The 56,802-nt window shown below is 64.6% G+C and carries 51 protein-coding genes and 1 pseudogene (2 of these 52 running past the window's edge); 24 read left to right on the top strand and 28 right to left on the bottom strand.

Translation table 11 applies throughout. The features are described 5' to 3' along the window. The 6 genes from ACPFMA_RS22910 to ACPFMA_RS22935 all read right to left on the bottom strand — a co-directional run. Nucleotides 1-1,159, bottom strand: the 5' portion of a protein-coding gene (locus tag ACPFMA_RS22910; protein WP_425928802.1) for a hybrid sensor histidine kinase/response regulator. 1,106 nt of this gene lie to the left of the window's left edge; 1,159 of the gene's 2,265 nt are visible here — the first part of the coding sequence; its start codon is at nt 1,157-1,159; its stop codon lies off the left edge, out of view. Next, nucleotides 1,156-1,815, bottom strand: a complete 660-nt coding sequence (locus ACPFMA_RS22915; RefSeq protein ID WP_425928803.1) for a chemotaxis protein CheW — start codon at nt 1,813-1,815, stop codon at nt 1,156-1,158. Before ACPFMA_RS22915 ends, ACPFMA_RS22910 begins: the two co-directional genes overlap by 4 nt. Beyond that, the gene (locus ACPFMA_RS22920; RefSeq protein ID WP_425928804.1) at nt 1,812-3,074 is read right to left on the bottom strand and encodes a CheR family methyltransferase; all 1,263 of its coding nucleotides are present in this window, start codon (nt 3,072-3,074) and stop codon (nt 1,812-1,814) included. Before ACPFMA_RS22920 ends, ACPFMA_RS22915 begins: the two co-directional genes overlap by 4 nt. Next, nucleotides 3,071-3,586, bottom strand: a complete 516-nt coding sequence (locus ACPFMA_RS22925) for a chemotaxis protein CheW (protein ID WP_420057879.1) — start codon at nt 3,584-3,586, stop codon at nt 3,071-3,073. The genes ACPFMA_RS22920 and ACPFMA_RS22925 overlap by 4 nt, the downstream gene beginning before the upstream one ends. A 7-nt stretch (nt 3,587-3,593) precedes the next feature. Continuing rightward, on the bottom strand, nt 3,594-5,156 hold the full coding sequence (locus ACPFMA_RS22930; RefSeq protein WP_240160580.1) for a methyl-accepting chemotaxis protein: 1,563 nt from the start codon (nt 5,154-5,156) through the stop codon (nt 3,594-3,596). Between the two features lie 198 nt (nt 5,157-5,354). Beyond that, nucleotides 5,355-6,035 (bottom strand): tellurite resistance TerB family protein, encoded by a 681-nt coding sequence (locus ACPFMA_RS22935; protein ID WP_064301733.1) that lies wholly within the window; start codon nt 6,033-6,035, stop codon nt 5,355-5,357. Between the two features lie 329 nt (nt 6,036-6,364). On the opposite strand from ACPFMA_RS22935, the gene ACPFMA_RS22940 reads away from it, so the two are divergent. Then, nucleotides 6,365-8,599: a tetratricopeptide repeat protein gene (locus tag ACPFMA_RS22940; RefSeq protein WP_425928805.1), complete on the top strand. Its 2,235-nt coding sequence runs from the start codon at nt 6,365-6,367 to the stop codon at nt 8,597-8,599. A gap of 303 nt (nt 8,600-8,902) precedes the next feature. Here the strand turns inward: ACPFMA_RS22940 and ACPFMA_RS22945 are convergent, their stop codons facing one another. Continuing rightward, nucleotides 8,903-9,682 carry an AraC family transcriptional regulator gene (locus ACPFMA_RS22945; protein WP_064301731.1) on the bottom strand — a complete coding sequence of 260 codons (780 nt, stop codon included), beginning with the start codon at nt 9,680-9,682 and terminating at the stop codon, nt 8,903-8,905. A 418-nt stretch (nt 9,683-10,100) separates the two neighbouring features. Between ACPFMA_RS22945 and ACPFMA_RS22950 the strand changes: the two genes are divergently transcribed. The 5 genes from ACPFMA_RS22950 (at nt 10,101) to ACPFMA_RS22970 (ending at nt 16,686) form a co-directional block, all read left to right on the top strand. Next, complete coding sequence (locus ACPFMA_RS22950; RefSeq protein WP_420059135.1) at nt 10,101-11,723, top strand: APC family permease; 1,623 nt, start codon at nt 10,101-10,103, stop codon at nt 11,721-11,723. A 30-nt stretch (nt 11,724-11,753) separates the two neighbouring features. Then, the gene (locus tag ACPFMA_RS22955) at nt 11,754-12,680 is read left to right on the top strand and encodes a 4-hydroxyproline epimerase (RefSeq protein ID WP_425928806.1); all 927 of its coding nucleotides are present in this window, start codon (nt 11,754-11,756) and stop codon (nt 12,678-12,680) included. A 154-nt stretch (nt 12,681-12,834) separates the two neighbouring features. Next, complete coding sequence (locus tag ACPFMA_RS22960; protein ID WP_425928807.1) at nt 12,835-13,782, top strand: dihydrodipicolinate synthase family protein; 948 nt, start codon at nt 12,835-12,837, stop codon at nt 13,780-13,782. A 60-nt stretch (nt 13,783-13,842) separates the two neighbouring features. Then, nucleotides 13,843-15,420, top strand: coding sequence for an aldehyde dehydrogenase (NADP(+)) (locus ACPFMA_RS22965; protein WP_425928808.1), 1,578 nt, complete (start codon nt 13,843-13,845; stop codon nt 15,418-15,420). A 3-nt stretch (nt 15,421-15,423) separates the two neighbouring features. Then, a complete protein-coding gene (locus ACPFMA_RS22970) occupies nt 15,424-16,686 on the top strand; it encodes an NAD(P)/FAD-dependent oxidoreductase (RefSeq protein ID WP_425928809.1) in 1,263 nt (420 codons plus the stop codon). A 115-nt stretch (nt 16,687-16,801) separates the two neighbouring features. Here the strand turns inward: ACPFMA_RS22970 and ACPFMA_RS22975 are convergent, their stop codons facing one another. Both ACPFMA_RS22975 and ACPFMA_RS22980 read right to left on the bottom strand, forming a co-directional pair. Beyond that, nucleotides 16,802-17,044 carry a hypothetical protein gene (locus tag ACPFMA_RS22975; protein ID WP_425928810.1) on the bottom strand — a complete coding sequence of 81 codons (243 nt, stop codon included), beginning with the start codon at nt 17,042-17,044 and terminating at the stop codon, nt 16,802-16,804. Between the two features lie 342 nt (nt 17,045-17,386). Beyond that, nucleotides 17,387-19,285, bottom strand: coding sequence for an acyltransferase family protein (locus ACPFMA_RS22980; protein ID WP_425928811.1), 1,899 nt, complete (start codon nt 19,283-19,285; stop codon nt 17,387-17,389). Nucleotides 19,286-19,461: 176 nt separating this feature from the next. On the opposite strand from ACPFMA_RS22980, the gene ACPFMA_RS22985 reads away from it, so the two are divergent. The 9 genes and pseudogenes from ACPFMA_RS22985 to ACPFMA_RS23025 form a co-directional block, all read left to right on the top strand. Next, nucleotides 19,462-20,373 (top strand): LysR family transcriptional regulator, encoded by a 912-nt coding sequence (locus tag ACPFMA_RS22985; protein WP_009403633.1) that lies wholly within the window; start codon nt 19,462-19,464, stop codon nt 20,371-20,373. A gap of 125 nt (nt 20,374-20,498) precedes the next feature. After that, nucleotides 20,499-21,959, top strand: coding sequence for a gamma-aminobutyraldehyde dehydrogenase (locus tag ACPFMA_RS22990; protein WP_009403632.1), 1,461 nt, complete (start codon nt 20,499-20,501; stop codon nt 21,957-21,959). An 87-nt stretch (nt 21,960-22,046) separates the two neighbouring features. Then, nucleotides 22,047-23,198, top strand: coding sequence for a putative ABC transporter substrate-binding protein YdcS (ydcS, locus tag ACPFMA_RS22995; RefSeq protein ID WP_064301721.1), 1,152 nt, complete (start codon nt 22,047-22,049; stop codon nt 23,196-23,198). A gap of 214 nt (nt 23,199-23,412) precedes the next feature. Beyond that, nucleotides 23,413-24,450: an ABC transporter ATP-binding protein gene (locus tag ACPFMA_RS23000; protein WP_009403628.1), complete on the top strand. Its 1,038-nt coding sequence runs from the start codon at nt 23,413-23,415 to the stop codon at nt 24,448-24,450. Between the two features lies 1 nt (nt 24,451). After that, a complete protein-coding gene (locus ACPFMA_RS23005) occupies nt 24,452-25,405 on the top strand; it encodes an ABC transporter permease (protein WP_420059144.1) in 954 nt (317 codons plus the stop codon). Then, nucleotides 25,395-26,201: an ABC transporter permease gene (locus tag ACPFMA_RS23010; protein ID WP_009403624.1), complete on the top strand. Its 807-nt coding sequence runs from the start codon at nt 25,395-25,397 to the stop codon at nt 26,199-26,201. Before ACPFMA_RS23005 ends, ACPFMA_RS23010 begins: the two co-directional genes overlap by 11 nt. Before the next feature lie 28 nt (nt 26,202-26,229). Continuing rightward, a complete protein-coding gene (locus ACPFMA_RS23015; RefSeq protein ID WP_064301719.1) occupies nt 26,230-27,654 on the top strand; it encodes a gamma-aminobutyraldehyde dehydrogenase in 1,425 nt (474 codons plus the stop codon). 9 nt (nt 27,655-27,663) lie between these two features. Beyond that, complete coding sequence (locus ACPFMA_RS23020) at nt 27,664-29,526, top strand: FAD-dependent oxidoreductase (protein WP_425928812.1); 1,863 nt, start codon at nt 27,664-27,666, stop codon at nt 29,524-29,526. 33 nt (nt 29,527-29,559) lie between these two features. Next, nucleotides 29,560-29,678, top strand: a pseudogene (locus ACPFMA_RS23025) (toxin-antitoxin system HicB family antitoxin); the annotation flags it as partial. Nucleotides 29,679-29,712: 34 nt separating this feature from the next. On the opposite strand, the gene ACPFMA_RS23030 reads toward ACPFMA_RS23025, so the two are convergent. From ACPFMA_RS23030 to ACPFMA_RS23040, 3 genes are all read right to left on the bottom strand, one after another. Then, nucleotides 29,713-30,819: an NADH:flavin oxidoreductase/NADH oxidase gene (locus ACPFMA_RS23030; protein ID WP_009403615.1), complete on the bottom strand. Its 1,107-nt coding sequence runs from the start codon at nt 30,817-30,819 to the stop codon at nt 29,713-29,715. Between the two features lie 108 nt (nt 30,820-30,927). Next, complete coding sequence (gene recJ, locus ACPFMA_RS23035) at nt 30,928-32,637, bottom strand: single-stranded-DNA-specific exonuclease RecJ (RefSeq protein ID WP_064301717.1); 1,710 nt, start codon at nt 32,635-32,637, stop codon at nt 30,928-30,930. A gap of 11 nt (nt 32,638-32,648) precedes the next feature. Further along, complete coding sequence (locus tag ACPFMA_RS23040; RefSeq protein ID WP_420059146.1) at nt 32,649-33,191, bottom strand: YaeQ family protein; 543 nt, start codon at nt 33,189-33,191, stop codon at nt 32,649-32,651. A 152-nt stretch (nt 33,192-33,343) separates the two neighbouring features. Between ACPFMA_RS23040 and ACPFMA_RS23045 the strand changes: the two genes are divergently transcribed. Both ACPFMA_RS23045 and ACPFMA_RS23050 read left to right on the top strand, forming a co-directional pair. Next, on the top strand, nt 33,344-34,543 hold the full coding sequence (locus ACPFMA_RS23045; protein WP_425928813.1) for a CaiB/BaiF CoA transferase family protein: 1,200 nt from the start codon (nt 33,344-33,346) through the stop codon (nt 34,541-34,543). 29 nt (nt 34,544-34,572) lie between these two features. Further along, a complete protein-coding gene (locus ACPFMA_RS23050) occupies nt 34,573-35,415 on the top strand; it encodes a TIGR02285 family protein (protein ID WP_425928814.1) in 843 nt (280 codons plus the stop codon). A 154-nt stretch (nt 35,416-35,569) separates the two neighbouring features. On the opposite strand, the gene ACPFMA_RS23055 is transcribed toward ACPFMA_RS23050, so the two are convergent. From ACPFMA_RS23055 to xerD, 6 genes are all read right to left on the bottom strand, one after another. Next, nucleotides 35,570-35,863 (bottom strand): DUF3509 domain-containing protein, encoded by a 294-nt coding sequence (locus ACPFMA_RS23055; RefSeq protein ID WP_420059148.1) that lies wholly within the window; start codon nt 35,861-35,863, stop codon nt 35,570-35,572. A gap of 161 nt (nt 35,864-36,024) precedes the next feature. After that, entirely contained in the window at nt 36,025-37,245 is a 1,221-nt protein-coding gene (locus tag ACPFMA_RS23060) for an EAL domain-containing response regulator (protein ID WP_425928815.1), read from the bottom strand. A 482-nt stretch (nt 37,246-37,727) separates the two neighbouring features. Further along, nucleotides 37,728-39,137 (bottom strand): threonine synthase, encoded by a 1,410-nt coding sequence (gene thrC, locus ACPFMA_RS23065; protein ID WP_009403601.1) that lies wholly within the window; start codon nt 39,135-39,137, stop codon nt 37,728-37,730. A 49-nt stretch (nt 39,138-39,186) separates the two neighbouring features. Next, nucleotides 39,187-40,491, bottom strand: coding sequence for a homoserine dehydrogenase (locus tag ACPFMA_RS23070; RefSeq protein WP_009403600.1), 1,305 nt, complete (start codon nt 40,489-40,491; stop codon nt 39,187-39,189). 86 nt (nt 40,492-40,577) lie between these two features. Beyond that, nucleotides 40,578-41,309 (bottom strand): bifunctional protein-disulfide isomerase/oxidoreductase DsbC, encoded by a 732-nt coding sequence (dsbC, locus tag ACPFMA_RS23075; RefSeq protein ID WP_064301714.1) that lies wholly within the window; start codon nt 41,307-41,309, stop codon nt 40,578-40,580. Nucleotides 41,310-41,450: 141 nt separating this feature from the next. Further along, entirely contained in the window at nt 41,451-42,347 is an 897-nt protein-coding gene (gene xerD, locus ACPFMA_RS23080) for a site-specific tyrosine recombinase XerD (RefSeq protein ID WP_420059151.1), read from the bottom strand. Between the two features lie 78 nt (nt 42,348-42,425). Between xerD and ACPFMA_RS23085 the strand changes: the two genes are divergently transcribed. Continuing rightward, on the top strand, nt 42,426-44,225 hold the full coding sequence (locus ACPFMA_RS23085; RefSeq protein WP_425928816.1) for a cation:proton antiporter: 1,800 nt from the start codon (nt 42,426-42,428) through the stop codon (nt 44,223-44,225). Nucleotides 44,226-44,421: 196 nt separating this feature from the next. Here the strand turns inward: ACPFMA_RS23085 and rplS are convergent, their stop codons facing one another. The 5 genes from rplS to ffh form a co-directional block, all read right to left on the bottom strand. Next, nucleotides 44,422-44,772, bottom strand: a complete 351-nt coding sequence (gene rplS / locus ACPFMA_RS23090) for a 50S ribosomal protein L19 (protein ID WP_009403595.1) — start codon at nt 44,770-44,772, stop codon at nt 44,422-44,424. A 41-nt stretch (nt 44,773-44,813) separates the two neighbouring features. After that, nucleotides 44,814-45,566: a tRNA (guanosine(37)-N1)-methyltransferase TrmD gene (gene trmD / locus ACPFMA_RS23095; RefSeq protein ID WP_009403594.1), complete on the bottom strand. Its 753-nt coding sequence runs from the start codon at nt 45,564-45,566 to the stop codon at nt 44,814-44,816. A gap of 3 nt (nt 45,567-45,569) precedes the next feature. Further along, nucleotides 45,570-46,106: a ribosome maturation factor RimM gene (gene rimM / locus ACPFMA_RS23100; RefSeq protein WP_064301710.1), complete on the bottom strand. Its 537-nt coding sequence runs from the start codon at nt 46,104-46,106 to the stop codon at nt 45,570-45,572. Between the two features lie 5 nt (nt 46,107-46,111). After that, nucleotides 46,112-46,363 (bottom strand): 30S ribosomal protein S16, encoded by a 252-nt coding sequence (rpsP, locus tag ACPFMA_RS23105; RefSeq protein WP_009403592.1) that lies wholly within the window; start codon nt 46,361-46,363, stop codon nt 46,112-46,114. Nucleotides 46,364-46,601: 238 nt separating this feature from the next. Continuing rightward, nucleotides 46,602-47,978 carry a signal recognition particle protein gene (gene ffh / locus ACPFMA_RS23110; RefSeq protein WP_009403590.1) on the bottom strand — a complete coding sequence of 459 codons (1,377 nt, stop codon included), beginning with the start codon at nt 47,976-47,978 and terminating at the stop codon, nt 46,602-46,604. Between the two features lie 196 nt (nt 47,979-48,174). On the opposite strand from ffh, the gene ACPFMA_RS23115 reads away from it, so the two are divergent. From ACPFMA_RS23115 to ACPFMA_RS23125, 3 genes are all read left to right on the top strand, one after another. Further along, nucleotides 48,175-48,987: a cytochrome C assembly family protein gene (locus ACPFMA_RS23115; protein ID WP_425928817.1), complete on the top strand. Its 813-nt coding sequence runs from the start codon at nt 48,175-48,177 to the stop codon at nt 48,985-48,987. Between the two features lie 10 nt (nt 48,988-48,997). After that, nucleotides 48,998-50,215 (top strand): transporter associated domain-containing protein, encoded by a 1,218-nt coding sequence (locus tag ACPFMA_RS23120; protein WP_425928818.1) that lies wholly within the window; start codon nt 48,998-49,000, stop codon nt 50,213-50,215. A gap of 304 nt (nt 50,216-50,519) precedes the next feature. Next, on the top strand, nt 50,520-51,824 hold the full coding sequence (locus ACPFMA_RS23125; RefSeq protein ID WP_009403585.1) for an MFS transporter: 1,305 nt from the start codon (nt 50,520-50,522) through the stop codon (nt 51,822-51,824). Nucleotides 51,825-51,869: 45 nt separating this feature from the next. Here ACPFMA_RS23125 and purT read toward each other — a convergent pair whose 3' ends face one another. The 5 genes from purT to ACPFMA_RS23150 form a co-directional block, all read right to left on the bottom strand. Beyond that, nucleotides 51,870-53,051, bottom strand: a complete 1,182-nt coding sequence (gene purT / locus ACPFMA_RS23130) for a formate-dependent phosphoribosylglycinamide formyltransferase (protein WP_009403583.1) — start codon at nt 53,049-53,051, stop codon at nt 51,870-51,872. A 208-nt stretch (nt 53,052-53,259) separates the two neighbouring features. Then, complete coding sequence (locus tag ACPFMA_RS23135) at nt 53,260-53,727, bottom strand: VUT family protein (protein WP_064301708.1); 468 nt, start codon at nt 53,725-53,727, stop codon at nt 53,260-53,262. A 66-nt stretch (nt 53,728-53,793) separates the two neighbouring features. After that, a complete protein-coding gene (locus tag ACPFMA_RS23140; RefSeq protein ID WP_064301707.1) occupies nt 53,794-54,009 on the bottom strand; it encodes a DUF1289 domain-containing protein in 216 nt (71 codons plus the stop codon). Continuing rightward, nucleotides 54,009-54,533, bottom strand: a complete 525-nt coding sequence (locus tag ACPFMA_RS23145) for a gamma carbonic anhydrase family protein (RefSeq protein WP_009403573.1) — start codon at nt 54,531-54,533, stop codon at nt 54,009-54,011. Before ACPFMA_RS23145 ends, ACPFMA_RS23140 begins: the two co-directional genes overlap by 1 nt. 43 nt (nt 54,534-54,576) lie before the next feature. Further along, complete coding sequence (locus ACPFMA_RS23150; protein WP_064301706.1) at nt 54,577-55,176, bottom strand: CoA pyrophosphatase; 600 nt, start codon at nt 55,174-55,176, stop codon at nt 54,577-54,579. 131 nt (nt 55,177-55,307) lie between these two features. Between ACPFMA_RS23150 and ACPFMA_RS23155 the strand changes: the two genes are divergently transcribed. From ACPFMA_RS23155 to ACPFMA_RS23165, 3 genes are all read left to right on the top strand, one after another. Continuing rightward, the gene (locus tag ACPFMA_RS23155) at nt 55,308-55,868 is read left to right on the top strand and encodes an NUDIX hydrolase (RefSeq protein WP_425928819.1); all 561 of its coding nucleotides are present in this window, start codon (nt 55,308-55,310) and stop codon (nt 55,866-55,868) included. Between the two features lie 26 nt (nt 55,869-55,894). Beyond that, nucleotides 55,895-56,455: a L,D-transpeptidase family protein gene (locus ACPFMA_RS23160; RefSeq protein ID WP_420059156.1), complete on the top strand. Its 561-nt coding sequence runs from the start codon at nt 55,895-55,897 to the stop codon at nt 56,453-56,455. 321 nt (nt 56,456-56,776) lie between these two features. Further along, a protein-coding gene (locus ACPFMA_RS23165; protein WP_425928820.1) for a ShlB/FhaC/HecB family hemolysin secretion/activation protein crosses the window boundary here: on the top strand, nt 56,777-56,802 show its 5' end (the start). The gene runs 1,609 nt beyond the window's last position; the window shows 26 of its 1,635 coding nt (coding positions 1-26); its start codon is at nt 56,777-56,779; its stop codon lies beyond the right edge, outside the window.

Consider the following 56,802-nt stretch of genomic DNA (forward strand, 5'->3'; position numbering starts at 1 on the left):
CGACGCCGCCACCATCGTCGCTCAATTCGAGCATCAGCAATCCGGCCTGGTGGGAAGCGCGCAAGCGGATGGTACCTTCCGCCGGCTTGCCCGCGGCCAGGCGCTGCTCCGGCAGTTCGATGCCGTGATCGACGGCATTGCGCAGCAGATGGGTCAGCGGCGCTTCGAGTTTTTCCAGCACGTCGCGGTCCACCTGGGTCTTCTCGCCTTCGACTTCCAGGCGCACCTGCTTGCCAAGGGAACGCCCCAGGTCGCGGACCATGCGGCTCTGTCCGGCCAGCACATCGGCGAACGGGCGCATGCGACAGGCCAAAGCCATGTCGTAGAGGTTCTGCGCGCGTTGCCCGGCCTGCCAGCCCAGTTCGTCGAGGTCGACCACCTGCTGCTGCAGCATCTGTTGTGCATCGCCCAGCAACTGCTGGGTCAGGGCCAGGGCCTGGCGAATGTCCTCGCCCTGCGCGCCGGCCTCGATCTGCGCCTTGAGTTCGTCGAGGGCGCGCAGGCTCTGGCCCTGCACGCGCTTGAGGCGCTGCAGGGTGGCCAGGAACGGCTTGAAGCGCTGGGTTTCCACCAGGGCCTTGCTGGACAGGTCGAGCAGGCTGTTGAGGCGCTCGGCCGTGACCCGCAGGACCCGCTCGCCACCCTCGACCGCCTTGCCCTTGGACACCGGCCGTGGTTCGGGCTCGGCTTGCGGCTCCTCGGGCGCAGCCGCTGCCACGGGCTCCGGCTCGGGCACCGGTGGCACAACCGGCACCGGTGCCGGCGCAGCACCGGGCTGCAACAGCTCGGCCACCTGAACCAGGTACGCCTGCACCGCCGCGTCCACCGCCGTATCCCCTGGCGTGGCGACACGCATCAGCAGATCGGTGCCCTGCAGCAATGCATCGATATGTTCCGGACGCAGGCGCAGGCGTCCTTCCTGGGCTTCCACCAGGCAATCTTCCATGACATGGGCCACGCTGACCCCGGCATCGATGCCGACGATGCGTGCTGCGCCCTTGAGCGAGTGCGCAGCACGCATGCACGCCTCGAGCTGGTCGGCCTGGGCCGGATTGCGCTCGAGCGCCAGCAGCCCGGCGCTGAGCACCTGAGTCTGGGCTTCGGCTTCGAGGCTGAACAGCTCCAGCAACGAGGCATCGCGCATCTGCTCTGGGGTCATGAAAGGCTCCGCTCGACTGCAGACAACAACTGGTCTTCATCCAGGATTCGCACGCTTCGCCCGCGCCACTGAAGGATGTGCCGGGTAAAACGGTTTTCGTGGGCGGTTTCGCCGCGCAGGCGCAGGTCGAGGGCGTGGATGCCGTCCACCTCGTCCACCGGCAGCACCACCGCGCCGCCCCTGGCCGCCAGGATCAGCATGCGCGGCATGACACGACCGGCGCCGGGCGGGGCTTCGGTCAGCTCCAGTCCGAGCAGGTCACCGAGGGCCAGGCAAGGCACCAGTGCGCCGCGCACATTGACCACCCCCAACAGCATCCGCGAGCGCTGGTGCGGCAGCGAGTGCACCGGTTGCACCGGCGCCACTTCGGCCAGGCAGCGGGTGGCCAGGGCCATCCATTCCTCGCCAAGACGGAACAGCAGCAGCGAAGGCCCCTGCTCCGCCTGTTCCTCGACCACTTCGCGAACATGTGCGTCCTGGGCCAGGGCATAACGGTCCAGCAGGCGCGTGGCCGCAGCGGCATACACCGGGCAATTGCGACAATGCACATGCTCTTCGAGCAACGGGCAGCTCTTGTCGCCGTGCACGCCGATGCGGTTCCAGCAGTCGTCGATACGCTGCACATCGCCGCTCAGCACATTGATTCCTTCGCTCATCGATCAGCCTCCCGCTCGCGCCGCGCGGCGCGCTCCTGCAAGCGCCGGGCACCGGCCGTATCGCCCCGCGAGGCGAGCAATGCCGCCAGGTGGGCCAGGGCCTCGGGATGCTGCGGTTCCAGATACAGCGCCTTGCGGTACTGATTGACGGCGTCGCTGCTGTCGCCGGCGGTGTCGCTGAGCAGCCCCAGCCAGTAGAACACCTGGGCCGAAGGCTCGAACTGCTTGAGGTAACGCTGGCAAGCGGCGCGGGCCTGCTCGCTGTTGCCGGCATTGGCGAGGACGGCGATCTGGGCCAGCAATTCGCCGGGCTGCTCGTTGCGCGCGGGCTGCGCCGGTCCAGGGACCGGCGCGGGGATCCTGCGCCGCGCAGGTGGCGGCGCGGCCACTGCCGCCTGGCGCGGCGGCACGGCCCGAGGCGCAGCTACCTGCACGGCAGGGCGCGGCGCCGGCCTGGCTTCGGCGACCTGGCGGACATAGGCGAACGACTGGGCGATGCCCACCGGGCGCATGCCCAGGCGCGCCAGCAGGCTGCCTTCGGCCGGGCCGATGAACAGCACGCCATCGGCATGGGTCAGGTTCTTCAGCACCTCGAATACGCGCTGCTGGGTCGCCAGGTCGAAATAGATCAGCAGGTTGCGGCAGAACACGAAGTCATAGCTGCCCTGGCGAACCAGCAGGGCCGGGTCCAGCACATTGCCCACCTCGAAACGCACCTGGCGCTGCACCCGCGCGTCGAGCTCATGGCCCTCCTCGCTTGCGCTGAAATGCCGCTCGCGAAACGCCTGGTCGGGCCCGCGGAAGGAGTTGCGCCCATACAGGGCGCGCTGGGCCCGGGCAATAGAATTGGGACTGATGTCCATGGCCTCGACCGTGAACGCCTGGGCCGGCACACCGCCATCAAGCAGGGCCATGGCAATGGAATAGGGTTCCTCGCCGGTGGAACAGGGCAGGCTGAGAATCTTCAGAGGCCGCGCACCGCCCAGTTCCGCCAGGCGTTTGCGCGCCAGTTCCAGAAGCGCAGCGAAAGACTCCGGATAGCGGAAGAACCAGGTCTCGGGAACGATCACCGCCTCGATCAGTGCTTGCTGTTCGGCGTGGGACTGCTGCAACTGCACCCAGTAATCGTCCAGGTCATTGGCCGCCAGCGCCACGCAGCGCTGGCGCAGGGCGCGCTCGACCATCTGCTCGCCGACCGAGCTGACATCCAGCCCGATACGCTCCTGAAGAAAACGGAAGAAACGCCGCTCGATGGTCATGCCGGGCCCCCTTCGGCGGGGAACAGCATCGAACGTACCTGCTCGTCGAGCAGGTCCTGCACGCCGATCCATTGCAACAGGCCATCGGCATCCTCGCGCACCGGGCCGAGATAAGGCGCCTCGCGGTTGTCCACGCCGTAGGGGCGGAACTGTGCCGGATCGCAGCGCAGGGTATCGCTGGCCTGTTCGAGGATCAGCCCGAGCAGCAGGTCCGGCCGTGCCGGATCGAAACGGTAATGCACCAGCACCAGGCGCGTGCTGGTGCGCTGCGGCGCTGGTGTACCGAAGGTCAGGGCGCTGACGTCGATCACCGGCACCAGCGCGCCACGGTGGGCCAAAACCCCGGCGACATAGCCCGGGGCATGGGGCAGCGGTTTCAAGGGCAGGCGCGGCAACACCTCGGCGACTTCCCGGGTGTCCAGGGCAAAACGCTCGGCGCCGATGCGGAACACCAGGAACAGGCGTTCCTGGCAAGCCGCGTCCGGGCTGCGGCGGGGCGTGGGCTCGGTCATCGTCACGTCAGACTTTGAACCGCGAGACACCGCCGCGCAGACCGACCGCGACCTGGCTCAATTCGTCGATGGCAAAACTGGCCTGGCGCAACGACTCCACGGTCTGGCTGCTGGCATCGCTGAGCTGCGCCAGGGCGTGGTTGATCTGCTCGGCGCCCGTGGCCTGGGCCTGCATGCCTTCATTGACCATCAGCACCCGCGGCGCCAGGGCCTGGACCTGATGGATGATCTGGCTCAACTGCTCGCCGACCTGCTGGACCTCGAACATGCCGCGGCGCACTTCCTCGGAGAACTTGTCCATGCCCATCACCCCGGCGGAGACCGCCGATTGGATCTCGCGGACCATCTGCTCGATGTCGTAGGTGGCCACGGCGGTCTGGTCGGCCAGGCGCCGCACCTCGGTGGCGACCACGGCAAAACCGCGACCGTACTCGCCAGCCTTTTCGGCCTCGATCGCCGCGTTGAGCGACAGCAGGTTGGTCTGGTCGGCGACCTTGACGATGGTCACCACCACCTGGTTGATGTTGCCGGCCTTCTCGTTGAGGATCGCCAGCTTGTTGTTGACCAGGTCGGCGGCGCCCATCACCTGGTGCATGGTTTCCTCCATGCGCGCCAGCCCTTGCTGGCCGGAGCCGGCGAGCACCGAGGCCTGGTCGGCGGCGGTGGTCACTTCGGTCATGGTGCGCACCAGGTCGCGGGAGGTGGCGGCGATTTCCCGCGAGGTGGCGCCGATCTCGGTGGTGGTGGCCGCGGTTTCGGTGGCCGTGGCCTGCTGCTGCTTGGAAGTGGCGGCGATCTCGGTCACCGACGTGGTCACCTGCACCGAGGACCGCTGGGCCTGGGAGACCAGGCCGGTGAGTTCGCTGACCATTTCGTTGAACCCGGTTTCCACCGCGCCGAACTCGTCGTTGCGCTCCAGGTTCATGCGTACGCTGAGGTCGCCGCCGCGCAGGGTTTCCAGGGAGCGCACGATGCGCTGCATGGGCTCGGTGATGACCCGCATCAGCAACAGGCCGCAAACACCGGCGGCGATCACCGCCAGGATCAGCGACACCACCATGCTCAGCTTGGCGGTACTGACTGCCGAAACGATGCTGTCGGTGGCCTGGTCGGCATAGCGACGGTTCCAGTCGATCAGGTTGTTGACGCTCTTGCGCCCGGCGGCCCAGGTCGGCATCAGGTCTTCCAGGAGCACGCGCTGGGCTTCGGCGTAGTCCTGCTTGCCGTAGGCGTTGAGCACGGTGGTGAGGTACTGCTTGTACTCGGCGACCATGCCTTCGAACTGGGCGAAGTTGGCCTGGTCTTCCGAGTCGTTCATGGTCTTGCGGTAGTTGCCCATCTGCTGCTGCAGGTGCTCGTCGTAGCTCCTGTACAAGGCCATGTCGGCATCGGTCAGCGCACGCCGGTCGTTGAGGCCGACCAGGCGCTGGGTCAGGATGAAACTGTCGACCCAGGCGCTGCGGATCATCGAGCTGTAGTAGACGCCGGGCATGCTGTCGGCACGGACTGCCTGCTCGCTTTCCTCGATGGTGATCAACCGCGAGTAGGCGGCGACCACCATCAACGACATGATGGCGATGATCACGGCGAAACTTGCCAGGATCCGTTGGCGCAATGTCCAGTTCTTCACAATCAGCCCTCGAGCGTTGTACGCGGCAGGAAAAATGGGCTGATTATAGCCTAGGGCCTACGTACCGATAGGACTGATCCTACAGGGTTGATTGGGCAAAATGGCGACGCGCCGTGGCCATTTGCCCAGTTTGTTGACTCAGGTCGCACGAACCTGACGTTCCAGCTCGGCTTTCAGCGCCGGATCGAGGCGCAACTGCTTGGCCAGCTCGTCGAGGTAGGCGCGCTCCATGAAATGCTCCTCGTCCACCAGCATCACGCTGGCCAGGTACATTTCCGCAGCCATTTCCGGGGTGCTGGCAGCACGCGCGACCTCGGCCGGATCCAGCGGCTTGCCCAGCTCGGCGTGCAGCCAGTGCTGAAGATCGCGGTCATCGCCGGACAGCCTGACGAACTCACCCTCGATCAGTTCCCGCTCGCGTTCATCCACATGCCCGTCGGCCCTGGCGGCGGCGACCAGCGCCTTGAGGATCGCCTGGCTATGCTGCTCCACCTGGGCCGGGGGCAGCCGGTCGACGGTCTGCGGCTCGCCCTTGGGCGCTGCCGCCTGCTGCGCCTGCCAGTTGCCATAGGCCTTGTAGGCCAGCACGCCAAGCGCCGCCAGGCCACCGTAGGCCAGGGCCTTGCCGCCGTATTTGCGGGCTTTCTTGCTGCCCATCAGCACCCCCAGCGCCCCGGCCGCCGCCGCGCCGCCGCCCATGCCGGAGAGCAGGCTGCCCAGCCCGCCGCCGCTTTTCGATGCGCCTGGCGCGCCGGTCTGTTTTTGCAGCAGGTCCTGCCCGGACCTGAGCAGTTGATCGAGCAAACCTCGGGTATTCATTGCAATGCTCCTCGGAGAATCAATGTAGGAAAAATCCATTGATTGTTAAGAGAGGCATGCTACCCGGGGGTTTCCCGGAAGCAGGATGAAAATCTATTTCCGGTAATGACAAAGGACCGGTTGGCAAACGCATCAGGTTCAACAGTCGGGAAATGATTAAGCACACCGTTTCGCAGTTGCCCTTTTCCGCGCCAGCGCGAACGCTGGGCCCGGCAATTGCCGGAGGTGCTTCGGGAAGACGCCGGAAATCCGTACTATCGCTGGTTCCTGGGCCTGCAACCCTGAGCGCCGCGCAGGCCCCATTAGAAAAAAAAGATACGGAAATCCGCATGTCGAAAAAGCCTGATGTGGCCTCCCCTGCGCGCCGCCGCAGTGCGCTCTGGCCGGTCCTGGCTGGGTTGTTGTTGCTGGTTGTCGCGGGCGTCTGGTTCGCCCTGGACCGAGGGCCGGCGCCGCTGCCGGTGACCACGCCACGCGCGGCGCCGGTCGCCGACGCCAAGCCCGTACGCCCGGCGCCGCACCTGGTGGACGAAAACCAGTGCCAGGGCTGCCACAGCCAGCAAGTCGAGCACTGGAAAGGCTCCCACCACCAACTGGCGATGCAAGTGGCGGACGACGCCAGCGTGCTCGGCAACTTTGCCGATGTCACCTTCAAGAGCGACCGCGAGACCACCCGCTTCTTCAAGCGCGACGGCGGTTTCTGGGTCAACACGCCGGGTAGCGACGGCAAACCGAAGGACTTCCCGGTGGCCTATGCCTTCGGCATCGAACCCTTGCAGCAGTACCTGATCGACACGGGCGCCGGGCACTTGCAGGCGCTGGGTGTCGCCTGGGATACCCGGCAGAACACGTGGTTCCACCTGTACCCGGGCCAGGGCGTGGACTTCAGGAACCCGCTGCACTGGAGCAAACCGCAGCAGAACGCCAACTTCATGTGCGTGGAGTGCCATACCACCGGTTTCAAGCGTAATTTCAGCGCCGCCGCAAACAGTTTCTCCAGCCAGTGGCAGAGCCTCGGGGTCGGTTGCCAGGCCTGCCATGGCCCGGCTTCTGGTCACCTCGAATGGACAACGAAAAAGACCCCGCTCGACCACGCCGGCTTCCAGCAAAGCCTGCTGGGCGGCAACAACCTCAAGGAAGTGGAAACCTGCGCCCGCTGCCATGCGCGCCGGGCGCCGCTGGGCGATGGTTTCGTCGATACGCACCGGCTGATGGACGACTTCCTGCCCAGCCGCCTGACCCGCGAGTTGTACGAACTCGACGGCACGATCAAGGACGAGGTGTTCGAATACGGCTCCTTTACCCAGAGCAAGATGTTCGCCAAGGGCGTGCGTTGCAGCAACTGCCATGAACCCCACAGCACCCGGCTGCGGGCCGAGGGCAACGGGGTCTGCCTGCAATGCCACAACCCGGCGGGCAAGACCAGCGTGGCCCGGGTCGATGGCAGCGGCCTCAAGGCCAGGGACTACCGATCACCCGAGCATTACCAGCAGGTGCCGGGGCTTTCGGGTTCGCAGTGCGTGGATTGCCATATGCCGGGCAAGTTCTACATGGTCAACGACTGGCGGCATGACCATGGTTTCAGCATTCCACCGCAGGCCCGGGCGCTGCTCGGTGACAGCCCGACCCAGCGCTACGCCCAGAGCCTAGATGCCTTGCGCAGCGGCAAGCCGGGCGCGGCAGCGGCGCTGTTCGAACAACTGCAACGCAATGACCTGCCAGCGATTCGCCGTGCCACCCTGCTGGCCGAGCTGCCCAACTATCCCAGCCAGCGCGCCCTTGAACTGGCCTCAAGGGATCTGCGCAACGACGGGCCGCAGGTGCGGCTTGCCGCCGTGGAAGCCCTGGCTGCACTGCTGCCTGGCGAACAGCGGGTGCAACCACTGGCGCCGCTGCTCAAGGACCCGATCCGCGCGGTCCGCACTGCAACCGCCTATGCCCTGTTGCCGGCGCGCCAGGCGGTATCCGGCGCTGATTTCGACAAGGCGCTGGGTGAATACGAGCAGGTCCAACTGAGCCTGCTGGAACGGGCCGAGGCCAATCTCAACCTGGCGATGCTCTATCGCGCCACCGGGCGGCTCGACCAGGTCGAGCCCCATCTTCGCGCGGCGCTGGTGCGCGACGAAGGCTTCGATCCGGCGCGGGTGGCGCTGGTGCAATGGCTCGATGGCCAGGGACAGCAGGCGCAGGCGCGGCAGTTGCTGGACGACGGGCTGGCGCGGCATCCCGAATCGGCGCTGTTGCAGCACGCCAAGGGCCTGGCGCTGGTGCGTGCCGGTCAACGGGACGAAGCGCTGAAGGCCCTGCGCAAGGCCGTGGAACTGGAGCCCGGCAACACCGGCTTCGGCTACGTGCTGGCAGTGGCGCTGCATGACCAGGGCCAGCGTGGCGCGGCCATGGCGCAATTGTCGAAGAGCCTGGAACAGCAGCCGTACAACCGCGATGTACGGCTGGCGCTGATGCATTACCTGCAACAGGCGGGTGAGGTGGACAAGGCCAATGGGCTGGTCGAGGCGTTAAGGGCGATCAATCCGGAGGATCCGATGCTGCGGCCGAGATCGTGAAGTGTTGGTGTCGCTGATGGCCTCATCGCTGGCAAGCCAGCTCCCACAGGGTTGTGCACACAAAACCCGTGGGAGTCCGCCCAGCCTTTCAGGCTGCGCTGTCGCGCAGAGAACAGTGCCAAAGCACGGCGCGTACCCTGTGGGAGCGGGTTCACCCGCGATTGCGGTAGTGAATTCACAATAGCAATCGCGGGTGAACCCGCTCCCACAATGTCCCTGCAAATCAAAGAGTTATGTTTTGTTCTATGAGAGCTGGCTTGCCAGCGATGAGGCCGGTAGCAGCCACAAGTGGCCGTAGCGGCCTTAATCCCCCAACCCCATCGCCCGCCGATACTGCTTCGGTGTAAACCCGGTCAACTGCTTGAACTGCCGGGTGAACGCGCTGTGGTCGGTGTACCCGCACTGCAAGGCCACCTCGGTGATCGGCAGCCCCGTCGACAACAAGCGGTGCGCATGCTCCAGGCGTACCTTGTGGATCATCTGCCGCGGCGTGAGGTGGAACACCCGCTTGCAGTAGCGCTCCAGTTGCGCCACGGAAATCCCGGCGATCCGGGTCAGTTCGCTCAAGGTCACCGGGCGATGGAAATGGCTGCGGATGTATTCGTCCACCGCCCCCAGGCGCTCGTAGGCCGGGTGCGCGGAACTGGCCGATTGCAGGTCTACCGATACGCCGGCCAGGCCGATGATCTGCCCCTCGCGGTTGAACAGCGGCCGCTTGTGGGTCAGGCACCAGCCCGGCTCGCGCGAGCCATACAGGTGCAGTTCCAGCTGATCTTCCAGTACCCGCCCTTCCTGCAGGACGCGCCGATCCTGATCGGTATAACCCGGCCCGAATTGCGCCGGAAAGACTTCGGCACTGGTCTTGCCCAGCAACGGTTTCAAACTTTTCAGGCCACAACGCTGAACCAGCGCGGCATTGGCCAGCAAATAACGCGCCTGTACATCCTTGATGAATATCGTCGCATTGGGAATGGCGTCGAACAGCGGCAGCAGGCAGGCCAGCCCGGATAACAACTCCTCGATAGTAGCGGGTCGATAGTGATCGTTGCCCTGGAACAGGATGGCAAATGCATTGGGGTTCACGTGAGGGTGTCTCCGGTTCCTGACCGACTGGTAAAAATCCGCTCGTACTTCAAGCCGGACGCCAGCTTGCCGCAGCCGGGCATGGCTGTCGAGCAGCGCGCCAAACCTGACGGGGCGCGGCCTGCAACGCTTCAGAAATTTCCCAAGAACTTTGTCGAAATTTCCTGACTATGCCGATTTCGTCATTTCCACTGGAGAAAAACATCAAGCGCCAAGGGCCTCGATGAGTTCACTGTATGGGCATTGCCCGGGTCGTCGAAGTGCACTGGCGGCTTATCGGCAATAGCACTGTCAGCGGCGGGAGATATACCGGCCAATTGCAGTGGAAGTATCGGAGAACAACGCTCCAGAACTCGCGAACCTGTTTTAACAGTGACATCCACCCTGCCTATCCAATAACCCACAAGAAGGCACCGCCATGTCAGGCAAGTTCAAGAAACAATTGTCGTTGATAGACCTCACCTTTATCGGGCTGGGCGCGATATTCGGCTCCGGCTGGCTGTTCGCAGCGAGCCATGTGTCTGCCATCGCCGGCCCCGCCGGGATCTTTTCCTGGCTGCTCGGCGGCTTCGCCGTGCTGCTGCTGGGCATCGTCTACTGCGAGCTGGGCGCGGCATTGCCCCGGGCCGGTGGCGTGGTGCGTTATCCGGTGTATTCCCACGGTCCGCTGCTTGGCTACCTGATGGGCTTCATCACCCTGATCGCCTTTTCCAGCCTGGTCGCCATCGAAGTGGTCGCCGCCCGCCAGTACGCCGCCGCCTGGTTCCCGGAGCTGACCAAGAGCGGTTCCAGCGACCCGACCCTGCTCGGCTGGCTGGTGCAGTTCGGCCTGCTGTGCCTGTTCTTCGTGCTGAACTACAACAGCGTGAAGACCTTCGCCAAGTCCAACAACCTGGTGAGCATCTTCAAGTTCATCGTGCCGCTGCTGGTGATCGGCGTGCTGTTCACCTTCTTCAAACCCGACAACTTCAGCGCCCACGGTTTCGCCCCGTTCGGCCTGTCGGGCGTGGAAATGGCGGTGTCCGCCGGCGGCATCATCTTCGCCTACCTGGGCCTGACCCCGATCATCTCGGTGGCCTCGGAAGTGAAGAACCCGCAACGCACCATCCCCATCGCCCTGATCCTTTCAGTGCTGCTGTCCACGGCCATCTACGCCCTGTTGCAGATCGCCTTTCTCGGCGGCGTGCCGAGCGACATGCTGGCCAACGGCTGGGCGGGCGTGACCCGGGAGCTGGCCCTGCCCTATCGCGATATCGCCATCGCCCTTGGTGTCGGCTGGCTGGCCTGGCTGGTGGTGGCCGATGCGGTGATCTCCCCCAGCGGCTGCGGCAACATCTACATGAACGCCACCCCGCGGGTGGTCTATGGCTGGGCCCGGACCGGCACCTTCTTCAGCATCTTCACCCGCATCGACGAGAAGTCCGGCATCCCGCGCCCGGCCCTTTGGCTGACCTTCGGCCTGTCGGTGTTCTGGACCCTGCCGTTCCCGTCCTGGGAGGCGCTGATCAACGTGGTGTCCGCCGCGCTGATCCTCAGCTACGCCGTGGCCCCGGTGACCGTCGCCGCCCTGCGTCGCAACGCCCCCGAGCTGGTGCGCCCGTTCAAGGTCAGGCACATGGCGCTGCTCGGTCCGCTGTCGTTCATCATCGCCGCGCTGATCGTCTACTGGTCCGGCTGGAAGACCGTGTCCTGGCTGCTCAGCCTGCAGATCCTGATGTTCGTCATCTACCTGCTGTGCGGTCGCTTCGTACCGACCATGCACCTGAGCATCGCCCAGCAGGTGCGTTCCTCGGCCTGGCTGATCGGCTTCTACGCCGCGACCATCCTGCTGTCCTGGCTGGGCAGCTTCGGCGGCATCGGGGCCATCGGCCATCCGTTCGACACCCTGGCCGTCGCCCTCAGCGCCCTGGGCATCTACTACTGGGGCGCGGCGACCGGCGTTCCGGCGCACCTGGTGCAGGTGGATGCCGAAGACCACGAAAGCGAAGCCGAGAACGAGCGCCCACATGCACCACTCGTGGTCAGCCCACGGGTGTCCTGAACCGAACCATCCAATGAAGGGGACAGCTTCATGAAACGCATCCACGTGATCGACTCCCATACCGGCGGCGAACCGACGCGCCTGGTACTGGAAGGCTTCCCGGAGATCGCCGGGGCGACCATGGCGCAAAAGCGCGACACCCTGCGTGAACAGCACGACCAATGGCGACGCGCATGCCTGCTGGAACCGCGCGGCAACGATGTGCTGGTCGGTGCGCTGCATTGCGCGCCGGTCTCGGCGGATGCCACCTGTGGCGTGATCTTCTTCAACAACGCCGGCTACCTTGGCATGTGCGGCCACGGCACCATCGGCCTGGTCAACTCGCTGCAGCACCTGGGCCTGATCCAGCCCGGCGAACACCGGATCGATACGCCGGTCGGCACCGTCAGCGCCACCCTGCACGAGGATGGCCGGGTCACAGTGGGCAACGTGCCGTCGTACCGCTATCGCCGGCAGGTCGAGGTGTCGGTGCCGGGCCATGGCAACTTCCTTGGCGATATCGCCTGGGGTGGCAACTGGTTCTTCCTGGTCTGCGAACATGGCCAGGACCTGCGCCTGGACAACGTGGAGCACCTCACCGACCTCACCTGGAAGATGCTTCGCGCCCTGGAAGCGCAAGGCATCACCGGCGAAGGCGGCGCGCCGATCGACCATATCGAACTGTTCGCCGACGACGCCACGGCCGACAGCCGCAACTTCGTCATGTGCCCGGGCAAGGCCTACGACCGCTCGCCCTGTGGCACCGGCACCAGCGCCAAGCTGGCCTGCCTGGCCGCCGACGGCACGCTGGAGCCCGGGCAGACCTGGGTCCAGGCGAGCATCACCGGCAGCCGCTTCGAAGCCCGCTACGAGCGGGACGGCGAGAGGATTCGCCCGTTCATCACCGGGCAGGCCTTCATGACCGCCGACAGCACCTTGCTGATCGATGACGCGGATGCGTTTGCCTGGGGCATTTGAAACTCCAATCTCCGAACTTGCGCGGACCTGTGGGAGCGGGTTCATCGGACCGCCGAACCGCCGCGATTGCGATGGTGAATCCACCACCGCAATCGCGGGTGAACCCGCTCCCACAGGGTCCGCGTCACCCTGACAAAACCAAAGGACCACCACCATGACCAGCAACATCTTCACCGGCACCATCCCGGCCCTGATGACCCCGTGCACCGCAGAGCGCAAACCCGACTTCGATGCCCTGGTGCGCAAGGGCAAGGAACTGATCGATATCGGCATGAGCGCCGTGGTGTATTGCGGCTCGATGGGCGACTGGCCGCTGCTGACCGAGGCCGAGCGCCAGGAAGGCGTGGCCCGCCTGGTCGCGGCCGGGGTGCCGACCATCGTCGGCACCGGCGCGGTCAACACCCGCGAAGCGGTTTCCCATGCCGCCCACGCCGCCAGGGTCGGTGCCCATGGCCTGATGGTCATCCCCCGCGTGCTGTCCCGCGGTGCCTCGCCGGTGGCCCAGGAAGCCCACTTTGCCGCCATCCTCGAAGCCGCACCGAACCTGCCGGCAGTGATCTACAACAGCCCCTACTACGGTTTCGCCACGCGCGCCGAGCTGTTCTTCAAGCTGCGCCGCAAATATCCCGGCCTGATCGGTTTCAAGGAATTCGGCGGCGCCGCCGACATGCGCTACGCCGCCGAGCACATCACCTCCCAGGATGACCAGGTGGTGCTGATGGCCGGCGTCGATACCCAGGTGGTGCACGGCTTCGTCAACTGCGGGGCCACCGGGGCGATCACCGGGATCGGCAACGCCCTGCCCCGCGAAGTCCTGCTGCTGGTCGAGCTGAGCAAGCGTGCCGCCCGCGGCGATGCCGTCGCCCGCAGCCGGGCGCTGGAGCTGTCCGAAGCCCTGCACGTGCTGTCCACCTTCGACGAAGGCTGCGACCTGGTGCTGTATTACAAGTACCTGATGGTGCTCAACGGCGACCTGGAATACACCCTGCACTTCAACGCTACCGACGTGCTCAGCGACGCCCAGCGCAACTATGCGCACAGCCAGTACAGCCTGTTCCGCCAGTGGTTCGCCAACTGGTCGAGCACGCACAACCTGGCCTGACCCACCGCTGTCCGGCCGGCGGCCTGCCGCCGGCCCCGAATTCCTTTTCCAGGAGGCGCCATGACCCTGACAGGCAAGATGCTCATCGGCCAACAGGCCGTTACCGGTAGCCGCGAAGCGATCCGCGCGATCGATCCGGCCACCAACCTGCTGCTGGATCCGCTGTATCCGGGCGGCACCCTCGCCCAGGTGGAACAGGCCTGCGCCCTGGCCTGGGCAGCCTTCGACCGTTTCCGCGAAACCTCGCTGGAGGCACGCGCGACCTTTCTCGAAACCATCGCCACGCAGATCGAAGCACTCGGCGATGCGCTGATCGACCGCGCCGTGGCCGAAAGCGGCCTGCCCCGCGCCCGTTTGCAGGGCGAACGCGGTCGTACCTGCGGCCAGTTGCGCAGCTTCGCCCGTACCGTGCGTGCCGGCGAATGGCTCGATGTGCGCGTCGACAGCGCCCAACCCCAACGCCAGCCACTGCCCCGCGCCGATCTGCGCCAGCGCCAGGTTCCGCTGGGCCCGGTGGCGGTGTTCGGCGCGAGCAATTTCCCCCTGGCCTTCTCGGTCGCCGGTGGCGATACCGCCTCGGCCCTGGCGGCCGGCTGCCCGGTGGTGGTCAAGGCCCACGGCGCCCACCCGGGCACCAGCGAACTGGTCGGCCAGGCCGTGGCCCGTGCGGTGCAGGTGTGCAACCTGCCGGAAGGGGTGTTTTCCCTGCTCTACGGCTCCGGCCGTGAAGTGGGCATCGCCCTGGTGTGCGACGAGCGAATCAAGGCCGTGGGCTTCACCGGCTCGCGCAGCGGTGGCATCGCCCTGTGCCAGGCCGCCCAGGCCCGGCGCGAACCGATCCCGGTGTATGCCGAGATGAGTTCGATCAACCCGGTGTTCCTCTTCCCGGCAGCGCTTCAGGCCCACGCGGAAACCCTCGCGCAAGGCTTCGTCGCGTCGCTGACCCAGGGTGCCGGGCAGTTCTGCACCAACCCCGGACTGGTCATTGCCCGCCAGGGGCCAGACCTCGACCGCTTCATCGCCAGCGCAGCGCAGCACATCTGGCAGAGCCCCGCACAAACCATGCTCACTCCCGGGATATACAGCGCCTATCGCAGTGGCATCGAGGCCCTGGACGCCAATCCGCATGCCGATATCGCTGCCACGGGCACGCCTGCCGAAGGGCCCAACCAGTGCCAGGCCCATTTGTTCGTCAGCACTGCCCGGGATTTCCTGGGCGACCCGAGCCTGCAGGCGGAAGTCTTCGGTTCGGCGTCGCTGGTGGTCACCTGCGAAGATGAACGGGAGATCCGTGAGGTCGCTGAACACCTGGAAGGCCAATTGACCGCCACCCTGCACCTGGACGACGCCGACCTCGACCAGGCCCGCGCCCTGCTGCCGGTGCTGGAGCGCAAGGCCGGGCGCCTGCTGGTCAATGGCTGGCCGACCGGGGTGGAAGTCTGTGACGCCATGGTCCATGGCGGCCCCTTCCCGGCCACCTCGGACCCGCGCGCGACCTCGGTGGGCACAGCGGCGATCCGGCGCTTCCTGCGCCCGGTGTGCTACCAGGACTTCCCCGACAGCCTGCTGCCGGTGGCCCTGCAACACGGCAACCCGCTGCATCTGCGGCGGCTGCTCGATGGCCAGCGAGAAGCCTGAAACATGGTCACGACCTGTGCTTCGCGCGAGTTCGATATCGCTGTGATCGGCGCCGGCATCGTCGGCGTCGCCTGTGCCCTGCAACTGGCGCGACAAGGCCTGCGGGTAGTGCTGATCGACCGCCAGGCGCCCGGCATGGGCGCCTCGTTCGGCAATGCCGGGCATCTGGCGACCGAGCAGGTGTTCCCCATCGCCGACCTGTCGATCCTCAAGCGCTTGCCGAACATGCTGATGGACCCGATGGGGCCGTTGCGCCTGGACTGGAAGTACCTGCCCAGCGCCATGCCGTGGTTCGTCCGCCTGCTGCTGAACCTGCGTCCGGCGCCGTATCGCCGCAGCATCGCAGGCATCCGTGCCCTGAACGAAGCCAGCCTGGAGGCGTGGCGGCGCCTGCTCGGTTCACTGGGCCGGGCTGAAATGCTGCGGGAGGATGGGTCGCTGCTGGTCTTCGAAAAACCGCAATCCGCTGCGGCCCTCGACGCTCTGCAAGCACGCATGCTGGGGCAGAACGTCCCGGTGCAGCGCTGGCAGGCAGATGCCATTCGCCAGGCGGCACCGCAGTTGAGCGAGCACCTGCGCGGTGGGCTGTTCTTCCCCGCCACCGGGCATTTTCTTGATCCTCATGCCACAGTGATGGCGCTGTACGACGCTGCCGTGGCGGCAGGCGTTCGCTTCATTCGACGGGATGTGCAGGGTGCCCGGTTGAAGGCGGACAGCATCGGCCTCGCCACCGACCAGGGCGAACTGGACGTCGCGCGGGTGCTGGTCAGTTGCGGCGCGCACTCGGCGCGGCTCATCCAGGCCCTGACCGGCAAGCGCGTGCCACTGGATACCGAGCGCGGCTATCACCTGATGCTGCCCCATGAGCACCGGCGCCTGCCGTTCGCGGTGACCTCGCTGGAGCGCAAGTTCATCATGACCCCGATGTCCGCAGGCCTGCGCCTGGCCGGCACGGTGGAATTCGCCGGGCTGGAGCGCCCGGCGAACATGGACCGGGCCTGGCAGTTGCAGAGGTTGAGCCGGGGCTTGTTCAAGAAAGAACTGGACGCCCGCGACGCCACGCCGTGGATGGGTTTCAGGCCCTCGCTGCCGGACTCGCTGCCGGTGATCGACCGGGTTTGTGACGGACGGGTGCTGCTGGCGTTCGGGCATCAGCACCTGGGACTGACCCAGGCGGCGGTGACGGCGCAGATGATCGGCGGGTTGATGGGGTCCGGAGTGGAGGGATTGCCGGACCTCGAGCCCTATCGACTCGATCGTTTCTGAGGTGCTCTTGAGGGCCTCATCGCTGGCAAGCCAGCTCCCACAGGTCCGGCGGCGCACACGAACCCTGTGGGAGCTGGCTTGCCAGCGATGAGGCCCTGAAGGACACAACAGTCGATCAGACCTGAACACTCAAGGTCGAAGCCGCCACCGCCACCGTCATCAACGCCTTGCTGATCTGCAGATTGAGCAGCGCGTTGTTAAGCATTTCCAGGTGGTGCTCCATGGGTGGAGCCGGTAGGAGGGATACGTCGGCGAGGGCCTTTTCGAGGTGGTTCAGCGCATGCTGCATGGCTTCCTCGCGGGTCAGGCCGGGTGTGGTGCAAAGCGCATAAGGTGGATCAGGAACGATTTTTTTCATGGTTTCGAGCTCTGAGAGGTGAGGATCGAGAAACCACGATTCGCTGCTAAACGAAGGGTGGCGACTGTACACGGGTTAGCAGACCGAGCTCAGAACTCATACCTCGGCGCACCCGAAGGTGCCCACGCGTACAGCCGCCATAAAAGCTGGCTGCGGATGAATTCTGAGGCGGACTGCTAAATCCGGTCATTGCGCTAACAACGACCGACGCAGACTAGGCACCCTTTCCACCCCACGCAACCAAAAAGCGGGCCGGGGAGTATGCTTGGGAAATTGCCTACAAGAAAGTCGGAAATCGATGAACTTTTCAGCGCGTAGGCAACACTTTTTCATCGGTTCCTGTCAGAAAAAACCACGAAACATCCCCTGCAACTGCCGATTCCCCGAGTCCACCAGATGGTTGTCATCGAAGTACAACGCCCTGCCCTCCAGCGACCCCATGCAAGCGCCGTCCGGGCATAGCCACGGCGCCGGATCCAGCACCTGCACCTGGCAACGGGCGGCCGCGTAGTCGATGGCTTCGTTGGCCCGGCGGTTACGCTCGCGATAGGCCTCCAGCGGCACCGAGATATCCGATGTGCTGCCCAGGATACGCGCCTGCAGATTCAGCCCTTTGTAGACGCTGAACGGCATTTCCGGAATCGGCCGCACGATGTACACCGGGCGTTGTTCGGCCAGGGCGCAGACGGTGCGGGCGTACTCGGCATCGAATTGCCGGGCGAAGGTGGCGGAGTCCTGGTGGCGCTGGCCGTCGAAGTAGACGCGGAAGCGGTTTTCCCGGCGGTTGTCCGAGTACAGCGCCGCACGGCTGAGCAGCACCACCGGTACTCCGGGGTATTCATGCTTGAGCAGTTCGAAGCGGCGCTGGTTGAACGCGCGGCATTTGCTTTCCAGCTCGCGGTCCTGCATCTGGAAGTCCATCAGCGTCGGGCAGCCACCACGGGACCAGGACAGCGCGGCCTCGCGGTTGACGATCTGCACCGCAGCGGCAGTCGATTCGGCATGGCTGTCGCCGAACAGGATCACCCGCACTTCGCCTTCGCCCAGCCGGCAGTCCACCACGTCGCGGTCCGCGGCATCCGGGTAGCACTCACGGGTGTACAACGTGCTGGCGTAGACCGGCCGCTCGTGCTCTTCGAAGGCGAAACGCAGCGCCGGGTATTTCTTCACCAGCGAGCCCCCGGCCGAAGCCACCACCACCAGCACCAACGCCATACCGCAGTGCTTGAGCAAGGCCCGCGAAGGCCGACGGACTTTCCCCACGCTGGATTCGACCCAGCGATACGACAGGTAGCCGAGGGCCAGGGTGAGCAGCAGCGCGACGAGCACGTGGGGCGTGCTGTGGAGCAACCCGCAGACATACAGGAAGACCACCAGCGGCCAGTGCCAGAGGTACACCGAGTAGGAAATGCGCCCGACCCACTGCAGCGGCACCACCCGGCTGAACAGCGAGTTGCTGTTGGCCTGGATCACCATTGCCGCCCCCAGCGCAGGCAGCAGGGCCAGGTGCCCCGGCCAGGGGTCGCTGCCGGAAAACGCCAGCACCGCGATCAGGATCATCGCCAGGCCGGCGCCTTCGAGCAGGCCGCGCCCCAACCGCGAGAGGCCCAGCGGAAAGAGGAACACCAGCCCGCCAAGGATCATTTCCCAGGCCCGGGTCGGCAGCAGGTAGAAGGCCGCCACCGGATGGCTCTCGGTCAGCAGCACCGAAGCGGCCAGCGAAACGCCGCCCAGCAGCGCCAGCGTCCAGGCCATTGCGCGTTCCCCCAGCCAGCGGAACAGCAGCGGCAACAACAGCGGGTAGAACAGGTAGAACTGCATTTCCACCGACAGCGACCAGGTGTGCAGCAGCCAGTTCTCGTGCAGCGGTGCCGAGAAGTAATCGCCATCCTCGGCGAAATGCAGGTTGGAGGTGAACAGCAGGCTGTTCTTTGCCGTGCGCAACAGCTCGCGGTAATCGTCCAGCGGCAGGTAGACGAAGCCGAACAGCATCAGCACCAGGCACAACAGCGCCAGTGCCGGGATGATCCGCCGTGCCCGTGACGCATAGAAACCGAGCAGGGAGAAGTCGCCACGGCGCAGGCCATCGACGATGATTCCGGTCATCAGGAAGCCGGAAATCACGAAGAACACATCGACGCCGACAAAGCCGCCATCGAAGCCTGGAATACGGAAATGGAAAAGCACCACGGCGATCACGGCGAGCGCGCGCAGGGCGTTGATGTTGTTGCGAAAAAGCATCGGGAATATCCGTGTTCTTTGTTTTTATCGGCCCGTCAGTGGACCGTCATGGGTGAAGCCAGCCCCCACCATAGCCGGTTGGGCAGTTGCTTGCAGGATTCGTTCTGCACTTCTGTCCATCGAAAAAAAAGATATAGACTGGCAACCACTCATAAAAACCAATAAAGCCCACCGCCATGATGACCCTGCGCCAGATCCGCCACTTCATCGCCGTCGCGGAAACCGGTTCGATCTCCGCCGCCGCCCAGGCGGTGTTCATTTCCCAGTCCACCCTGACCCTGGCCATCCAGCAACTGGAGCAGGAGATCGGTGTGAGCCTGTTCAACCGCCACGCCAAGGGCATGACCCTGACCCACCAGGGCCATCAATTCCTGCGCCAGGCGCACCTGATCCTCGCTACCGTGGATAACGCCAAGCGCAGCCTGCAACAGAGCACCGACCAGGTCGCCGGCCAGCTCACCATCGGCGTGACCAGCCTGGTTGCCGGTTATTACCTGGCCGACCTGCTGACCCGTTTCCAGCGCGCCTACCCCAATGTGGAAATCCGCGTGACCGAGGACGAACGGCCCTATATCGAGCACTTGCTGGTGGCCGGCGAGATCGATGTGGGGGTGCTGATCCTGTCCAACCTCGAGGACCGCCTGGCGCTGCAGACCGAGGTGCTGACCCACTCGCCCCACCGCTTGTGGCTGCCGGCCCAGCATCCGTTGCTGGAGCGCGACAGCATCAGCCTTGCCGATGTCGCCAACGAGCCGCTGATCCAGCTGAATGTCGATGAAATGGAACAGAACGCCCGGCGCATGTGGTCCGGCGCGGGGCTGCAGGCGCAGATCAGCCTGCGCACGGCCTCCACCGAGGCAGTGCGTAGCCTGGTGGCGGCGGGGCTCGGGGTGTCGATCCAGCCGGACATGACCTACCGGCCCTGGTCGCTGGAAGGCGACATCATCGAGGCCCGGCCGCTGGCCGACCTGAGCCAGACCCTGGATATCGGCCTGGCCTGGCGCCGTGGCACGGCCCGGCCGGCGCTGGTCGATCCCTTCCTGACCGTGGCCCGCGAACCCGGCTCGGGGCGCAAGCTTTCGATTTAATCGAACGGCCCCTTCAATATTTAGCATTTGTCGACCTGCGCGCTCCGCTCTAGGCTCTGTAAGAAATATCGCCCACTCGTGCTGGGCGACAGTTCGTAAAAACAGAACAACAGAGAACTTCCACGATGTCCGGCGCGCACCCGACCTTCTCCACCGCATTGCTGATCGACGGCGAACTGGTTGCCGGCGAGGGGTTGGCCGAGCCGATCTTCAACCCGGCCACGGGCGAAGTCCTGACCCATATCGCCGAAGCCAGCAACGAGCAGGTGGAAACCGCGATCCAGGCCGCGCACCGTGCCTTCGCCGGCTGGTCGCGGACTACGCCGCAACAGCGCTCGAATATCCTTCTGAACATCGCCGATGCCTTGCAGCGCCAGGCAGACGAACTGGCTCGCCTGGAAGCCCTGAACTGCGGCAAGCCGCTGCACCTGGCGCGCCAGGACGATCTGCCGGCGGCCATCGACGTATTCCGCTTCTTCGCCGGCGCGGTGCGCTGCCAGACCGGGCAACTGGCCGGTGAGTACGTACCCGGCTACACCAGCATGGTCCGTCGCGATCCGCTGGGCGTGGTGGCCTCCATCGCGCCGTGGAACTACCCGATCATGATGGCGGCGTGGAAGATCGCCCCGGCGCTGGCGGCCGGCAACACCCTGGTGTTCAAGCCCTCCGAACATACCCCGTTGTCGATCCTGGCCCTGGCCCCTGCCCTTGCCGAGCTGTTGCCGGCGGGCGTGCTGAATATCGTCTGCGGCGGCGGCGAAAGCGTCGGCAGCCATCTGGTCAGCCACGCCCGGGTGCGCATGGTCTCGCTGACCGGCGATATCGTCACCGGGCAGAAAATCCTTCAGGCCGCCTCCAGGACCGTCAAGCGCACCCACCTGGAACTCGGCGGCAAGGCCCCGGTGATCGTCTGCAACGATGCCGACCTCAAGGCCGTGGTCGAGGGCGTGCGCACCTGGGGCTACTACAACGCCGGCCAGGACTGCACCGCCGCCTGCCGCATCTACGCCCAGGCCGGTATCCACGACAAGCTGGTAGCCGAGCTCGGCTGGGCGGTCAGCAGCCTGCGCTTCGCCAGCAAGCGCGATGCCGACAACGAGATCGGCCCGCTGATCAGCACCCGCCAGCGCGACCGCGTGGCCAGCTTCGTCGAGCGCGCCCTGAGCCAGCCGCACATCGAACGGGTCACCGGCGCCGCCGTGCATTCGGGGGCCGGCTACTATTACCAGCCTACCCTCCTGGCCGGTTGCCAGCAGCGCGACGAGATCGTCCAGCGCGAGGTGTTCGGCCCGGTGGTCACGGTGACCCGCTTCGACGAGCTGTCCCAGGCCGTGGACTGGGCCAACGACTCCGAATACGGCCTGGCGTCCTCGGTGTGGACCCGCGACCTGGACAAGGCCATGCAGATCGCAGCGCGCCTGCAATACGGCTGCACCTGGATCAACAGCCATTTCATGCTGGTCAGCGAGATGCCCCACGGCGGCCTCAAGCGCTCCGGCTACGGCAAGGACCTGTCCAGCGACTCGCTGCAGGACTACAGCGTGGTCCGCCACATCATGGCGCGCCACGGCGAGCACCTGGCCTGAACCCGATTCGCATCACCTAATAAAACGCTGGATCGCTGCACCGTTTGCCAATCTGCCCCGACAACTATTTGAACAAGAGGGAACACCATGTTCGCGCACAAGACCGCCCTGCTCAGTGCCCTGGGCACCGCCCTGCTGGCCAGCGCCAGCCTGCACGCCGCCGAACCGCTGAAGGCCGTGGGTGCCGGCGAAGGCCAGCTGGATATCGTCGCCTGGCCCGGCTACATCGAACGCGGCGACAGCGACAAGGCCTACGACTGGGTCACCGGCTTCGAGAAGGAAACCGGCTGCAAGGTCTCGGTGAAGACCGCCGCCACGTCCGATGAAATGGTCAGCCTGATGGCCAAGGGCGGCTACGACCTGGTTACCGCCTCGGGCGACGCCTCGCTGCGCCTGATCGTCGGCAAGCGGGTGCAGCCGATCAATACGGCGCTGATCCCCAACTGGAAGAATATCGACCCGCGCCTGCAGGACGGCCCGTGGTATGTGGTCAACAAGCAGGTCTACGGCACCCCGTACCAGTGGGGCCCGAACGTGCTGATGTACAACACCAACGTGTTCCCCAAGGCGCCGGACAGCTGGGGCGTGGTGTTCGAACCGCAGAACCTGCCGGATGGCAAGCCGAACAAGGGCCGGGTGCAGGCGTATGACGGCCCGATCTACATCGCCGACGCGGCGCTGTACTTGAAGACCGCCAAGCCGGAGCTGGGGATCAACAACCCCTACGAGCTGACCGAAGCACAGTACAAGGCCGTGCTCGACCTGCTGCGCCAGCAACAGCCGCTGGTCCACCGCTACTGGCATGACGCGACGGTGCAGATGAGCGACGTGAAGAACGAAGGCGTGGCCGCGTCCAGCTCCTGGGGCTACATGGTCAACGGCCTGAAGGCCGACAACCAGCCGGTGGCGTCGGTGATTCCGAAGGAAGGCGCAACCGGCTGGGCCGACACCACCATGTTGCATGTCGAGGCCAAGCACCCGAACTGTGCCTACAAGTGGATGGACTGGTCGCTGCAGCCGAAGGTCCAGGGCGATGTGGCGGCGTGGTTCGGTTCGTTGCCGGCGGTGCCGGCGGCCTGCACCGGCAGCGAGCTGCTTGGAGCAGAAGGCTGCAAGACCAACGGCTTCGACCAGTTCGACAAGATCGCCTTCTGGAAAACCCCGCAGGCCGAGGGCGGCAAGTTCGTCCCGTATAGCCGCTGGACCCAGGACTACATCGCGATCATGGGTGGGCGGTAAGCCTTAGCCCCTGGGTTGGCCTTTCGGGCCTCATCGCCGGCAACGCCGGCTCCCACAGGGTTCTGTGTACGCCGCCGGACCTGTGGGAGCCGGCGTTGCCGGCGATGAGGCCCCAGAGAGCACCGCAAAGCCACCTGCAAAAAACGTACCACCGTCGTCAGTCGTCCAGGCCTGGGCCGCTGCACACACCCACGCCTATCCGGAGCACCGCACCATGACCCTTGCAGTCCAGTTCACCCAGGTTTCCCGCTTGTTCGGCGAGGTCAAGGCCGTCGACCGGGTATCCATCGATATCCAGGACGGCGAGTTCTTTTCCATGCTCGGGCCGTCCGGCTCGGGCAAGACCACCTGCCTGCGCCTGATCGCCGGCTTCGAACAACCCAGCGCCGGCTCGATCCGCATCCATGGCGCCGAGGCCGCCGGCCTGCCGCCCTACCAGCGTGACGTCAACACGGTGTTCCAGGATTACGCCCTGTTCCCCCATATGAGCGTGCTGGACAACGTTGCCTACGGCCTCAAGGTCAAGGGTGTCGGCAAGCAGGAGCGCCATGCTCGCGCCGAAGAAGCGCTGTCGATGGTCGCCCTCGGCGGCTACGGCAGCCGCAAGCCGGTGCAACTGTCCGGCGGCCAGCGCCAGCGCGTGGCCCTGGCCCGCGCCCTGGTCAACCGTCCACGGGTGCTGCTGCTCGACGAGCCCCTCGGCGCCCTCGACCTGAAGCTGCGCGAGCAGATGCAGACCGAACTGAAAAAGCTCCAGCGCCAGCTCGGCATTACCTTCATCTTCGTCACCCACGACCAGACCGAAGCGCTGTCGATGTCCGACCGGGTCGCCGTGTTCAACCGCGGTCGCATCGAGCAGGTGGACACCCCCCGCAACCTCTACATGAAACCGGCCACCACCTTCGTCGCCGAGTTCGTCGGCACGTCCAACGTGCTGCGCGGCGATCTTGCCGGCCAGTTGAGTGGCAGCGCGCAGCCTTTCTCGATCCGCCCGGAGCATATCCGCCTGGGCGATTCGGCCGTGAGCGGCCAGGTCCAGGTCAGCGGCGTGCTCCACGATATCCAGTACCAGGGCAGCGCCACCCGCTACGAACTGAAACTGGACAACGGCCAGTTGCTCAATGTCAGTCAGGCCAACACCCAGTGGCAGGCCGACGCCGCCCAGTTGCAGCCGGGCCAGCGCCTGGCCGCGCACTGGGCCCGCGAGGCGATGACGCCGCTGCAGGAAACCGTGCTGGGCGAGGGCCGTTGAGATGAGCCTGGCCCTGGAAAAACCGGCACCCCGCGTGTCTTCGGGATCGCCCATGCGGCGCTTCTCCAACCTGCTGTACCGCAAGCCCAACCTGTACCTGGCGCTGCTGCTCATACCGCCGCTGATCTGGTTCGGCGCGATCTACCTCGGCTCGCTGCTGGGCCTGCTGTGGCAAGGGTTCTACACCTTCGACGACTTCACCATGGCGGTGACGCCGGACCTGACCCTGGCCAACTTCGCCGCGCTGTTCAACCCGGCGAACTTCGACATCATCGTGCGCACCTTGACCATGGCCATCGCCGTGTCCATCGCCAGCGCCGCCCTGGCCTTCCCCATCGCCTACTACATGGCGCGCTACACCACGGGCAAGACCAAGGCGTTCTTCTATATCGCGGTGATGATGCCGATGTGGGCCAGCTACATCGTCAAGGCCTACGCCTGGACCCTGCTGCTGGCCAAGGGCGGCGTGGCCCAGTGGTTCGTGCAGGTGCTGCACCTGGAACCGCTGCTGCAATTCCTTCTCGACATCCCCGGGGTCGGCGGCAGCACGCTGTCGACCTCGCACCTGGGGCGCTTCCTGGTCTTCGTGTACATCTGGCTGCCGTTCATGATCCTGCCGATCCAGGCGTCGCTAGAACGCCTGCCGCCCTCGCTGCTGCACGCCTCGGCAGACCTCGGCGCGACGCCACGGCAGACCTTCATGCAGGTGATCCTGCCGCTGTCGGTGCCGGGTATCGCCGCCGGCTCGATCTTCACCTTCTCCCTGACCCTGGGCGACTTCATCGTGCCGCAACTGGTGGGCCCGCCTGGCTACTTCATCGGCGGCATGGTCTACGCCCAGCAGGGCGCGATCGGCAACATGCCGATGGCCGCGGCCTTCACCCTGGTGCCGATCGTGCTGATCGCCATCTACCTGTCCATCGTCAAACGCCTGGGGGCCTTCGATGCACTCTGAAAAAGCTTCGCTGGGCCTGCGTATCGCGGCCTGGGGCGGGCTGGTGTTCCTGCACTTCCCGATCCTGATCATCTTCCTCTATGCCTTCAACACCGAGGACGCGGCGTTCAGCTTCCCGCCCCAGGGCTTTACCCTGAAGTGGTTCAGCGTGGCCTTCTCGCGGCCGGACGTGCTGGAGTCGATCAAGCTGTCGCTGCAGGTTGCCTGCCTGGCCACCCTGATCGCCCTGGTGCTCGGTACGCTGGCCTCTGCGGCGCTGTACCGGCGCAGCTTCTTCGGCAAGGAAGGCATTTCGCTGATGCTGATCCTGCCGATCGCCCTGCCCGGCATCATCACCGGTATCGCCCTGCTCTCGGCGTTCAAGAGCCTGGGCATCGAGCCGGGGATCTTCACCATCGTGGTCGGCCACGCGACCTTCTGCGTGGTGATCGTCTACAACAACGTGATCGCTCGCCTGCGCCGTACCTCGCAGAGCCTGATCGAGGCCTCCATGGACCTCGGCGCGGACGGCTGGCAGACCTTCCGCTACATCATCCTGCCGAACCTCGGCTCGGCGCTGCTGGCCGGAGGCATGCTGGCCTTCGCCCTGTCGTTCGACGAGATCATCGTTACCACCTTTACCGCCGGGCACGAACGCACCCTGCCGATCTGGCTGCTAAACCAGCTCAGCCGGCCGCGCGACGTGCCCGTCACCAACGTGGTCGCCATGCTGGTGATGATGGTGACCATGCTGCCGATCCTTGGCGCCTACTACCTGACCCGCGGCGGCGAAAGCGTTGCCGGCAGCGGCAAATAACCCCGACTTGCCTGACGAGGACTGACTCATGCACACCCAACTGCTGATCAACGGCCAACTGCTCGATGGCGAAGGCCCGAGCCATGACGTACTGAACCCGTCGCTGGGGACTACCCTGGTGAGCATCAAGGAAGCCAGCGCGGCCCAGGTCGATGCCGCCGTGCGCGCCGCCGACCATGCCTTCGATGCCTGGTCGCAGACCGCGCCGAAGGACCGCTCCGGCCTGCTGCTCAAATTGGCCGATGCCATCGAGGCCCACGCCGAAGAGCTGGCCAGGCTGGAGTCGGACAACTGCGGCAAGCCCTACAGCGCCGCGCTGAACGACGAGATCCCGGCCATTGCCGATGTGTTCCGCTTCTTCGCCGGTGCCAGCCGCTGCCTCAATGGTTCGGCGGCCGGCGAGTACCTGCCGGGGCATACCTCGATGATCCGTCGTGACCCGGTGGGCGTGATCGCCTCCATCGCACCGTGGAACTACCCGCTGATGATGGTGGCCTGGAAGATCGCCCCGGCCCTGGCCGCCGGCAATACCGTGGTGCTCAAGCCGTCCGAACAGACCCCATTGACCGCCCTGCGCCTGGCGCAACTGGCCAACGGGATCTTCCCGGCCGGCGTGCTCAATATCGTCTTCGGCAAGGGCCCGAGCGTCGGCGCGCCGCTGGTCAGCCATCCGAAGGTGCGCATGGTGTCGCTGACCGGTTCCATCGCCACCGGCTCGAACATCATTTCCAGCACCGCCGACACTGTGAAGCGCATGCACATGGAACTGGGCGGCAAGGCCCCGGTGATCATCTTCGACGACGCCGATATCGATGCGGCGGTGGACGGCATCCGCACCTTCGGCTTCTACAACGCCGGCCAGGACTGCACCGCAGCCTGCCGCATCTATGCGCAAAGCGGCATCTACGAGAAATTCGTCGAGAAGCTCGGTGCGGCGGTCTCGACCATCAAGTACGGCCTGCAGAACGACCCGGAGACCGAACTGGGCCCGCTGATCACCGCCCAGCACCGCGACCGCGTGGCCGGCTTCGTCGAGCGCGCCATCGCCCAGCCGCATATCCGCCTGGTCACCGGCGGCAAGGCGGTACCGGGTGACGGTTTCTTCTTCGAGCCGACCGTGCTGGCCGACGCCCAGCAGGATGATGAAATCGTGCGCCGCGAGGTATTCGGGCCCGTCGTCTCCGTCACCCGCTTCGACGACGAAGCCCAGGTGCTGGCGTGGGCCAACGACTCCGACTATGGCCTGGCCTCCTCGCTGTGGACCGCCGATGTCGGCCGCGCCCACCGCGTTTCGGCGCGCCTGCAATATGGCTGCACCTGGGTCAACACGCACTTCATGTTGGTCAGCGAAATGCCCCACGGCGGCCAGAAGCTTTCCGGCTATGGCAAGGACATGTCCATGTACGGCCTGGAAGACTACACCTGCATCCGCCATGTGATGTTCAAGCACTAAGGGATTTTCATGCAGATCACACGACGCGATTTCCTCAACGGCGTCGCCATCGGAATTGCAGCGGGAATGACCCCGCTGCAGATTCTCCAGGCCGCTCCGGACGGGCGCTACTATCCGCCCTCCCTGACCGGCCTGCGCGGCAGCCACCCGGGCGCCTTCGAGGTGGCGCACCAGATGGGCTGGGAGAAAAAGACCTTCGACACCGACGCCCTGCCGATCGCCGAGCAGTACGACCTGGTGGTGGTCGGGGGTGGCATCAGTGGCCTGTCGGCAGCCTGGTTCTATCGCCGGAAACATCCGCAGGCGCGGATCCTGGTGATCGAAAACCACGACGACTTCGGCGGCCACGCCAAGCGCAACGAGTTCAGCGCCGACGGGCGGATGATCATCGGCTATGGCGGCAGCGAGGCGTTCCAGTCGCCGAACCATCTGTACAGCCAGGAAGTGAACGGGCTGCTCAAGGCACTGGGGGTAGAGATCAAGCGCTTCGAAACGGCGTTCGAGCGCAACTTCTACCCGGACCTGAACCTGTCCCGCGCAGTGTTCTTCGACAAGGAGACCTTTGGCGAGGACAAGCTGGTGACCGGCGACCCAACGCCCATGGTGGCCGACGATATCGCCCCGGACCGACTGAATGCCCGTTCGATCCGCGACTTCATCAACGACTTCCCGTTGCCGCAGGCGGATCGCGCGGCGCTGATCGACCTGCACGAAACGCCCCGGGATTACCTCGCCGGCAAGAGCCTCGAACAGAAAACCAAACACCTGGAAACCACCAGCTACCGCGACTTCCTGCTCAAGGACGTGGGGCTGTCGCCAGTCGCCGTGGCCTATTTCCAGGGGCGCACCAACGACTTCATGGCCCTGGGCATCGATGCGGTGGCGGCCTATGACGCCTACAACTTCGGTTTCCCCGGCTTCGCCGCGATGAACCTGGAGCCGATCAGCGAGGAAGCCCGGGCGGAGATGGAGGAGCCGTACATCTATCACTTCCCCGATGGCAACGCCTCGCTGGCGCGCCTGCTGGTACGCGACCTGATTCCCCAGGTGGCGCCGGGCAAGGGCATGGAGGATATCGTCCTGGCGAAGTTCGACTACAGCCAGCTGGACCAGGCTGCGCACCCGGTGCGCATCCGCCTGAACAGCACGGCGGTCAGCGTGCGCAATGTGGATGGCGGGGTGAACATCGGCTACAGCCGTGGCGGGCAACTGGCCCAGGTGCGGGCCAGGCACTGCGTGATGGCCTGCTACAACATGATGATCCCCTACCTGCTGCGCGACCTGCCGGCGGAACAGGCCCATGCCCTGAGCCAGAACGTCAAGTTCCCGCTGGTGTACACCAAGGTGGTGGTGCGCAACTGGCAGGCGTTCCACACGCTCGGCGTGCACGAAATCTATGCGGCGACCCAGCCCTACAGCCGGATCAAGCTGGATTACCCGGTGAGCATGGGCGGCTACGAGCACCCGCGGGATCCGGCGAAGGCGATCGGCTTGCACATGGTGTATGTGCCGACCACGCCGAACGTCGGCATGAGCGCCCGCGACCAGGCGCGCACCGGGCGGGCGAAACTTTATGCGCAAAGCTTCGACCAGCTCGAGGCACAACTCAGGGATCAATTGCAGCGGATGCTGGGCCCGGGTGGCTTCGATCACCGCAAGGACATCCTGGCGATCACGGTCAACCGCTGGTCCCACGGCTACGCGTGCTTCACCAATACGCTGTTCGATGATGCCGGGCAGACCGAGAAGTGGATGGAAACGGCGCGCAAGCCGCTGGGCAACGTGACCATCGCCAACTCGGATGCGGCGTGGAGTGCGTATGCGCATGCGGCGATAGACGAGGCGTGGCGGGCGGTAGGCGAGTTCAGCTGACGATTTGCATTGCTGCTGATGGCCAAATCGCCGGGAAAGCTGAGCCTGCGACTGGAACCTACTCTACACGGCAGCGTCGCCGCCAAAGCAGAACTGGAGAACAAGAGCATCAGTGGGTGAGTGACGTGCTGAATCACGCGGCCCATGCTTAAAAGGGGCAGACCACAAGGCCTGCCCCTCACGCGTTCAATCCCTCAAATCAGACTCATGAATCGGCTGCTCCCGGCTGGTCGCTCGCTGGTACTGCGCCGGCCAGGTCGCCTTGTTGCCGCCCAGGTCGTCATCGGCATGCAGCGGCCAGTACGGATCACGCAGCAGCTCGCGGGCGAGGAAGATCAGGTCGGCCTGCCCGGTGCGCAGAATGTGCTCGGCCTGGGCCGGCTCGGTAATCATGCCGACCGTGCCCGTGGCGATCCCCGACTCCTTGCGTACTTTTTCCGCAAAACGCGTTTGATAGCCAGGGCCAGTAGGGATCTCGGCATGCATGGACGTGCCGCCGGACGACACATCGATCAGATCGGCACCCAGGGTTTTCAGGCGCTTGGCCAGTTCCACCGTTTCATCCGGGTTCCAGCCATCCTCCACCCAGTCCGTCGCCGAAACCCGCACGAACAGCGGCAGCGACTCCGGCCAGACCTCGCGCACCGCCTCGGTGACCTGCAAGGTCAGGCGAATACGGTTTTCAAAGCAACTGCCATAGCTGTCACGCCGCTGGTTGCTGAGCGGCGAGAGGAACTGATGCAGCAGGTAACCATGCGCGGCATGGATCTCCACCACCTTGAATCCCGCCACCAGCGCACGTTTAGCGGCAGCGACGAAGTCGTCGATGATGTCGCGGATCTGCGACTCGTTCAGCTCGCTGGGCGTGGTGTGCTGCGGGTCGAAGGCGATCTTCGACGGCCCGACCGGCACCCAGCCGCCGTCCTCGGGCTTGACGCTGCCATGCTTGCCGATCCACGGCCGATGGGTACTGGCCTTGCGCCCGGCATGGGCCAGCTGGATGCCCGGGACCGAGCCCTGGGCCACGATGAAACGAGTGATGCGTTGCAATGGCGGGATTTGCGCATCGTCCCACAGGCCCAGGTCCTGGGCGGTGATGCGACCCTCGGCGGTGACCGCAACGGCTTCGGTGATGACCAGCCCGGCCCCGCCGACCGCACGGCTGCCGAGGTGCACCAGGTGCCAGTCATTGGCCAGGCCATCGACGCTGGAGTACTGGCACATGGGCGAGACGACGATACGGTTCGGCAGGGTCAACTGACGCAGGGTGTAAGGCTCAAGTAACAGACTCATGAGGGCACCTCTCCAGGACTCCGAATGGTGGACCGAACCGAGCGCTCGTTTTTCCCTTTGGCTCAGTGCCGGTCCTACAAAGCCTAGACCAGTTTCCTACCCCCAGATTCAGCGCGGTTCCATATGCGCGATCATCAGCTGCACCGTTTCCTGACCACGGAACTCGTTTACATCGAGCTTGTAGGCCAGTTCGACCCAGCGCACCGTGGGGTTCGGCCAGACGTCGCGGTCGATGCCGAAGGCGATGCCGTCGAGCTTGACCGCGCCGCATTCGCTCTTGAGCACCACCTTGAGGTGGCGTTCGCCGACGACGCGCTGCTCCACCAACTGGAACACGCCATGGAACAGCGGCTCGGGGAAGTGCTGGCCCCAGGGCCCGGCGTGGCGCAGGGCGCGGGCCAGTTCGAGATGGAACTCCTCGACCGCCAGGGTGCCGTCGGACAGCAGGCGACCGGTCAGGTCCTCCTCGCGCAGTTGCCGGCGCACTTCTTCGTCGAAGGCCTCGGCGAAGGCCGGGAAGTTGTCGGCGGGCAAGGACAGCCCGGCCGCCATGGCGTGGCCGCCGAACTTGCTGATCAGTTGCGGATGACGCGCCGCCACCGCATCCAGGGCATCGCGGATATGAAAACCCGGCACCGAACGGGCCGAGCCCTTGAGCATGCCCTCGCCCGCGTCGGCGAAGGCGATGGTCGGGCGGTGATAGCGCTCTTTCAGGCGCGAGGCGAGGATGCCGATCACACCCTGGTGCCAGTCGGCCTCGAACAAGCACAGGCCGAACGGCATCGACTCCAGCGGCAGGTCCTTGAGCTGGGCCAGGGCCTCGCGCTGCATGCCCTGTTCGATGGACTTGCGGTCCTGGTTGAGTTCGTCCAGTTGCACCGCCATGTCCCGGGCCAGGGCCTCGTCATCGCAGAGCAGGCATTCGATGCCCAGGCTCATGTCGTCGAGACGGCCGGCGGCGTTCAAGCGAGGGCCGAGGATGAAACCGAGATCGGTAGACGTGATGCGCCGGTGATCGCGACGGGCAACTTCGAGGATCGCCTTGAGCCCGGGACGGGCGCGGCCGGCACGGATGCGTTCCAGGCCCTGGTGCACCAGGATGCGGTTGTTGGCATCCAGCGGCACCACGTCGGCGACGCTGCCCAGGGCGACCAGGTCGAGCAGTTCGCCGAGGTTCGGCTGCGGCGTGTTGTCGTAATGCCCCAGGCCACGCAAACGCGTGCGCAAGGCCATCAGCACGTAGAAGATCACCCCGACCCCGGCCAGCGACTTGCTCGGGAATCCGCAGCCTGGCTGGTTGGGGTTGACGATGGCATCGGCCAGCGGCAACTCGTGGCCCGGCAGGTGGTGGTCGGTGACCAGCACCTTTAGCCCCGCGGCCTTCGCCGCCGCCACGCCCTCGACGCTGGAGATGCCGTTGTCCACGGTGATCAACAGGTCGGGTGTGCGCTGCAGGGCCACGGCGACGATTTCCGGGGTCAGGCCGTAACCGTATTCGAAGCGGTTGGGCACCAGGTAATCGACATGGGCCGCGCCCATCAGGCGCAGGCCGAGCACGCCGACACTGCTGGCGGTGGCGCCGTCGGCGTCGAAATCGCCGACGATCAGGATGCGCTGGCGCTTGGCCAGGGCCTCCACCAGCAGGTCCACCGCCGCGTCGATGCCCTTGAGCAAGGTGAAAGGCAACAGCCGCGCCAGGCTTTTGTCCAGCTCTTCGGCGCTCTGTACACCGCGCGCGGCGTACAGGCGGGTCAGCAGCGGCGGCAGGTCGCCAAGGAAAGGCAGGGTCGGGGGCAGCGAGCGGGGTTCGATACGCATGGACTGATGGCTCAACCGCGCTCGCCCAGCAACCACTCCAGCTGCACTTCGTGCTGCCCGCGATCATCGGTGACGAAGACGGTGCCTTCGCTGATCATCACGTCCCACTTGATCGAGCGCGGCATGTCGGTGGCCAGGGTTTCCAGGACGTCCTGGGGCACGGCGGCGATATTCAGGTTCTTCAGGTTCTTCACCGCATCCACCACCTTGTTCTGCCACACGCGCAGGCTGCCGTAGGCCAGCAGGCTGGTGCGCTCGGTGCGGCGCGAGCACCAGGTCAGGCGCTCGGCGTCCGGCTGGCCGACCTCGATCCAGTGCAGGATGCGGTCATCCAGGCTCTTTTCCCACAATGCAGCCTCATCGACATCCGACAGACCGCGACCGAACGACAGGTTCTCGTTGTACCAGAGCGCGTAGGCCAGCAGGCGTACGGCCATGCGTTCCTCGGTTTCCGAAGGATGGCGGGCGATGGTCTGCTTGACGCTCTCGTAGACGCCACGGTCAAGGTCCGTGAGGTTCAGTTCGAATTTGTAGGTGGTGGACGGCTGGGCCATGGGGACGGGCTTCTGGTAACGGGGAAAGTCGAGCAGTCTAACCGATGCGGCGGCAATCGACGACGCGCGGCCACGATCCTGCGCTGCAACAGTATCTGCGCCTGTCGCCCTGTGATAAAAACGAGCGCACCGTTCATTGCCCCGGATGCCTTATGTCGCTGCCCAGCAAACCCCTCGCCGGTCTGAAAGTCGTCGAACTCGGAACCTTGATCGCCGGCCCCTTCGCCTCGCGCATCTGCGCCGAATTCGGTGCCCAGGTCATCAAGGTCGAGTCGCCGGACGGCGGCGATCCGCTGCGCAAGTGGCGCAAGCTGTACGAGGGGACCTCGCTGTGGTGGTTCGTCCAGGCCCGCAACAAGCAGTCGCTGACCCTCAACCTCAAGCATCCCGAAGGTATCGCGATCCTCAAGCGCCTGCTCGCCGACGCCGACATCCTCATCGAGAACTTCCGCCCCGGCGTGCTGGAAAAGCTCGGCCTGGGCTGGGATGTGCTCAAGGCGCTGAACCCCGGGCTGGTGATGGTTCGCCTGTCCGGCTTCGGCCAGACCGGGCCGATGAAGGACCAGCCGGGCTTCGGCGCAGTGGGCGAATCCATGGGCGGGCTGCGCTATATCACCGGGTTCGAGGACCGGCCGCCGGTACGCACCGGGATTTCCATCGGTGACTCCATAGCCGCCCTGTGGGGTGTGATCGGCGCCCTGATGGCCCTGCGACATCGCGAGGTCAACGGGGGCGAAGGCCAGGTAGTGGACGTGGCACTGTACGAAGCCATCTTCGCCATGATGGAAAGCATGGTCCCGGAATTCGATGTGTTCGGCTTCATCCGCGAGCGTACCGGCAACATCATGCCCGGCATCACCCCCTCCTCCATCCATGCCAGCGCCGACGGCAAGCACGTGCAGATCGGCGCCAACGGCGATGCCATCTTCAAGCGCTTCATGCTCGCCATTGGCCGCGCCGACCTGGCCGAGGATCCGACGCTGGCCAGCAACGATGGGCGCGATGCCCGGCGCGACGAGCTGTACGGGGTAATCGACCGCTGGGCCAACAGCGTGCCGCTGGAACAGCTGATGCGCACCCTCAACGACGCCGAAGTACCCGCCAGCCGCATCTATAGCGCCGAAGACATGTTCAGCGACCCGCAGTACCTCGCTCGCGAAATGTTCCTGCAGGCGAAGCTGCCTGACGGCAAGCCCTTCAGGATGCCGGGCATCGTGCCCAAGTTGTCCGATACACCGGGCTCCAGCGAATGGGTGGGACCGACGCTCGGCGAGCACACCGACCAGTTGCTCGCCGGCCTGGGCTACGATCCGGCCGCGATCGGCGCGCTGCGCGAGCAGGGTGCCATCTGAAAGCGCTGCTACGCAGTACCGGCCTCGGCTTGCTGCTCGGGGCCTTGCTGGGTATTTCCGGCGTGATCGAAGCCAGGGAGCGCCTGACCTGGCTGTTGCGCGACCTGCCGCCCTTGACCATCTTCGAAGGTTCGCAAAAGGGCCTGGGCGCGGTGGATCAACTGCTCGCCCGGTTGATCGAGCAAATGCCCGAATACGACCACAGCATCCTGCGGGTCAACCGGGCTCGCGCCATGCAGATGCTCGCCGAGCCCAGCTTCACCTGCGACCCGACCCTGCTGTGGACCCCGGAGCGGGCGAAATTCATTTATTTCTCGGTGCCAAGCATGGGTACCCTGAGCAACGGCCTGATCGTGCGCAAGCAGGATGCGGCGATGGTCGAGCCGTTCCTGGTGGACGGCAAGGTCGATCTGCAGCGCCTGCTGGCCAGCGGTTCGTCGCGCCTGGGCATGGTCGCCGAACGTAGCTACAGCCCGCCGGTGGACATGCTGCTCAAGGCCGCTCCGCCCGACACCCTGACCGCGCATTACGGCAACGACGCGATGCGCAGCCTGTTGCAGATGCAGCATCTGGGGCGCCTGAAGTGGTTGCTGGGCTATTGGCCAGAAGTCCGTTACCTCAGTGTCGAGTCGGACCAGCCGCTGGACGACCTGGCCTTCTATCCGATCCAGGGCATGGCCCAGTACCAGTTCATCCATGTTGGCTGTTCCGACACCCCGCAAGGACGCGAGGCCGTCAGCCATATCGACCGCTTGCTGCTGGAGATGCGCGAACAACGCCTGCCGCCGCTGTATGCCGCATGGCTCGACGAACAGACCCGCAAGACCTACCTGGAGGACGCACGGCATTTCTTCGTCGAGGACCATCCGTAGCGGGAAAAAAGAAACCCCGAACGGTGGGGAGCCCGATCGGGGTTAAACGCTGGCCCTTGGATGGCCTTGCGTAGAGGCGGTGCGCTGGCATCGGAGCAAAATGCCAGTTCGCCACCTGTATAACGTCTGAGTGTCGTCTGCGCCAAAGGTTCCCTTACAGGCTGGCCGACAACTCGCGCCCCTGCCGGGCATGCTGCCAGGCGGCGATCACGCAGGGCTGCAAGCGCCCCTCGGCGATGCGCAGGTCGCGCTGCAGGCCGTCTACCAGGTCCACCAGCAGGCGCTGGTCCTGCAACTGGCCGGCCGGTGTGGTGCGCTGCAAAATCTGAAAACCGTTCTCGTCACGTAACGACAGCGTGAAACTGCCCGTCCCCAAGGGCTCCAGGATGACCTGATAAGGTGCCAATGCTTCATTGAGCAACAAGCTGACAGATTCCATCTTGTTCACTTATTCACCTCGTTAGAACCAAGTGGTCTTTGACTGACCCCGCCAATCTCGAAAAAGTTCGACACCACGGGCTTTCACCAGGGGATCACCGGAGCATGCCCGGCAAAGATGACAGCTTGAACTGCCCTCCCTCGCAGCAATATCAAAAAGCCACTAACGATTCAAGCGACGCCTTGCTGGCCATTGGTCGAAGGCCCGCGGGCATCGATCCAATGGAGCAGTTCGCCGCCGGTCATCGGCCAGGCGATGAAACCGCCCTGCAGGCAGGAATCGCCAAGCCCCTGTGCGGCGTGCCAGTCGGCCAGGGTGTCGACATCCTCCACCACCACGTCCAGTGCGCTGCGCCGGGCCAGGATCAAGGCCGAGGCCACCACAGCTGCCTTCTTGCCATCCTCGGCCATGCCACGGACGAACTCCCCGGGAAGCTTCACCTCGCTGAGCGGCAGGTCGAACAGTTGCCGGAGGTTGGCGGCACCACGGCCGAAGCCGTCCAGGCACAATTTGCAGCCGAGCTGGCGCAGGTCCGCCAGGCGTTGCAAGTGCACCGCATCGAGATGGGCACAGTGGGATTCGGCGAGTTCGAGGGTCAAGGCACTGGCCGGCAGTCGATGCTGCAGCAGCAGGGCGCGCAAGCGTTCGGCGAACGTATCGTCGAGCAGGCTCGGCGTAGGCAGGTTCACCGCCACCGGCATCGGTCGCCGGTCTTCCAGGCGGATCGCCGCGCTGAGTGCCACGGCCTTTTCCAGCACATGCCAGGTCAGCATTTCCAGCAGCCCGGCGCCCTGCAGCGCGACGAAGAACTGGCCCGGGGTGAGCGAGCCCAGGGTCGGATGTTGCCAGCGTACCGAAGCTTCGACACCCAACAGCGTGCCGCCGGCATCGACCTTGGGTTGGTAGCGGACTTTCCATTGCTCCCGGGAATGGGCCAGTTGCTCCGGGGAAAGCCGGTTCAGTTCGAAGATTTGTGCAGTAGCTTCGGGCGCGGGCAGTTCGCCGATGCGTTCCAGATAATCATTGAGCAAGCGATGCAGCAGCGCCCCGCTGGCCGGTTTCTGCACACAGCCGAGCAGGCGCAGGCCCAGTTGCGGGGCAAGTTCGGCGATGTTGTCGAGCAGCGCCGGCTCGGCGTCGCTGAGCACGATCACTGCCGAAGCCAGTCGGTGTTGCGCCAGGTAGCGGATCAGCGCCAGGCCGTCCGGGCCGTCCATGTACAGGTCGCAGATCGCCACGTCTACCGGACCACGGCGCTCCAGCATCTGCATGGCCGCCGCAACCGACTCGGCGACAAGCACATCGAACACGCCATTGGCATTGAGCATCTGGTGCAGGGCCATGAGCTGAAAGGGATGGTCTTCGAGGATCAGGACCTTGAGCGAATGCATTGGGCAGGCCTCCGTGATGGCACGAAGCTGCGACTCTAGGGAAAGTGTGCGAGGCAACCTATAGGAAAAATCCGAAAGAACGGTGAATATTTCCGACTGGGGATCTGACGGTAGATCAGGAAATGGCTGCCTTGTGCGCTTGGCCTCATCGCTGGCAAGCCAGCGCTCATAGAACAAGACATAACTCTTTGATTTGCAAGGCCCCTGTGGGAGCGGGTTTACCCGCGATTACGTAGGTGAATTCACCATAGCAATCGCGGGTAAACCCGCTCCCACAGGGTACGCGTCGTGCCTTGGAACTGTTCTCTGTACGACAGCGCAGCCCGAAAGGCTGGGCGGACTCCCACAGGTCCTGTGAATGCCGCACCTTGTGTGGCTGGCTTGCCGGACCGCTGCACCGCAGTGATGAGGCCAGCGATTTGCCGGCACTCACGCATTAAAAAGCCCGTCACTGAGGACGGGCTTTCTTCACCGCGTACCGCTTACAGCGGCTTGCCACGATTGCCATGCTGGCTTACGAAGGCCTGGACCTTGCCCAGGTCATTGGCCAGTACGGTGCATTTTTCCTCCCGCGAGAACAGGTCTGCCAGGTGCGCTGGCAGTTCCAGTGCCTTGCCGACACCTGCCTTTTCCACCGCTTCCGGGAATTTGACCGGATGCGCCGTGCCGAGCACCACCATCGGGGTGTCCAGGCTGCGGCGGCATTCGCGGGCGGCCTTGACGCCAATGGCGGTGTGCGGGTCCAGCACTTCGCCAGTCTGGGCGAAGACCTCGGCGATGGTTTCGCAGGTCTGTGCGTCATCCACGGCCAGGGAGTCGAACAGCTTGCGCGCTTCGGTCCAGCGATCCTGCTCGACGCTGAAGCCACCACCCTGCTTGAAGCTGGCCATCAGCTCGGCGATCGCCGCGCCGTTGCGGCCGTGCAGGTCGAACAGCAGGCGCTCGAAGTTCGAGGAAACCATGATGTCCATGGACGGCGACAGGGTCGCGTGCAGGGTTTCCTTGACGTACTGATTGCCGCTCATGAAGCGGTGCAGGATGTCGTTGCGGTTGGTGGCGACGATCAGTTGGCTGATCGGCAGGCCCATGTTGCGCGCCAGGTAGCCGGCGAAGATGTCGCCGAAGTTGCCGGTCGGCACCGAGAACGCCACGGAACGGGCCGGGCCGCCGAGCTGCAGGGCCGCGTGGAAGTAGTAGACGATCTGGGCCATGATCCGCGCCCAGTTGATCGAGTTGACCGCCACCAGGCGGGTGCCCTTGAGGAAGCCCTGGTCGGCGAAGCTGGCCTTGACCATTTCCTGGCAGTCGTCGAAGTTGCCTTCGATGGCGATGTTATGGATGTTCTCGCCCATGATGGTGGTCATCTGGCGGCGCTGCACTTCCGACACACGCTGGTGCGGGTGGAGGATGAAGATGTCGACGTTGTCGCAGCGACGGCAGCCTTCGATGGCCGCGGAACCGGTGTCGCCGCTGGTGGCACCGATGATCACCACGCGCTCGCCGCGCTTGGCCAGGACGTGGTCCAGCAGGCGGCCGAGCAGTTGCAGGGCGAAGTCCTTGAACGCCAGGGTCGGACCGTGGAACAGCTCGAGCACCCACTCATTGCTGTTCAACTGGCGCAGCGGTGCCACTGCGGCGTGGGCGAACTCGCCGTAGGTTTCTTCGAGGATCTTCTTGAAATCGGCATCGGCGATGCTGCCGGTAACGAACGGACGCATCACCCGGAACGCCAACTCGTGGTACGGCAGGCCGGCCCAGGAAGCGATCTCTTCCTGGGTGAAGCGCGGCAGGTTTTCCGGAACGTAGAGGCCACCGTCACTGGCGAGGCCCGCCAGCAGGACGTCTTCGAAATTCAGGGCAGGAGCCTGGCCACGGGTACTGATATAGCGCATTTGGGCAAACCTATGATTCAAGCGGCGGGCCTCGGCCCGCCGCAGACGATTAATTGAGCTGTTCGACGCGGATCCGCACGACCTTGCCGACCACATCCTGCAGGGCTTCCAGGGCGACGATGGCATCGTTCATGCGCTGTTCCTGCACCTCGTGGGTAAGCAGGATCATCGGTACCAGGCCGTCCTGTTCCTCGACGTCCTTCTGCATGATCGATTCGATGTTGATGCCACGCTCGGAGAGGATGCTCGCCACCTGGGCCAGTACGCCCGGGTGGTCCTTGGCCTGGATGCGCAGGTAGTACGCGGTCTGGCAGGCTTCGATCGGCAGGATCGGGTGGGCGGACAGCGAGTCCGGCTGGAAGGCCAGGTGCGGTACGCGGTTTTCCGGGTCGGAAGTCATGGCGCGAACCACGTCCACCAGGTCGGCGACCACCGAGGAAGCAGTTGGCTCCATGCCGGCGCCGGCACCGTAGAACAGGGTCGAACCGGCGGCGTCGCCGTTGACCATCACCGCGTTCATCACGCCGTTGACGTTGGCGATCAGGCGGTCGGCCGGGATCAGGGTCGGGTGTACCCGCAGCTCGATGCCGGCGGCGGTGCTGCGTGCAACGCCGAGGTGCTTGATGCGGTAGCCCAGGGCTTCGGCGTAGTTCACGTCAGCGGTGGTCAGCTGGGTGATGCCCTCGGTGTAGGCCTTGTCGAACTGCAGCGGGATGCCGAAGGCGATGGACGCGAGGATGGTCAGCTTGTGCGCGGCATCGATGCCTTCGACGTCGAAGGTCGGATCGGCTTCGGCGTAACCCAGGGCCTGGGCTTCGGCCAGCACGTCAGGGAAGGTACGGCCCTTCTCGCGCATCTCGGTAAGGATGAAGTTGCCGGTGCCGTTGATGATGCCGGCAACCCAGTTGATGCGGTTGGCCGACAGGCCTTCGCGGATCGCCTTGATCACCGGGATGCCGCCGGCCACGGCCGCCTCGAAGGCGACGATGACGCCCTTCTCGCGGGCGCGGGCGAAGATTTCGTTGCCGTGCACCGCGATCAACGCCTTGTTCGCGGTGACCACGTGCTTGCCATTGTCGATGGCCTTGAGCACCAGGTCGCGGGCCACGGTGTAGCCGCCAATCAGTTCAATGACGATATCGATATCGGGGTTGCTCGCTACCTCGAACACGTCAGCGGTAATGGGGGTACCGGTAATCTGGCAGTTCGGGTTGGGCGAACGCATGGCAATCTGTGCCACTTCGATTCCACGCCCGGCGCGGCGGGCGATTTCCTCGGCGTTACGCTTAAGTACATTGAAGGTTCCGCCACCGACGGTCCCCAACCCACAGATGCCTACTTTGACCGGTTTCACTGTGAACTCCCCATTGAACGGCCAGCCCCTCGGCCAGCCGTGAAAAAAGCCGTCTCCCCATGAAGGCGGCCCACTGATTGATTACATTACTTGGCGCCGGCCAGGGCCAGCGCGGCCACTTGCTTGGCCGGCTGGTAGCCCGGGATCACCTGGCCATCCTCGAGGACGATGGCCGGGGTGCCGTTGACACCGATCGACTGGCCCATGGCGAACTGCTTGCTCACCGGGTTCTCGCACTTGGCGGCCTTGATTTCCTTGCCGCCGATCATCTTGTCGAGGGCCGAGTTGCGGTCCTTGGAACACCAGACCGCCTGCAGCTGTTCATCACCCGGCGAGCCGAGGCCCTGGCGCGGGAAGGCGACATAGCGCACTTCGACACCGAGCCTGTTCAGCTCCGCGACTTCTTCGTGCAGCTTGTGGCAATACGGGCAGGTGGTGTCGGTGAAGACGGTGATGTGCGACTTGGCCTGGCCTTTGGCCGGATAGACCACCATGTCCGAGGTCGGAATGCCATTGATGGTCTTGGCGATGCCGGCGCGCTCGGCCTTCTCGGTGAGGTTCACCGGCTTACCGTCCTTCACCTCGTACAGATTGCCCTGCACCACATACTGGCCGTCAGCACTGGCATACAGGACCCGACCGCCCTGCAGCTTGACTTCGTACAGGCCGTTGAACGGGCTCTTGTCGATGCTCTCCACCGGGATGTCGGAAGCCAGCGACTTCAGCGTGTCGCGAATCGCCTTGTCGGCCTCGTCGGCCACGGCGAACGAGGTGACCAGCGCCAGGGCGGCGGCCGCGAGGGTCTGGATCAAGCGCATGAGGGGAAAACTCCTTGCATAGGACCGGAATAGGGACGCCCGTGCTGAAAACGCGGGGATTTCGCCGGCCCAGGACGTGAACATTGAAAGACTACCACATTCACTGCCCTGTACACGGGCCGTCGAGAAGCCGAATAGCGGCTAGCCGCGTGGATGATGACGGGCATGCAGCTCCTGTAGGCGAGCCTTGGCGACATGGGTATAGATCTGGGTGGTGGAGAGATCGCTATGGCCTAGGAGCATCTGCACCACCCTCAGGTCGGCGCCGTGGTTGAGCAGGTGGGTGGCAAAGGCGTGGCGCAGGGTGTGCGGCGACAGCGTCTTGCCGATACCGGCGACCTTCGCGTGGTGCTTGATACGGTGCCAGAAGGTCTGGCGAGTCATCTGCTCGCCGCGCTGGCTGGGAAACAGCACATCACTGGGCTGCCCATTGAGCAGGTCGGCCCGCCCATCGCGCAGGTAGCGCTCGATCCACAGCACCGCCTCCTCGCCCATGGGCACCAGGCGCTCCTTGCTGCCCTTGCCCATCACCCGCAGCACGCCCTGGCGCAGGTTGATCTGGTCGAGGGTCAGGCTAACCAGCTCGGTCACCCGCAGGCCACAGGCGTAGAGCACTTCGAGCATCGCGCGGTCGCGCTGGCCGATGGCTTCGCTGAGGTCCGGGGCCCGCAACAGGGCTTCGACATCCGCTTCGGACAAGGACTTGGGCAGTGGTCGCCCCAACTGCGGCATGTCCACCTGCAGGGTCGGATCGACCTCTATCAGCTTTTCCCGCAGCAAATAACGATAGAAACCACGCGCACCGGAGAGGAAACGCGCCGTGGAACGGGGCTTGTATCCCTGGTCCAGGCGCCATGCCAGGTGATCGAGGATCAGCTCGCGGCCGGCGTCTGGCAGGGCGATGCCCTTGTCCTGCAACCAGCCGTTGAACAGGGCCAGGTCGCTGCGATAGGAGGCACGGGTGTTGTCTGAAAGGCCTTTCTCGAGCCACAAGGCATCGAGAAACTGGTCGATCAGGGGATGGTCGATGGCGGGCATGACAACTCGGAAAACACAGGATGAAAACGCTGAAAGACCGCTAGTCTTCCATAACCATGCCGGCATAGGGAAATCCGAATGAGCGAGCAACAGATCCTGCTGACCTTTGGCGGCATAGGGCTGGCGGCACTGGGCTGCCAGTGGCTGGCCTGGCGCCTGAAGCTGCCGGCGATCCTCTTTCTCCTGCTTGGCGGCATCCTTGTCGGTCCGGTGCTGGGCTGGCTCGATCCGCAGGCCATGTTCGGCCCGTTGCTGATGCCGCTGGTATCCCTGGCGGTGGCACTGATCCTGTTCGAGGGCAGCCTGACCCTGCACCTCTCGCAATGGCGCGACATCGGCGCCGTCGTGCAACGCATGGTGACCCTCGGCGCACTGGCGACCTGGATCGTCATCGCCCTGGCCACCCACTGGCTGCTGGGTTTCGACTGGCCGCTGGCGGTGCTGTTCGGCACCCTTACCCTGGTCACCGGGCCGACGGTGATCGTACCCATGCTGCGGGTAGTGCGTCCCAAGGCGACCATCGCCAATATCCTGCGCTGGGAAGGAATCGTCATCGACCCGATCGGCGCACTGCTGGCCGTGGTGGTGTACAGCTTCATCATTGCCAGCGCTGCCGACGAAGGCCTGAGCCAGAGCCTGAAGACCTTCGCCGGGGTGCTGTTCTACGGTTGCGCCTTCGGCGCGGCGGGTGGCTGGTTGCTCGGCCAGGTGATGCGCGAACAGTGGCTGCCGGAATACCTGCACAACCTGGCTTCGCTGGCGGCGGTGCTGGGGATTTTCGTCGCGGCCAACCAGGTCATGGCCGAATCCGGGCTGCTGGCGGTCACGGTCATGGGCATGTGGCTGGCCAATATGAAAGGCGTGGATGTACGGCAGATCCTGCATTTCAAGGAAAACCTCAGCGTGCTGCTGATTTCCGGGCTGTTCATCCTGCTGGCGGCGCGTCTGGACCTGAACGCCCTGCTCGGCCTTGGCCCCGCAGTGCTGGCTCTGCTGCTGGTCATCCAGTTGATTGCCCGGCCGCTGAATGTCGCCCTTTCGACCTGGGGATCGCCGCTGACCTGGCGGGAGCGGGCCTTGCTGGCCTGGGTAGCGCCGCGGGGCATAGTCGCTGCTGCCGTGTCGGCGATCTTCGCCATCCGCCTGGATGAAGCCGGGCATGAAGGCGCCCTGCTCCTGGTGCCACTGACCTTCGCCGTGATCATCGGCACCGTGGTCCTGCAAAGTGCTACGGCACGTCCCCTGGCGCGCCTGCTGAAAGTGGCGGACCCGGCGCCCAGCGGTTTCCTCATCGTCGGCGCCAACCCGCCGGCGCGGGCCATCGGCAAGGCGTTGCAGGAGATGGGCTGCCGGGTACTGCTGACCGACTCCAGCTGGGAGAACATCTGCGCGGCGCGCATGGACGGGCTACCGACCTATTTCGGCAACCCGGCGTCACAACATGCTGAAGTCCACCTGGATCTGGTCGGCCTCGGGCACCTGCTCGGGCTGTCCCCCGCCGGCGAGCTGAATGCACTGGCGTGCATGCGCTTCCGTCATGAGTTCGGCCCGCAACGCCTGTTCGCTCTGGCCAGCGGCCTTGAGGTCAGGCGCAGCGACAAGCACCGCGCCAGTCACGAACACCGTGGCGAGGCCCTGGGCAGCCAGGCACTGACCTATGTGCAACTGGCCAACCAGTTGCACCAGGGCGCCGAGCTGTACAGCACGCACCTGACCGAGGCATTTGGCTGGGAGGCCTATCAGGCCCTGCATGGCGAGCGAGCGACGCTGTTGTTCGCCCGGGATGCCCAGGGCTGGGTGCATGTGTTCAGCCCGGACAGCCAGCCCAGGCCGGGAACCGGCTGGACGTTGCTGGCGTTGATCCAGCCTCGGGACTGAGATGGGACGCTTATCCTCGTCGATGGCGACGAAGCCAAGAAGCGACCCTGTGGGAGCGGGTTCACCCGCGATTACGGTAGTGCAGCCACCCTTGCAATCGCGGGTAAACCCGCTCCCACAGGATCCGCGCAGACTTTCAGAATGCAAAAAGGGCAGCCCGAGGGCTGCCCTTTCTTTCGCAAAGGTCGGACTGGACTCAGGCCAGTTTTTCCTTGATGCGAGCTGCTTTACCGGACAGGTCACGCAGGTAGTACAGCTTGGCTTTACGCACGTCACCACGACGTTTCACGGCCAGGCTGTCGATTTGCGGGCTGTAGGTCTGGAAAGTACGCTCAACGCCAACACCGTTGGAGATCTTGCGAACGGTGAATGCGCTGTTCAGACCGCGGTTGCGCTTGGCGATTACAACGCCTTCGAACGCCTGCAGACGGGAACGATCGCCTTCCTTCACTTTCACCTGAACGACGATGGTGTCGCCCGGGGCAAAGGTAGGGATCTCTTTGCTCATCTGCTCAGCTTCGATCTGCTGAATGATTTTGTTGGTCATCTTGTGCTCCTAAGGCAAATCACGGATTTACCATCGATACGTTAACTATCGTCCCGCTCGCGGATGTATTCCTCGAGCAGCTTCTTCTCTTCTCCAGAAAGTGAGCGACTTTCCAGAAGATCGGCGCGTCGTTCCCAGGTCCGCCCAAGGGACTGCTGCAAACGCCAACGCCGGATGTGTGCATGGTTGCCACTGAGCAACACGTCGGGTACACGCTGATCCGCATACACCTCGGGTCGGGTGTAGTGCGGGCAATCCAGCAGACCGTCGGTGAAGGAATCCTCCTCCGCCGAGTCCACATGCCCTAAAGCTCCGGGCAGCAGCCGCGTAACCGCATCGATCAGGACCATCGCCGGCAGCTCGCCGCCAGACAGTACATAGTCGCCAATCGACCACTCTTCATCGACATGAGCCTCGATAAAGCGCTCGTCGATGCCTTCGTAACGACCGGCAATCAGAATCAACGATTCATGGGTTGCCAGGTCCTTGACCGCCGACTGGTTCAGCTTGCGGCCTTGTGGCGAAAGGTAGATCACCTTCGCCGCTCCTCCGGTTGCCTGCCTGGCCTCGACCAGGGCGTCTTCCAGAGGCTTGATCTTCATCACCATGCCCGGACCACCGCCAAAAGGCCGATCATCCACCGTGTGGTGACGATCCGTGGTGTAGTCCCGCGGGTTCCAGCAGGTCAGTTGCAACAACCCCTGTTTCACCGCGCGGCTGGTAATGCCGTACTCACTGATGGCCGAGAACATCTCGGGGAACAACGTGATGACTTCTACGCGCAGGCTCGCCATCGCTTAGAAATCCGCATCCCATTCGACCCTCATCTCACTCGCCGCCAGGTCGATTGCCAACACGCACTGCCGGGTATAAGGCAGTAGCCGTTCACGATCATCCAGGCTGCCAGCACAGGGCTTGACCACCATTACATCGTTCGCGCCGGTCTCCAACAGGTGATCAACCTTGCCGAACAGTTGTCCGTCCTGGTTGATGACACTCAGGCCCACGAGCTGGTACCAGTAGTACTCGTCGTTGGCCAGGTTGGGCAAAAGGCTTCTCGAGATACAGATCTCAAAACCGCTCAGAAGACGTGCTTCGTCGCGATCGTCCAGCCCCTTGAGCTTGGCGACCAGATCCTTTTGACCGGATCGGCCCTTGACCAGCTCTACCTGCTTGACCACGCCTTCGCGCCGAAGCGTCCAGTGGCGGTACTGCAACAGGTTGTCGATCGGATCGGTAAAGGAAAACACCTTCACCTCGCCGCGAACGCCGTGTACCGAAAAAATCTTGCCGACGACGATCAGGTCGTCCGCATTTTCTGGCGTCGCGTTCATATTGCTCAGGCAGCGGCCTTGGCAGCTTCCTTCAGCAGCTGAGCAACGCGCTCAGACGGCTGGGCACCTTGAGACAGCCAGTAGGTGGCACGCTCCTGGTTTACGGACAGCTTGACTTCTGCGCCCGAAGCAATCGGGTTGAAGAAGCCGATACGCTCAACGAAACGACCATCGCGCGCATTGCGGCTGTTGGTCACGGTGAGGTGGTAGAATGGGCGCTTTTTGGAGCCGCCACGGGCAAGACGGATGGTTACCATGTGAACATCGTTCCTGTAGTCGGTGCTGCAAATCTATAGGCCAAACGGGTACGGGTACCCGAAAGGCCGCATATTCTCAAGGAATACACGGGCTTTTGCAAATGCCTTTTTTCTGGCAAACGCCTGCCTGTCATACAGATCTGCAATGAAGCCACTCTTCATAGAGATGGCCATGTCCCCGCCGCGAGGCGGGTTCCGGGCGCGGCCCCGGTAATCGAGGCCGCACCGCGAATCGGGTTTACAGCTTGGGCATGCCGCCGCCGGGCATCATGCCGCCCAGGCCGCGCATCATCTTGGCCATGCCACCCTTGGCAGAAAACTTCTTCATCATCTTCTGCATCTGCTTGTGCTGCTTGATCAGGCGGCCGATGTCCTGCACCTGGGTGCCGGAACCGATGGCGATCCGGCGCTTGCGCGAACCGCTGATCAGGTCAGGGTCACGGCGCTCGGCCGGGGTCATCGAGTTGATGATCGCTTCCATCTGCTTGAACTGCTTCTCGGCCGCACCCTGGGCGTTGCCCATCTGCGCCAGGTTGACCCCGCCGATGCTCGGCAGCTTGTCCATCAGGCCGCCGAGGCCGCCCATGTTCTTCATCTGTTGCAGCTGGTCGCGGAAGTCCTCGAGATCGAAGCCCTTGCCCTTCTTCAGCTTCTTGGCCAGCTTGTCGGCCTTGGCCTTGTCGATGTTCTGCTCGGCCTGCTCGATCAGGCTGAGCACGTCGCCCATGCCGAGGATGCGCGAGGCGATACGGTCCGGGTGGAACGGCTCCAGGGCCTCGGTCTTCTCGCCCATGCCGATGAACTTGATCGGTTTGCCGGTGATGGCACGCACCGACAGGGCGGCACCGCCACGGGCGTCACCGTCGACCTTGGTCAGCACCACGCCGGTCAGCGGCAGGGCATCGCCGAAGGCCTTGGCCGTGTTGGCGGCGTCCTGGCCGGTCATGGCGTCGACCACGAACAGCGTTTCGACCGGCTTGACCGCAGCGTGCAGGTCCTTGATCTCGGTCATCATGTCGGCGTCGATATGCAGACGGCCGGCGGTGTCGACGATGACCACGTCGATGAATTTCAGCTTGGCTTCACGGATCGCCGCTTCGGCGATGGCCACGGGCTTCTGGCTGATGTCGGACGGGAAGAAGGTCACGCCGATGTCGTTGGCCAGGGTTTCCAGCTGCTTGATCGCCGCAGGGCGATAGACGTCGGCAGAGACGACCATGACGGTCTTCTTCTTGCGCTCCTTGAGGAAGCGCGCCAGCTTGCCGGCAGTGGTGGTCTTGCCCGCACCCTGCAGACCGGCCATCAGCACCACGGCAGGCGGCGCGGCGTTCAGGCTCAGGTCCTCGTTGGCCGCGCCCATCAGTTCTTCGAGTTCGGCCTGGACGATCTTCACGAAGGCCTGGCCCGGGGTCAGGCTGCGGGAAACCTCGGTACCGACCGCACGTTCCTTGACCTTGTTGACGAAATCCTTGACCACCGGCAGGGCGACGTCGGCCTCGAGCAACGCCATGCGCACTTCGCGCAGGGTGTCTTTGATGTTGTCTTCGTTCAGCTTGGCCTTGCCGGTGACATGGCGCAGCGTCTGTGACAGACGATCGGTCAGGTTTTCAAACATGGGGATCCTTTCAGGCTCTGTGGAACCGGGGTTTAGCCAGCCGTGGGCACGGACAGGGGCGCGATTATAGCGAAGACTCGCGCCAGCGCACACCATGGTGCAGGACCGGAGCGCACCGGCCGTCTACCACCATGCTTCCTAGGGGGCCGGGTTCTATGCCAAACTCCTCGACTTTCGGGCTTGCCTAACAGGACTTATGCTCCCCTTGTCACCCAGCTTGCTACCCAACCTGATTGCCGCCTGCCTTTACGCCGCCGCGATCATCCTCCAAGGCACCGGCCTGGCCCGCGGTGTCAAGGCCGACAAACGGCTGCTCGGCCTGCTCGGCGCCCTGGCCGTGCTCGCCCAGGGCACCGCGCTGTTCTGGCAACTGCTTACCCCCCTGGGCCTGAGCCTGGACTTCTTCAGCGCCGCGAGCCTGATCGCCACCGCCGTGATCGCCATCACCCTGGTCGCCTGCCTGCGCATCCCGGTGGAAAACCTGCTCCTGCTGCTCTTCCCCCTCGGCCTGCTGACCGCGCTGATCGCCCAGTTCGCGCCGTCCGGCACGGTGCCGCTGGTCAATGAAGAGCCCGGCATCCTCGCCCATATCCTCCTGTCGATCCTGGCCTACGGCCTGTTCACCATCGCGGTGTTCCAGGCGCTGTTGCTGCTGGTGCAGGATCACCAGCTCAAGCACAAGCACCCGTCCGGCCTGATCCGCAACTTCCCGCCGCTGCAGACCATGGAAAGCCTGCTGTTCGGCTTCCTCTGGGCCGGCTGGGGGCTGCTCTCGCTGTCGCTGGTGTCCGGCTGGCTGTTCCTGGACAACCTGTTCGCCCAGCACCTGGTGCACAAGACCCTGCTGTCCTGCGTCGCCTGGGTGGTGTTCGGCGTCCTGTTGTGGGGCCGCACCCGCCTGGGCTGGCGCGGACACAAGGCCATCCGCTGGACCCTGGCCGGCTTCTGCCTGCTGATGCTGGCCTACTTCGGCAGCAAGCTGGTACGCGAATTCATCCTGCATATCTGACGAGCGATCGATGAACACTCTGCCGCTGGCTCCGCTATTCGGGCTACTGGCCCTGGCCTTGTTGTGGTCGGCACTGTTCAGTGCGGTTGATAGTGCACGCCAGCGCCTGGCCAGGGTTCGCGACCAGGATCGCCATCCAGCCCTCGACAGCATTCCGGAGCAGGCCCTGGTGCTCGGCGCCACCCTCGGCAAATTGCTGGTGCTCGCCCTCGCGGCCCTCGCCGGCCTGCACTGCCAGGGCGAGCGCGGTTTCTGGCTGGGCTGCCTGGGTGCCGCCCTGCTCCTGCTGGTCTGCGCCGAGTACCTGCCGCGGCAACTGGCGCGGCGCAATCCGGAGGCGTTCATCGGCCTCGGCATGATCCTCAGGTTCCCGCTCTACCTGCTGCAGCCCCTGGCCCGCCTGCTGGACGGCATCGCCCGCGTGATCGTACGGCCATTCGCGGTCAGGCCTGCGGTGGTCAACCATCACCAGCCCGACGATTCGCTGCCGGATGATAGTGACCAGGACAGCGAGAAACCGGACGCCCGCACCCTGCCCGCCAGCCTGCTGGCCCTGGAAAAGATCACGGTCAACCATATCCTGGTCCCGCGCAGCGAGGTGGACGGCGTCAACCTCGACGAGACCATCGAAGAAATCACTGCCCGCCTGATCGCCTGCAAGCACACGCGCCTGCCGGTGTTCCACAGTGATATCAACCAGGTCCAGGCGGTGTTGAACATACGCCACGTCGCCCACCTGCTGCCCAATGCAGAACTGACCTTCAAGAACCTGCTGGCCGCCTGCTACGAGCCATACTTCGTCCCGGAAAGCACCCCGCTGCAACTGCAGTTGCTGAATTTCCACAAGCAGCAGCGGCGCATGGGCATCGTCGTTGATGAGTACGGCGAAGTGCAGGGCATCGTCACCCTGGAAGACATCCTTGAAGAGATAGTCGGCGAGTTCGAGGAACAGGATCGCCACGACAATCCGCATATCCACCCACAAGCCGACGGAAGCTATGTGATCGAAGGCGCCGTCGCCATCCGCGAACTGAACCGCTGTCTCGGCTGGCACCTGCCCAGCGACGGCCCGAAAACCCTCAACGGCCTGGTGACCGAAGCACTGGAAAGCATTCCGGACAGTGCGGTGTGCCTGAAGATCGGCCGTTATCGCCTGGAAATCCTCGAAACCGAGGACAACCGCGCCAGCCGCATACTGGTCTGGACCGTCACCCGCCCCGCGGCCTGATCCGCCGCAGCGCTGGCGCACGAGCCAGACACATTCGGTATCGAATCTGGCTATACTCGACACACGCTTACCCAGCCCTGCCGTCGCGCCCGCTACCCGCACCCGGCGCTTTGCGGCCACTGCGCACCGCCCGCATGGCGCTTTACCGGTACTGCTTCACACCCCGAACAGTGCCCGCGCCCGCCCCCACCCCGACAGGGCGTATGCTCGGCGACGCGAGTCATACCTATAAATACGCTCCGGCCCCTCGCCATTCACCCGGCAAGGTCGCCAGAAGAGCACTCGACCGTCAGGGGTTCACCAGATGACAACCAGCAGCACCTACAACGAGACGGACGCCGTGCCGTCCGGCAACTCGCCTGCCCGTGTCGCCACTGCCAGCTTCATCGGCACCGCCATCGAGTTCTATGACTTCTACGTGTATGCCACCGCCGCCGCCCTGGTGATCGGACCGGTATTCTTTCCGCAGACCTCGGGCACGGCACAAATGCTGTCGGCCTTCCTCACCTTCGGTATCGCGTTCCTTGCCCGGCCACTGGGCTCGGCCTTGTTCGGCCATTTCGGCGACCGCATCGGCCGCAAGTCGACACTGGTCGCCTCGCTGCTGCTGATGGGCGTGTGTACCACGCTGATCGGGGTCCTGCCGGGACATGACAGCATCGGCATCTGGGCGCCGATCCTGCTTTGCGTGCTGCGCTTCGGCCAGGGCCTGGGCCTTGGCGGCGAATGGGGCGGCGCGGCGCTGCTGGCCACGGAGAACGCACCGAAGAACAAGCGCGCCTGGTTCGGCATGTTCCCGCAACTGGGCCCGTCCATCGGCTTCCTTGCCGCCAACGGCCTGTTCCTGGCGTTGGCCATGCTCCTCAGCGACGAGGACTTCCGTGCCTGGGGCTGGCGTATTCCGTTCCTGCTCAGCGCCGCGCTGGTCATCGTCGGCCTGTACGTGCGCCTGAAGCTCGAAGAAACCCCGGTCTTCGCCAAGGCCATCGCCCGCCACGAGCGGGTGAAAATGCCAGTGGTCGAACTGTTCGCCCAATACTGGCTGCCGGTGCTGCTGGGCGCGCTGGCCATGGTGGTGTGCTACGCGCTGTTCTACATCTCCACGGTATTTTCCCTGAGCTACGGCGTATCGACGCTGGGCTACACGCGGGAAACCTTCCTTGGCCTGCTGTGCTTCGCCGTGCTCTTCATGGCCCTGGCCACGCCCCTGTCGGCCTGGCTCAGCGACCGTTACGGGCGCAAGCCGGTGCTGATCGTCGGTGCGCTGCTGGCCATCGCCTCGGGCTTCGCCATGGAGCCGCTGCTGACCTCGGGCTCCACCGCCGGGGTGGCACTGTTCCTGGCCATCGAGCTGTTCCTGATGGGTGTGACCTTCGCCCCGATGGGCGCGCTGCTGCCGGAGCTGTTCCCGACCCATGTGCGCTACACCGGCGCATCGGCGGCCTACAACCTGGGCGGCATCGTCGGCGCCTCCGCCGCGCCGTTCTTCGCGCAGAAACTGGTGGTGATGGGTGGTTTGAGCTGGGTGGGGGGTTATGTTTCGGCGGCGGCCCTGCTGAGCCTGATTGCCGTGCTGTGCCTGAAGGAAACCCGGCACTCGGATCTGTAGCGAAAAACGGGGCGGACCCTGCGGTACGCCCCGTTTGCTTGAGCCTTACAGCTCGACGTTCACCGCTTGCGAAGCGCGGGTCGCCTTGGCCCGGGCCGCTTCGATCGACTCGTCACGGGCCAGGCACACGCCCATGCGCCGCTGACCATTGACTTCCGGCTTGCCGAACAGACGCAGTGCGGTGTCCGGCTCGGCCAGGGCCGCGCCGAGGTTGTCGAAGGCGGTCTGCTGCGACGTGCCCTCCACCAGAATCACTGCCGAGGCCGAAGGGCCGAACTGACGGATCGCCGGGATCGGCAGGCCGAGGATGGCCCGTGCGTGCAGGGCGAACTGCGACAGGTCCTGGGAAATCAGGGTGACCAGGCCGGTATCGTGCGGACGCGGCGACACTTCGCTGAACCATACCTGGTCGCCCTTGACGAACAGTTCCACGCCGAACAGGCCACGGCCGCCCAGGGCCTCGGTGACCGCCTTGGCCACGCGCTCCGATTCGGCCAGGGCCACCGGACTCATCGCCTGCGGCTGCCAGGATTCCTGATAGTCGCCCTTCTCCTGGCGGTGGCCAACCGGCGCGCAGAAGGTGGTACCACCGATATGGCGAACGGTCAGCAAGGTGATTTCGTAGTCGAAATCGATGAAGCCCTCGATGATCACCCGGCCCTTGCCGGCACGGCCGCCTTCCTGGGCGTAGTCCCAGGCCTTCTGCAGGTCGTCGGCGCTTTTCAGCAGGCTCTGGCCCTTGCCCGACGAACTCATCACCGGCTTGACCACGCACGGGAAGCCGAGGTCCAGGGCGGCGGCCTTGTAGTCTTCGAAGGTGTCGGCGAAGTGATACGGCGAGGTCGGCAGGTCCAGCTCTTCGGCGGCCAGGCGACGGATGCCTTCGCGGTTCATGGTCAGTTGTGCGGCGCGGGCGGTCGGCACCACGGTGAAGCCTTCGGCTTCCAGCTCGACCAGGGTGGCGGTGGCGATGGCTTCGATTTCCGGCACGATGTAGTGCGGCTTCTCGGCCTCGATCACCGCGCGCAGGGCAGCGCCGTCGAGCATGTTGATCACATGGCTGCGGTGCGCCACCTGCATCGCCGGGGCGTTGGCGTAGCGGTCCACGGCAATCACTTCAACGCCCAGGCGTTGCAGCTCGATCACCACTTCCTTGCCCAGCTCGCCGCAACCGCACAGCAGTACACGGGTCGCGGTGGGCGACAATGGAGTTCCGATACGAGTCATCACAGGTCCTCAGGGAGAGAAATCCAGGACCGCCCCAGCACGGTGCGGGCCAGCGAAAGGGGCGTATTTTACATGAGCAATGATCGGGAGTGCGACATAGACCCCTGTGGGAGCTGGCTTGCCAGCGATAGGGCCGGCTTGAGCAATGATGTTGTCAGGACTGGCCAAATCGCTGGCAAGCCAGCTCCCACAGGGTTCAGTGCAGGGTTCAGTTGGCGATTGCGTTCTTGCGTACTCGCCAGGCCATCGCCAGCCACACGGCGGTGACACCGGCGAACTTGGACGCCAGCGCCGTCCCCACTACCGCCGGGGTCAATGCGCCGATCATGCCGAAGAAGATGAAGGTGTCGACGGGAATGCTCAGCGCCGAGCTGATCCACAAACGGTCGTGCAGTGGCCGCCTGGTGATGCTGAACACCAGCCAGTCGATCAGTTCGGACACGGCGAAGGCCGTGGCACTGGCCAGGGCGATGGCCGGCTCGGAAGTGACATAGGACAGCACCAGCGCTGCCAGCATGGCCACCAGCGCGCCATGCCCGTAGCGGGTCTGCACCATGTCGCGCAGGACGAACACCAGCCCGCCCCAGGCGGACCAGATGACATCCAGGTGCGGTGCACTGGAGAAGGCGTAGTTGATCAGCACCACGCTGGCGATGTAGGCGATGAGAAAGAACATTGAAGGTGACCGGTGGACAAGCCGCACAGGGTACTTCACCGACCCCGCGCGGCCAAGTCCCGGGGATCAGCTGACCTTGGCAGGCTGGCCGAAGATCAGCCCGGCAGCCAGGGCACGCTCATGACACAGCGCCAGCACCTGGCGCCGCTCGGCATTGTCCATGCGCCCCCAGCGGGTGATTTCCGTGGCGGTACGCTGGCAGCCGGTGCAGATATCGTGGTCGTCCAGCGCACAGATGCTGACGCAAGGCGATGCCACGGGTTTTTCCACTGAACTGCTCATCAGTCCTCCTGCGGCGCGAGGTCGCGGGCGTAGCGCTGGGCGTTGTGCACGTAATGGGCGGCGCTGGCTTCGAGCATCTTTTTCTGCGCCTCGGTGAGCTCGCGCACGATCTTGCCCGGCGAGCCCATGACCAACGAGCCGTCGGGGATTTCCTTGCCTTCCGGGATCAGCGCATTGGCGCCGATGATGCAGTGCTTGCCGATCCTGGCGCCGTTGAGGATCACCGCATTGATGCCGATCAGGCTGAAGTCGCCCACCGTGCAGCCATGCAGCATGGCATTGTGACCGATGGTCACGCCCTGGCCGATGGTCAGCGGCGAACCCATGTCGGTGTGCATCACCGTGCCGTCCTGGACGTTGCTGTTCTCGCCGATGTCGATCAGTTCGTTGTCGCCGCGCAGGACCGCATTGAACCAGACGCTGGCCCCGGCCTGCAGGCGGATCTTGCCGATCAGCGTGGCATTGGGCGCTACCCAGCTTTGCGGGTGGGTTTCGACCCGCAGGTCGCCCAGACGGTATTTCATGCGTGGATCCTCACGGTAGATGCGCGGCGGGTGGTCCCGCTCGTCAGAGTGGAGTGAAGCGCTCGGGCGGCTGGTGCAGGCTGATCCGCGCGTCGTAGAGCAGGTTGACCAGTTCGACGATCATGATCGCCGACAAGCCCCAGATCTTGTATTCACCGTAGCGGTAGCTGGGCACGTACCAACTGCGGCCCTGGTAGTCGATACGGTGGGTGTGGTCACGCGGGTCCTGGCGGAAGAACTCCAGCGGAACGGTGAACACCGCGGCAATCTCGGCATCGTTGGGCCGGTATTCGACGTAATCGGGGATCAACCCGACATACGGCGTGACCTTCAGGCCGTGCAGGGACACCAGCGGGCTGAGCGGCCCGACCACCTCGACCAGCCCCGGTGGCAGGCCGATTTCTTCTTCGGCTTCGCGAAGTGCGGTGAATACCAGGTCAGGGTCATCCGGGTCGCGTCGCCCGCCGGGAAACGCCACTTCGCCGCCGTGGGTGGACAGGCCCTTGGCGCGCAACGTAAGGACCAGCTCCGGCTCTTCGCTGCGGGTGATGGGCAACAGCACCGCGGCCTCGGGAAAACGACGATCGGTTTCCAAAGTGCCCGGTGTGTGACTGCTCACACGGCGAAGTAGCTCGTCCAGCATGGTCTCTCTCGTTCCAGAATCGTCCTGCATCATGCACCAAAGCCGTCCCGCGCCCAAGCCCCGCTGACGATCGCCCTTGCCCGGCGCAGGAGCGGGAGGCGAAGATAGCCGCAACCCACAGGAAGATAAGCATGAAATACTGCAGTGCGTGCGGCAAGCCGGTGACCCAGCGTATTCCCGAAGGCGACTCGCGCCTGCGCTACGTGTGCGATCACTGCCAGGCGATCCACTACCAGAACCCCAATATCGTGGCCGGCGTGCTGCCCAATCATGGCAGCCGGGTGCTGCTGTGCCGCCGCGCGATCGAGCCGCGCAAGGGCTACTGGACGCTGCCGGCCGGTTTCATGGAGAACGGCGAGACCATGGAGCAGGCCGCGCGTCGGGAAACCGTCGAGGAAGCCTGCGCGCGCCTGGGCGAGCTGACCCTGTATCACCTCTACGATCTGCCGCATATCAACCAGGTCCATGTGTTCTTTCGCGGCGAACTGGCCGATCTTGATTTCGACATCGGCGTCGAAAGTCTCGAAGTGCGCCTGTTCGAGGAACACGAGATCCCGTGGGACGAGCTGGCTTTCCGCACCGTGCGCGTCACACTAGAATGCTACTATCGGGACCGCGAAAAGCAGCACTATCCGGTGCGCAACCATAGCCTGCCGCCTTCTTTCGCCCCGCCACCCACACTCGAATCATGAAGTTGCTTCTCCGGGGATACCGTTCAATGCGCTGGTTGCTTGCCCTTTTCTGCCTGAGTGTTGCCTCGCTGTCCCAGGCCGCCTATATCGAGACCATCATCAGGAAACCGGTAGTCAAGGACGATGCGCCCCTGGTTTCTCCCGCCACAACCCCCACGCCGGGCCGTATCGACAAGGTCCTGGTGATCAAGTCGCAGCGCCGCCTGGAGCTGATCAGCAATGGCGAACCCCTGAAGACCTACCGCATCTCCCTCGGCAAGAAACCTGTGGGCGCCAAGGAGCGCGAAGGCGACAAGCGCACCCCGGAAGGCTTCTACTGGCTGGACTGGCGCAAGGTCTCGGACCGCTACAACCTGGCGATCCACGTGTCCTATCCGAATGTGACGGACGCGGCCAAGGCACGGCGGGAAGGTGTGCAACCGGGCGGCATGATCATGATCCACGGCACGCCGCTGGGCGGGGAGTATCCCGAGGAAGTGTTCCACACGCTGGACTGGACCGAAGGCTGCATCGCCATGCGCAACACGGACATGCGCGAAGTGTGGAACCTGGTGCAGGACGGCACCATGATCGAGATCCGGCCCTGAAGAAAATCTCAAGCACGACGCGGGCCCTGTGGGAGCGGGTTCACCCGCGATTATGGTAGCGAGGTCACCATCGCAATCGCGGGTGAACCCGCTCCCACAGGGTCCGCACCGCACTTTCGATTTTTTATCGACTCACCTCCCTCAGAAATTTCCTCAGCAAACCCCGCCTTTTTCCCACCCAAGTTCGCGCACTTCCCCAGCATCCAGACGGATGCCCCGTGCCCTAGATTCCTTTCCCTCATAACGACTCTCCGTCCTAGAACAACAATATAGGGACGTGCCATGCCGTGTTTATTCGGACGCAGGTGCCTGCTGGCGTCCGTGATCCTTGTCGCCCTGCTGCCAGG

Origin of the sequence: Pseudomonas sp. NyZ201, from assembly GCF_049860765.1 — a bacterium.
In the GTDB taxonomy this organism is placed as follows: domain Bacteria; phylum Pseudomonadota; class Gammaproteobacteria; order Pseudomonadales; family Pseudomonadaceae; genus Aquipseudomonas; species Aquipseudomonas bharatica.

Excerpts from the sequence above, each read along its gene's own strand:
- ACPFMA_RS22915 (WP_425928803.1), bottom strand. The coding sequence starts at position 1,815 with ATGAGCGAAGGAATCAATGTGCTGAGCGGCGATGTGCAGCGTATCGAC.
- ACPFMA_RS22920 (WP_425928804.1), bottom strand. The coding sequence starts at position 3,074 with ATGACCATCGAGCGGCGTTTCTTCCGTTTTCTTCAGGAGCGTATCGGG.
- ACPFMA_RS22925 (WP_420057879.1), bottom strand. The coding sequence starts at position 3,586 with ATGACCGAGCCCACGCCCCGCCGCAGCCCGGACGCGGCTTGCCAGGAA.
- ACPFMA_RS22930 (WP_240160580.1), bottom strand. The coding sequence starts at position 5,156 with ATGTCGTTGATGGTGGTCGCCGCCTACTCGCGGTTGATCACCATCGAG.
- ACPFMA_RS22935 (WP_064301733.1), bottom strand. The coding sequence starts at position 6,035 with ATGAATACCCGAGGTTTGCTCGATCAACTGCTCAGGTCCGGGCAGGAC.
- ACPFMA_RS22940 (WP_425928805.1), top strand. The coding sequence starts at position 6,365 with ATGTCGAAAAAGCCTGATGTGGCCTCCCCTGCGCGCCGCCGCAGTGCG.
- ACPFMA_RS22950 (WP_420059135.1), top strand. The coding sequence starts at position 10,101 with ATGTCAGGCAAGTTCAAGAAACAATTGTCGTTGATAGACCTCACCTTT.
- ACPFMA_RS22955 (WP_425928806.1), top strand. The coding sequence starts at position 11,754 with ATGAAACGCATCCACGTGATCGACTCCCATACCGGCGGCGAACCGACG.
- ACPFMA_RS22960 (WP_425928807.1), top strand. The coding sequence starts at position 12,835 with ATGACCAGCAACATCTTCACCGGCACCATCCCGGCCCTGATGACCCCG.
- ACPFMA_RS22965 (WP_425928808.1), top strand. The coding sequence starts at position 13,843 with ATGACCCTGACAGGCAAGATGCTCATCGGCCAACAGGCCGTTACCGGT.
- ACPFMA_RS22970 (WP_425928809.1), top strand. The coding sequence starts at position 15,424 with ATGGTCACGACCTGTGCTTCGCGCGAGTTCGATATCGCTGTGATCGGC.
- ACPFMA_RS22975 (WP_425928810.1), bottom strand. The coding sequence starts at position 17,044 with ATGAAAAAAATCGTTCCTGATCCACCTTATGCGCTTTGCACCACACCC.
- ACPFMA_RS22980 (WP_425928811.1), bottom strand. The coding sequence starts at position 19,285 with ATGCTTTTTCGCAACAACATCAACGCCCTGCGCGCGCTCGCCGTGATC.
- ACPFMA_RS22985 (WP_009403633.1), top strand. The coding sequence starts at position 19,462 with ATGATGACCCTGCGCCAGATCCGCCACTTCATCGCCGTCGCGGAAACC.
- ACPFMA_RS22990 (WP_009403632.1), top strand. The coding sequence starts at position 20,499 with ATGTCCGGCGCGCACCCGACCTTCTCCACCGCATTGCTGATCGACGGC.
- ydcS (WP_064301721.1), top strand. The coding sequence starts at position 22,047 with ATGTTCGCGCACAAGACCGCCCTGCTCAGTGCCCTGGGCACCGCCCTG.
- ACPFMA_RS23000 (WP_009403628.1), top strand. The coding sequence starts at position 23,413 with ATGACCCTTGCAGTCCAGTTCACCCAGGTTTCCCGCTTGTTCGGCGAG.
- ACPFMA_RS23005 (WP_420059144.1), top strand. The coding sequence starts at position 24,452 with ATGAGCCTGGCCCTGGAAAAACCGGCACCCCGCGTGTCTTCGGGATCG.
- ACPFMA_RS23010 (WP_009403624.1), top strand. The coding sequence starts at position 25,395 with ATGCACTCTGAAAAAGCTTCGCTGGGCCTGCGTATCGCGGCCTGGGGC.
- ACPFMA_RS23015 (WP_064301719.1), top strand. The coding sequence starts at position 26,230 with ATGCACACCCAACTGCTGATCAACGGCCAACTGCTCGATGGCGAAGGC.
- ACPFMA_RS23020 (WP_425928812.1), top strand. The coding sequence starts at position 27,664 with ATGCAGATCACACGACGCGATTTCCTCAACGGCGTCGCCATCGGAATT.
- ACPFMA_RS23030 (WP_009403615.1), bottom strand. The coding sequence starts at position 30,819 with ATGAGTCTGTTACTTGAGCCTTACACCCTGCGTCAGTTGACCCTGCCG.
- recJ (WP_064301717.1), bottom strand. The coding sequence starts at position 32,637 with ATGCGTATCGAACCCCGCTCGCTGCCCCCGACCCTGCCTTTCCTTGGC.
- ACPFMA_RS23040 (WP_420059146.1), bottom strand. The coding sequence starts at position 33,191 with ATGGCCCAGCCGTCCACCACCTACAAATTCGAACTGAACCTCACGGAC.
- ACPFMA_RS23045 (WP_425928813.1), top strand. The coding sequence starts at position 33,344 with ATGTCGCTGCCCAGCAAACCCCTCGCCGGTCTGAAAGTCGTCGAACTC.
- ACPFMA_RS23060 (WP_425928815.1), bottom strand. The coding sequence starts at position 37,245 with ATGCATTCGCTCAAGGTCCTGATCCTCGAAGACCATCCCTTTCAGCTC.
- thrC (WP_009403601.1), bottom strand. The coding sequence starts at position 39,137 with ATGCGCTATATCAGTACCCGTGGCCAGGCTCCTGCCCTGAATTTCGAA.
- dsbC (WP_064301714.1), bottom strand. The coding sequence starts at position 41,309 with ATGCGCTTGATCCAGACCCTCGCGGCCGCCGCCCTGGCGCTGGTCACC.
- xerD (WP_420059151.1), bottom strand. The coding sequence starts at position 42,347 with ATGCCCGCCATCGACCATCCCCTGATCGACCAGTTTCTCGATGCCTTG.
- ACPFMA_RS23085 (WP_425928816.1), top strand. The coding sequence starts at position 42,426 with ATGAGCGAGCAACAGATCCTGCTGACCTTTGGCGGCATAGGGCTGGCG.
- rplS (WP_009403595.1), bottom strand. The coding sequence starts at position 44,772 with ATGACCAACAAAATCATTCAGCAGATCGAAGCTGAGCAGATGAGCAAA.
- trmD (WP_009403594.1), bottom strand. The coding sequence starts at position 45,566 with ATGGCGAGCCTGCGCGTAGAAGTCATCACGTTGTTCCCCGAGATGTTC.
- rimM (WP_064301710.1), bottom strand. The coding sequence starts at position 46,106 with ATGAACGCGACGCCAGAAAATGCGGACGACCTGATCGTCGTCGGCAAG.
- rpsP (WP_009403592.1), bottom strand. The coding sequence starts at position 46,363 with ATGGTAACCATCCGTCTTGCCCGTGGCGGCTCCAAAAAGCGCCCATTC.
- ffh (WP_009403590.1), bottom strand. The coding sequence starts at position 47,978 with ATGTTTGAAAACCTGACCGATCGTCTGTCACAGACGCTGCGCCATGTC.
- ACPFMA_RS23115 (WP_425928817.1), top strand. The coding sequence starts at position 48,175 with ATGCTCCCCTTGTCACCCAGCTTGCTACCCAACCTGATTGCCGCCTGC.
- ACPFMA_RS23120 (WP_425928818.1), top strand. The coding sequence starts at position 48,998 with ATGAACACTCTGCCGCTGGCTCCGCTATTCGGGCTACTGGCCCTGGCC.
- ACPFMA_RS23125 (WP_009403585.1), top strand. The coding sequence starts at position 50,520 with ATGACAACCAGCAGCACCTACAACGAGACGGACGCCGTGCCGTCCGGC.
- purT (WP_009403583.1), bottom strand. The coding sequence starts at position 53,051 with ATGACTCGTATCGGAACTCCATTGTCGCCCACCGCGACCCGTGTACTG.
- ACPFMA_RS23135 (WP_064301708.1), bottom strand. The coding sequence starts at position 53,727 with ATGTTCTTTCTCATCGCCTACATCGCCAGCGTGGTGCTGATCAACTAC.
- ACPFMA_RS23140 (WP_064301707.1), bottom strand. The coding sequence starts at position 54,009 with ATGAGCAGTTCAGTGGAAAAACCCGTGGCATCGCCTTGCGTCAGCATC.
- ACPFMA_RS23145 (WP_009403573.1), bottom strand. The coding sequence starts at position 54,533 with ATGAAATACCGTCTGGGCGACCTGCGGGTCGAAACCCACCCGCAAAGC.
- ACPFMA_RS23150 (WP_064301706.1), bottom strand. The coding sequence starts at position 55,176 with ATGCTGGACGAGCTACTTCGCCGTGTGAGCAGTCACACACCGGGCACT.
- ACPFMA_RS23155 (WP_425928819.1), top strand. The coding sequence starts at position 55,308 with ATGAAATACTGCAGTGCGTGCGGCAAGCCGGTGACCCAGCGTATTCCC.
- ACPFMA_RS23160 (WP_420059156.1), top strand. The coding sequence starts at position 55,895 with ATGCGCTGGTTGCTTGCCCTTTTCTGCCTGAGTGTTGCCTCGCTGTCC.